The 45,769-nt window shown below is 69.1% G+C and carries 52 protein-coding genes and 1 riboswitch; of the genes, 21 read left to right on the forward strand and 31 right to left on the reverse strand.

What is annotated here, in order from left to right:
• The 6 genes from ccsA (WD271_03370) to ccmA all read right to left on the reverse strand — a co-directional run.
• The coding region (ccsA, locus tag WD271_03370) for a cytochrome c biogenesis protein CcsA (GenBank protein ID MEX1006864.1) at positions 1-1,498 on the reverse strand (1,498 nt) is incomplete at its 3' end.
• Entirely contained in the window at positions 1,495-1,983 is a 489-nt protein-coding gene (locus tag WD271_03375) for a cytochrome c maturation protein CcmE (protein MEX1006865.1), read from the reverse strand. The genes ccsA (WD271_03370) and WD271_03375, both read right to left, overlap by 4 nt.
• Complete coding sequence (locus tag WD271_03380; protein ID MEX1006866.1) at positions 1,980-2,108, reverse strand: hypothetical protein; 129 nt, start codon at positions 2,106-2,108, stop codon at positions 1,980-1,982. Before WD271_03380 ends, WD271_03375 begins: the two co-directional genes overlap by 4 nt.
• Positions 2,105-2,863, reverse strand: a complete 759-nt coding sequence (gene ccsA / locus WD271_03385) for a cytochrome c biogenesis protein CcsA (GenBank protein ID MEX1006867.1) — start codon at positions 2,861-2,863, stop codon at positions 2,105-2,107. The genes WD271_03380 and ccsA (WD271_03385) overlap by 4 nt, the downstream gene beginning before the upstream one ends.
• The gene (locus WD271_03390; GenBank protein MEX1006868.1) at positions 2,860-3,534 is read right to left on the reverse strand and encodes a heme exporter protein CcmB; all 675 of its coding nucleotides are present in this window, start codon (positions 3,532-3,534) and stop codon (positions 2,860-2,862) included. Before WD271_03390 ends, ccsA (WD271_03385) begins: the two co-directional genes overlap by 4 nt.
• A complete protein-coding gene (gene ccmA / locus WD271_03395; GenBank protein ID MEX1006869.1) occupies positions 3,531-4,190 on the reverse strand; it encodes a heme ABC exporter ATP-binding protein CcmA in 660 nt (219 codons plus the stop codon). The genes WD271_03390 and ccmA overlap by 4 nt, the downstream gene beginning before the upstream one ends.
• Positions 4,191-4,284: 94 nt before the next feature.
• On the opposite strand from ccmA, the gene WD271_03400 reads away from it, so the two are divergent.
• Entirely contained in the window at positions 4,285-5,190 is a 906-nt protein-coding gene (locus WD271_03400) for a class E sortase (protein MEX1006870.1), read from the forward strand.
• 39 nt (positions 5,191-5,229) lie between these two features.
• Here WD271_03400 and WD271_03405 read toward each other — a convergent pair whose 3' ends face one another.
• The 4 genes from WD271_03405 to WD271_03420 form a co-directional block, all read right to left on the reverse strand.
• On the reverse strand, positions 5,230-5,622 hold the full coding sequence (locus WD271_03405) for a type II toxin-antitoxin system VapC family toxin (GenBank protein MEX1006871.1): 393 nt from the start codon (positions 5,620-5,622) through the stop codon (positions 5,230-5,232).
• Positions 5,622-5,852, reverse strand: a complete 231-nt coding sequence (locus tag WD271_03410) for a hypothetical protein (GenBank protein MEX1006872.1) — start codon at positions 5,850-5,852, stop codon at positions 5,622-5,624. Before WD271_03410 ends, WD271_03405 begins: the two co-directional genes overlap by 1 nt.
• Positions 5,853-5,962: 110 nt before the next feature.
• Positions 5,963-7,201: an MFS transporter gene (locus WD271_03415; protein MEX1006873.1), complete on the reverse strand. Its 1,239-nt coding sequence runs from the start codon at positions 7,199-7,201 to the stop codon at positions 5,963-5,965.
• A complete protein-coding gene (locus WD271_03420; protein MEX1006874.1) occupies positions 7,198-7,416 on the reverse strand; it encodes a biotin/lipoyl-binding protein in 219 nt (72 codons plus the stop codon). Before WD271_03420 ends, WD271_03415 begins: the two co-directional genes overlap by 4 nt.
• A 42-nt stretch (positions 7,417-7,458) precedes the next feature.
• Here WD271_03420 and WD271_03425 point away from each other — a divergent pair, with 42 nt between their 5' ends.
• Complete coding sequence (locus WD271_03425) at positions 7,459-8,037, forward strand: DUF5317 family protein (protein MEX1006875.1); 579 nt, start codon at positions 7,459-7,461, stop codon at positions 8,035-8,037.
• Here WD271_03425 and WD271_03430 read toward each other — a convergent pair.
• Together WD271_03430 and WD271_03435 are read right to left on the reverse strand one after the other, a co-directional pair.
• Positions 8,027-9,211, reverse strand: a complete 1,185-nt coding sequence (locus WD271_03430) for a hypothetical protein (protein MEX1006876.1) — start codon at positions 9,209-9,211, stop codon at positions 8,027-8,029. The genes WD271_03425 and WD271_03430 overlap by 11 nt on opposite strands.
• Positions 9,208-10,587 (reverse strand): HD domain-containing phosphohydrolase, encoded by a 1,380-nt coding sequence (locus WD271_03435; protein ID MEX1006877.1) that lies wholly within the window; start codon positions 10,585-10,587, stop codon positions 9,208-9,210. Before WD271_03435 ends, WD271_03430 begins: the two co-directional genes overlap by 4 nt.
• Before the next feature lie 415 nt (positions 10,588-11,002).
• Between WD271_03435 and WD271_03440 the strand changes: the two genes are divergently transcribed.
• Genes WD271_03440 through WD271_03460 form a run of 5 tightly spaced genes read left to right on the forward strand, consistent with a single transcriptional unit; the run spans position 11,003 to position 14,823 of the window.
• Positions 11,003-11,761, forward strand: coding sequence for a hypothetical protein (locus WD271_03440; protein MEX1006878.1), 759 nt, complete (start codon positions 11,003-11,005; stop codon positions 11,759-11,761).
• 40 nt (positions 11,762-11,801) lie between these two features.
• A complete protein-coding gene (locus tag WD271_03445; GenBank protein MEX1006879.1) occupies positions 11,802-12,881 on the forward strand; it encodes a glycosyltransferase in 1,080 nt (359 codons plus the stop codon).
• On the forward strand, positions 12,875-13,165 hold the full coding sequence (locus WD271_03450; protein ID MEX1006880.1) for a hypothetical protein: 291 nt from the start codon (positions 12,875-12,877) through the stop codon (positions 13,163-13,165). Before WD271_03445 ends, WD271_03450 begins: the two co-directional genes overlap by 7 nt.
• Before the next feature lie 39 nt (positions 13,166-13,204).
• Complete coding sequence (locus tag WD271_03455) at positions 13,205-14,215, forward strand: aldo/keto reductase (protein ID MEX1006881.1); 1,011 nt, start codon at positions 13,205-13,207, stop codon at positions 14,213-14,215.
• Complete coding sequence (locus WD271_03460) at positions 14,212-14,823, forward strand: TetR/AcrR family transcriptional regulator (protein MEX1006882.1); 612 nt, start codon at positions 14,212-14,214, stop codon at positions 14,821-14,823. Before WD271_03455 ends, WD271_03460 begins: the two co-directional genes overlap by 4 nt.
• Here the strand turns inward: WD271_03460 and WD271_03465 are convergent.
• From WD271_03465 to WD271_03480, 4 genes are all read right to left on the reverse strand, one after another.
• The gene (locus WD271_03465; protein MEX1006883.1) at positions 14,726-15,589 is read right to left on the reverse strand and encodes a CPBP family intramembrane glutamic endopeptidase; all 864 of its coding nucleotides are present in this window, start codon (positions 15,587-15,589) and stop codon (positions 14,726-14,728) included. The genes WD271_03460 and WD271_03465 overlap by 98 nt on opposite strands.
• 161 nt (positions 15,590-15,750) lie before the next feature.
• On the reverse strand, positions 15,751-16,470 hold the full coding sequence (locus tag WD271_03470; GenBank protein ID MEX1006884.1) for a dienelactone hydrolase family protein: 720 nt from the start codon (positions 16,468-16,470) through the stop codon (positions 15,751-15,753).
• An 11-nt stretch (positions 16,471-16,481) separates the two neighbouring features.
• On the reverse strand, positions 16,482-16,964 hold the full coding sequence (locus WD271_03475) for a (2Fe-2S)-binding protein (protein MEX1006885.1): 483 nt from the start codon (positions 16,962-16,964) through the stop codon (positions 16,482-16,484).
• Positions 16,957-17,829 (reverse strand): xanthine dehydrogenase family protein subunit M, encoded by an 873-nt coding sequence (locus tag WD271_03480; protein MEX1006886.1) that lies wholly within the window; start codon positions 17,827-17,829, stop codon positions 16,957-16,959. The genes WD271_03475 and WD271_03480 overlap by 8 nt, the downstream gene beginning before the upstream one ends.
• 107 nt (positions 17,830-17,936) lie before the next feature.
• On the opposite strand from WD271_03480, the gene WD271_03485 reads away from it, so the two are divergent.
• A complete protein-coding gene (locus WD271_03485; GenBank protein ID MEX1006887.1) occupies positions 17,937-18,635 on the forward strand; it encodes an NUDIX domain-containing protein in 699 nt (232 codons plus the stop codon).
• A 13-nt stretch (positions 18,636-18,648) separates the two neighbouring features.
• On the opposite strand, the gene WD271_03490 is transcribed toward WD271_03485, so the two are convergent.
• The gene (locus WD271_03490) at positions 18,649-20,046 is read right to left on the reverse strand and encodes a hypothetical protein (protein ID MEX1006888.1); all 1,398 of its coding nucleotides are present in this window, start codon (positions 20,044-20,046) and stop codon (positions 18,649-18,651) included.
• A 281-nt stretch (positions 20,047-20,327) separates the two neighbouring features.
• Between WD271_03490 and WD271_03495 the strand changes: the two genes are divergently transcribed.
• On the forward strand, positions 20,328-21,389 hold the full coding sequence (locus WD271_03495) for a YncE family protein (GenBank protein ID MEX1006889.1): 1,062 nt from the start codon (positions 20,328-20,330) through the stop codon (positions 21,387-21,389).
• Between the two features lie 10 nt (positions 21,390-21,399).
• On the opposite strand, the gene WD271_03500 is transcribed toward WD271_03495, so the two are convergent.
• From WD271_03500 to WD271_03510, 3 genes are read right to left on the reverse strand one after another with little or no spacing between them, the layout of a single operon-like run.
• The gene (locus WD271_03500; protein ID MEX1006890.1) at positions 21,400-22,536 is read right to left on the reverse strand and encodes a Glu/Leu/Phe/Val dehydrogenase dimerization domain-containing protein; all 1,137 of its coding nucleotides are present in this window, start codon (positions 22,534-22,536) and stop codon (positions 21,400-21,402) included.
• Positions 22,537-22,548: 12 nt separating this feature from the next.
• Positions 22,549-23,475, reverse strand: coding sequence for an L-lactate dehydrogenase (locus WD271_03505; GenBank protein MEX1006891.1), 927 nt, complete (start codon positions 23,473-23,475; stop codon positions 22,549-22,551).
• Between the two features lie 29 nt (positions 23,476-23,504).
• The gene (locus WD271_03510; GenBank protein MEX1006892.1) at positions 23,505-24,086 is read right to left on the reverse strand and encodes a histidine phosphatase family protein; all 582 of its coding nucleotides are present in this window, start codon (positions 24,084-24,086) and stop codon (positions 23,505-23,507) included.
• Between the two features lie 68 nt (positions 24,087-24,154).
• Positions 24,155-24,269, forward strand: a riboswitch (TPP riboswitch).
• On the opposite strand from WD271_03510, the gene WD271_03515 reads away from it, so the two are divergent.
• The 7 genes from WD271_03515 to ribB all read left to right on the forward strand — a co-directional run bounded on the left by WD271_03515 (position 24,256) and on the right by ribB (position 30,976).
• Entirely contained in the window at positions 24,256-24,909 is a 654-nt protein-coding gene (locus WD271_03515) for a thiamine diphosphokinase (GenBank protein ID MEX1006893.1), read from the forward strand. (Overlaps the previous riboswitch by 14 nt.)
• Positions 24,906-25,952 carry a thiamine ABC transporter substrate-binding protein gene (locus tag WD271_03520; GenBank protein MEX1006894.1) on the forward strand — a complete coding sequence of 349 codons (1,047 nt, stop codon included), beginning with the start codon at positions 24,906-24,908 and terminating at the stop codon, positions 25,950-25,952. Before WD271_03515 ends, WD271_03520 begins: the two co-directional genes overlap by 4 nt.
• Positions 25,953-25,984: 32 nt before the next feature.
• The gene (locus WD271_03525) at positions 25,985-27,586 is read left to right on the forward strand and encodes an iron ABC transporter permease (protein MEX1006895.1); all 1,602 of its coding nucleotides are present in this window, start codon (positions 25,985-25,987) and stop codon (positions 27,584-27,586) included.
• The gene (locus tag WD271_03530) at positions 27,586-28,536 is read left to right on the forward strand and encodes an ABC transporter ATP-binding protein (GenBank protein MEX1006896.1); all 951 of its coding nucleotides are present in this window, start codon (positions 27,586-27,588) and stop codon (positions 28,534-28,536) included. The genes WD271_03525 and WD271_03530 overlap by 1 nt, the downstream gene beginning before the upstream one ends.
• Positions 28,537-28,601: 65 nt before the next feature.
• Positions 28,602-29,300 carry a response regulator transcription factor gene (locus WD271_03535; protein MEX1006897.1) on the forward strand — a complete coding sequence of 233 codons (699 nt, stop codon included), beginning with the start codon at positions 28,602-28,604 and terminating at the stop codon, positions 29,298-29,300.
• Positions 29,297-30,313, forward strand: a complete 1,017-nt coding sequence (locus WD271_03540) for an ATP-binding protein (GenBank protein MEX1006898.1) — start codon at positions 29,297-29,299, stop codon at positions 30,311-30,313. Before WD271_03535 ends, WD271_03540 begins: the two co-directional genes overlap by 4 nt.
• 15 nt (positions 30,314-30,328) lie before the next feature.
• Positions 30,329-30,976 (forward strand): 3,4-dihydroxy-2-butanone-4-phosphate synthase, encoded by a 648-nt coding sequence (gene ribB / locus WD271_03545; GenBank protein MEX1006899.1) that lies wholly within the window; start codon positions 30,329-30,331, stop codon positions 30,974-30,976.
• A gap of 7 nt (positions 30,977-30,983) precedes the next feature.
• Here ribB and WD271_03550 read toward each other — a convergent pair whose 3' ends face one another.
• From WD271_03550 to pdxH, 6 genes are all read right to left on the reverse strand, one after another.
• A complete protein-coding gene (locus WD271_03550) occupies positions 30,984-31,106 on the reverse strand; it encodes a hypothetical protein (GenBank protein ID MEX1006900.1) in 123 nt (40 codons plus the stop codon).
• A gap of 129 nt (positions 31,107-31,235) precedes the next feature.
• Positions 31,236-31,382 carry a hypothetical protein gene (locus WD271_03555; GenBank protein MEX1006901.1) on the reverse strand — a complete coding sequence of 49 codons (147 nt, stop codon included), beginning with the start codon at positions 31,380-31,382 and terminating at the stop codon, positions 31,236-31,238.
• A gap of 6 nt (positions 31,383-31,388) precedes the next feature.
• Positions 31,389-31,787, reverse strand: a complete 399-nt coding sequence (locus WD271_03560; protein MEX1006902.1) for a cupin domain-containing protein — start codon at positions 31,785-31,787, stop codon at positions 31,389-31,391.
• Positions 31,780-32,034: a hypothetical protein gene (locus tag WD271_03565; GenBank protein ID MEX1006903.1), complete on the reverse strand. Its 255-nt coding sequence runs from the start codon at positions 32,032-32,034 to the stop codon at positions 31,780-31,782. The genes WD271_03560 and WD271_03565 overlap by 8 nt, the downstream gene beginning before the upstream one ends.
• An 18-nt stretch (positions 32,035-32,052) precedes the next feature.
• Positions 32,053-32,310 carry a hypothetical protein gene (locus WD271_03570; protein ID MEX1006904.1) on the reverse strand — a complete coding sequence of 86 codons (258 nt, stop codon included), beginning with the start codon at positions 32,308-32,310 and terminating at the stop codon, positions 32,053-32,055.
• A 32-nt stretch (positions 32,311-32,342) separates the two neighbouring features.
• On the reverse strand, positions 32,343-32,954 hold the full coding sequence (gene pdxH / locus WD271_03575) for a pyridoxamine 5'-phosphate oxidase (GenBank protein MEX1006905.1): 612 nt from the start codon (positions 32,952-32,954) through the stop codon (positions 32,343-32,345).
• 97 nt (positions 32,955-33,051) lie between these two features.
• Here pdxH and WD271_03580 point away from each other — a divergent pair, with 97 nt between their 5' ends.
• From WD271_03580 to WD271_03600, 5 genes are all read left to right on the forward strand, one after another.
• Positions 33,052-33,612, forward strand: a complete 561-nt coding sequence (locus WD271_03580; GenBank protein ID MEX1006906.1) for a sigma-70 family RNA polymerase sigma factor — start codon at positions 33,052-33,054, stop codon at positions 33,610-33,612.
• Entirely contained in the window at positions 33,605-34,780 is a 1,176-nt protein-coding gene (locus WD271_03585; GenBank protein MEX1006907.1) for a hypothetical protein, read from the forward strand. The genes WD271_03580 and WD271_03585 overlap by 8 nt, the downstream gene beginning before the upstream one ends.
• A gap of 34 nt (positions 34,781-34,814) precedes the next feature.
• Complete coding sequence (locus WD271_03590) at positions 34,815-36,062, forward strand: hypothetical protein (protein MEX1006908.1); 1,248 nt, start codon at positions 34,815-34,817, stop codon at positions 36,060-36,062.
• A 102-nt stretch (positions 36,063-36,164) separates the two neighbouring features.
• Positions 36,165-37,379, forward strand: a complete 1,215-nt coding sequence (locus WD271_03595; GenBank protein ID MEX1006909.1) for an acyl-CoA dehydrogenase family protein — start codon at positions 36,165-36,167, stop codon at positions 37,377-37,379.
• Between the two features lie 110 nt (positions 37,380-37,489).
• Entirely contained in the window at positions 37,490-38,392 is a 903-nt protein-coding gene (locus tag WD271_03600) for an LLM class flavin-dependent oxidoreductase (GenBank protein MEX1006910.1), read from the forward strand.
• Here WD271_03600 and WD271_03605 read toward each other — a convergent pair.
• From WD271_03605 to WD271_03625, 5 genes are all read right to left on the reverse strand, one after another.
• Positions 38,382-39,251, reverse strand: coding sequence for a DMT family transporter (locus WD271_03605; GenBank protein ID MEX1006911.1), 870 nt, complete (start codon positions 39,249-39,251; stop codon positions 38,382-38,384). The genes WD271_03600 and WD271_03605 overlap by 11 nt on opposite strands.
• 1 nt (position 39,252) lies before the next feature.
• On the reverse strand, positions 39,253-39,981 hold the full coding sequence (locus tag WD271_03610) for a polysaccharide deacetylase family protein (GenBank protein MEX1006912.1): 729 nt from the start codon (positions 39,979-39,981) through the stop codon (positions 39,253-39,255).
• Positions 39,982-40,004: 23 nt separating this feature from the next.
• Positions 40,005-41,771: a glycosyltransferase gene (locus tag WD271_03615; GenBank protein ID MEX1006913.1), complete on the reverse strand. Its 1,767-nt coding sequence runs from the start codon at positions 41,769-41,771 to the stop codon at positions 40,005-40,007.
• A gap of 96 nt (positions 41,772-41,867) precedes the next feature.
• Positions 41,868-43,868, reverse strand: coding sequence for an AarF/UbiB family protein (locus WD271_03620; GenBank protein ID MEX1006914.1), 2,001 nt, complete (start codon positions 43,866-43,868; stop codon positions 41,868-41,870).
• Between the two features lie 22 nt (positions 43,869-43,890).
• Positions 43,891-45,522: a long-chain fatty acid--CoA ligase gene (locus WD271_03625; protein ID MEX1006915.1), complete on the reverse strand. Its 1,632-nt coding sequence runs from the start codon at positions 45,520-45,522 to the stop codon at positions 43,891-43,893.
• Positions 45,523-45,769: the final 247 nt, after the last annotated feature.

The raw sequence follows: 45,769 nt of genomic DNA on the forward strand, positions 1-45,769 counted from the left end.
CGTAGAGCCGCGGGTTCGAGCGCGTGGCGCGCCCGAGCGCCACGGCGCGCGGCTCACCGAGCGCGCGCCGTCGCCCGCTGACGCCGAGCACGAACTGGCGCACGATCCCCGCCGTCGCGAACGCGCCGAGCCCGTACGCGATCACCTCGGCCACGCCTCGCGCGCCGAACGCCACCGCCACCACCATCGTGATCGCGCCGACCCACGCGGGGACGAGCAGCCGTTGCCGGAGCACGTCGCCGCTCGTCGCCCGCCACGGCAGCGCGGGCGCGACCGCCATCAGGAACAGCAGCGCGAGGCCGATCGGCGTGGTCATGCGGTCGAAGTAGGGTTCCCCCACCGACAGCCGGCTCCCGCGCAGCGCCTCCGCGACGAGTGGGAACACGGTGCCGAGCAGCACGACGAACGCGAGCCCCGCGAACAACAGGTTGTTGGCGAGGAACGCCGACTCGCGCGACACCGCCGAGTCGATGCGACCGGGCGCCCGCAGCCGGTCGCCGCGCCACGCGAGGAGGCCGATGCCCGTGGCGGCGACGATCCCGAGGAACGTGAGGAGCCAGGGGCCGATGTCGGACACCGAGAACGCGTGCACCGAGTCGATCACGCCCGAGCGGGTGAGGAACGTGCCCAGGATCGTGAGGCAGAAGGTGGCGACGACGAGCGAAAGGTTCCACACGCGGAGCATCCCACGGCGCTCCTGCACCATCACCGAGTGGATGAACGCGGTGCCGGTGATCCACGGCAGGAGCGACGCATTCTCCACCGGGTCCCACGCCCAGAAGCCGCCCCACCCGAGCACCTCGTAGCTCCACCAGGCCCCGAGGATGATCCCGACGGTGAGGAAGCCCCACGCCATCAACGTGGCGCGCCGGGTGTCGGCGAGCCAGCCCTCGCCGAAGCGGCCGGTGACGAGCGCGCCGATCGCGAACATGAACGGCACCGTGAATCCGACGAGGCCGAGGTACAGCATCGGCGGGTGGAACGCCATGAGAATGTGGTTCTGGAGCAGCGGGTTGGGGCCACGGCCGTCGAGAGGCGTGGTGGCCAGGGTCTTGAACGGGTTCGCGGGGCCGAGCATCAGTGCGAAGAAGAACAGCGCCACGACGAGGCCGGTGATCGTGGCGACGGCCACCAGCGGGTCGGCGGCGCGGTGGCGGAACTTGTGCGCGACGAACGCGAGGTAGCCGCCGAGGATCACTGCCCACAACAGAATCGAGCCGGCGAGCGCGGCCCACAGCCCGGTGATCGTGAAGAGCAGCGGCGTGCCGCGCGCGTTGTTCTCGGCGACGTACTGGATCGAGAAGTCGTGGCTGATCAGCGCCCATTCCATGAACCCCGCCGCCGCGAGCGCGGCGAGCAGCACCACGAACACACAGCGGCGCCCGATGCGCAGCAGCATCGCGTCGTGCTGGCGCAGCCCCGCGATCAGCGCGCTGATGCCGACGACGGCCGCGCCCGCGCCCACGGCGACCGCGGAGTAGCCGAGCGCGGCCTTCACCGTTGGCCCTTCTCACCAGTGTCGGGCCTGGCAGTGTCGACCTTCGGTGGCTCGTACTCGGCGCCGTGCTTGATGAGGATGCGGTCCGAGTCGAAGGCCACATTCTTCGCCGTGCTCGCCCAGTGACCCTCGCACACGACGGGTGCGCCCTCCTTGAACAGATCGGGCGGGTCGCCGGTGTGGTCGACGGTGACGGTGTTCTTGCCGTCGGTGACCTCGAAGCGCACCCCGCGCGCGGTCTCGCGCACCGAGCCGTCGACCACCGCGCCGGCGAGCCGGAACCGCGACGTGCCCTCGTCGGCGCGGTTGTGCACCGCCTCCGACACCGTGCGGAAGTACACGACGTTGTTCGAGAGCTGTACCGCGAGCACGATGATCGCGATCACCGCGAACACACATCCGCCGACCGCGACGATGTACCGCGTGCGGTTCGGGCGGCGGCGCGGCGCGGACGGTGGAGCGGGGGGCGACTCGACGGTCGTCACTCGACCTCGGTATCGGGCAACGACTGCTCAGCGCGCTTCGTACGGCGCACGATCCAGAACCAGTAGGCGCCCAGCGTCACGCCCGTGAGCACCCAACCCGTGATCACGTACTCGGCGAACCTCATCGCGGCGCCCCCACTTCGACCGGAGGCGCCGGCGGCGCGGGTGGCGCGGCGCGCTCGGCAATAGCCTGCGCGACCTCGCGCTCCTCGCGCGACTCGTCGAGCGCGAGCAGGCGATAGCGCCGATCGAGGAGGTACAGGTAGAGCAAGGTGAACGCGAGCACTCCGAACCAGAGAGTGAACGCCATCACGCCGTGGATCTCTGCCGAGAGCTCGTCGTTGAACACTGTTCCTTGCTGGTGCAGGGTGCGCCACCACGTGACCGAGAAATGCACGATCGGCACGTCGGCGAATGCGATCAGCGCCGCGATCGCGCAGCGCTTCGCGCGGGCGTCGGGCGAGCTCGGGATGCGCCGCAGTGCGAGATACCCGAGGTAGAGGAAGAAGAGGACGGCGGTGGTGACGAGACGCGCGTCCCATGCCCACCACACACCCCAGACCGGCCGTCCCCAGAGGGAGCCCAGGACGAGCGTGAGCGCGGTGAAGATCACGCCCAGCTCCGCCGACGAGGCGGCCACGCGGTCCCACACCACCGCCCGCGTGCGCGGCCACAACCACAGCGCCGAGGAGATCGCGGTGACGCCGAACGCGAGGTAGGCCACCCATGCCGAGGGAACGTGCAGGTACATGAGGCGCTGCGCGTCGCTCTGCACACTGTCGGGCGGTGCGCCCCACAGGCCGAAGAGTGCGAGCACCACGAGCGCGACGAGCGAGAGCCAGCCCAGCACCGTCGCCACCTGCGGCTTCAGCAGTCTCATGCTTCCTCCAGGAGCGGCCCGAAGGCGAGCATCCCGATCGCGGTGAACAGCACGGCGAAGACCCCGAGCAGGCCCACCCACGGCCACGCGTCCGACGGGACGCCGTCGATGGCAGCCTCCCAGGAGCGGGTGGCCCCGAGCAGCACCGGCGCCACCACCGGCAGGAGCAACACCGGCACGAGGGTCTCGCGTACCCGCAGCCCGGCGGCGAGCACGCCGTACAAGGTACCGGTGGCGGCCACGCCGACGGTCGCGGCCAGGGTCGCGAGCACGAGCGGCACGAGGGTGTTCAGCTCGATCCCGTAGAGCACGATCACGCACACGGTGAGCACCACCTCGAGCACGATCAGCTGCACCGCGATGGCCACCGCCTTTCCGAGGAACAGCGCGGGCCCGTCGAGACCCGAGAGCCGCAGGCCGTCGCGTGCGCCGTTGTCGGCTTCGATCGAGTACGCGCGCGACACGGCGAGCAGCGATGCGAGCAGCACCGTCACCCAGAACAGGCCGGGCGCGACGCGCCGCAACACGCCCCGGTCCGGATCGAGCGCGAACGCGAACAAGAAGAGCACGATCAACCCGAACGGCGCGATCTGCTGAATCGTGACGCGCGACCGGGCCTCGATGCGGAGGTCCTTCCCCGCCACCAGCCGCACCTCACGCCACAGCGTCACCTGATCACTCGCTCGTTCGCCGGCAACACGGCCTGGCCCGCGGTGAGCACCACCTCGCGGTGTGCCAGGGCGCGGGTGCGGTCGAGCTCGTGCGACGCGATGAGCACGCTGCGGCCCTCGCTCGGCGCGGCCTTCACGATCTCGTCGAGCACCGCCCGGCCCTCGGCGTCGAGCCCGGCATGCGGTTCGTCGAGCAGCAGCAGTGTCGGATCGCGTGACCACGCGACCGCGAGCGAGAGCCGTCGTCGTTGCCCGGCCGACAGCTTGCGGTGCGGTAGGTCGCGCGCGCCCGCGAGCCCGACCCGTTCGAGCGCATCGTCTGCCGCCGCGGCATCCCGCCCGGCGGCGCGTGCCGCGAACCGCAGGTTCTCGCGCACCGTGAGGTCGTCGTAGCAGAACGTCTCGTGCCCGACGAGCGCGAGCTCACGGCGAGCGCTCTTCCGATCACGCGCGAGGTCGCAGCCGAGCACGACGGCCTCACCCGAGTACAGCGGCACGAGGCCCGCGACGAGGCGCAACAGCGTGGTCTTGCCCGCGCCGTTCGCGCCCGACAGGAGCACGATCTCGCCCGCGGCGAGGTCGAGATCGACCCCGGCGAGGGCGGGGAAGCGATCGAGCAGGCAGACGGCGGAGCGGAGACGGACGACGGTGGGCACACTCGCCTCCGGGCTGTGGATGACAAACGAGTGTACGAACGGTCCGCCCGGTGGGTCGAACCGGCCCAGGTGAGCGCTCCGTTACTCTTCGCGGATGCGGCGCTTCCTCGGCGCGACCGGCCGTGTCCTCATCACGGTCGGCATCCTCCTGCTGCTCTTCGTCGCGTACCAGCTCTGGGGTACGGGCATCTACGAGGCCCGGGCCCAGAACCGCCTGAAGAGCGAATTCCAGCAGACGCTCCGGGAGAGCAAGAAGCCGCCGACCACCACGACCGACAACCCCACCGTCACCACCGCGCCGGGGCCGACTACCACGGTCGCCCCGGTCGAGGTCCCCCCGAACGGCGAGGCGGTCGGTCGTATCGACATCCCGAAGATCGGCTTGTCCGCGTACGCCGTCGAAGGCGTCGACGTGGCCGACCTTCGCAAGGGGCCCGGCCACTACCCCGGCACGCCGTTGCCCGGTCAGCTGGGGAACGCGGCCATCGCCGGCCACCGCACCACCTACGGCGCGCCGTTCGGCGACCTCGACCAGCTGGCGGCCGGCGACGAGATCACCGTGGAAACCGTTCAGGGCACCTTTGCCTACAAGATCGATGTCGACCCGTTCGTGGTGAATCCCGACGACGGCGACGTGCTGCTCCCCGAGCCCGGCAAGGCGACGCTCACACTCACCACGTGCAACCCGAAGTACTCCGCCGCGGAACGCCTCATCATCAAGGCGTCGCTCGTGCTGCCGGAGGGTACGACCCCGCTCCCTCCGAGTCCCGGCACGAAAAACCCCGCGCCCGCCACGATCAGCGGGCTCTCGGGTGAGCGTTCGTCACGGCTGCCGGCAGTGCTGTGGGGCATCATCGTCGCGATCATCGGTCTGCTCTGGTGGTGGCTCTTCCACCGCTACCCGCGCTGGACCACCTGGTTCGTCGGCGTGCTCCCGTTCCTCGCCGCGCTCTTCGTGTCCTACACGTACCTCGAGCGCATGCTCCCGTCGAACTACTAGCGCGGAGCGCGAAGTTGCCGCTCGGGAAGTGCACGGGGCTCACTTCAATACTCGGATCGCACATCGAGGCCCGGGCGCGTTGGCCAGCCGGTGGTCTGCGGTCAACAGCTCGCAGTCCAGGATCTCCGCGAGGGCAACATAGGTTGCGTCGTACGCGGTCACGTTGGAACGCAGCTCGTACGCGCGTCGCATCAGCGGGAGAGTTGGGTAGCGCTCCACGTCGATCGCCTCGAGATCATCGACTGCGGTGGCGAGCCTGCGGTCCGAGATCGTGCCCTCGAGCCAACGTTTGCGAAGCACGGCAACGGTTTCGACATCAACGAGACCCGGCGCGGCGACATCACCGGCACTTCGGATTTCGCCGCGAGCTCGCCGGCCATCGGCCCCGTCATCACCGATCACGTTGGCCAGGATCGAAGCGTCGATGACCATCAATGCCGAGACCGCTCCTGGGTGAGATCCTGGGCTGCCTGCGCGAGCCCGACCCGGCCGCCCCGACGCCGCTCGATTCGGTCCAGCACGTCGGTAAGGCTCGGTTTTGTCGCCAGGCGCTTCAGCTCACTCGCGAGGTACTGCTGGAGCGATTGGCCCCGTTGCTCGGCGCGACGTCGCAACGCGGCGTGGACTTCTTCGGGGACGTCTCGAACGAGCACGTTTGGCATGCTTACATTATGCTATCAACTGCGCTTGGTTACAAGCAGGTTGTCGTGAATGGATCCAGCGTCTCGTCACGGGAAAGACGAGGCTCGTGGTCGAGATGGCGCAGGGATGGTCAGCTCGCAGCCAGGGGCTCGTGGACGAGGTGCGCGTGACGACGAACACGGGCGAGGGCAGCGATACCGGTGCCGACCGCTGCGACCCCACCCACCAGCACCGCGACTCGCGGGTTCGTAACCTCGGCCACCGCGCTCACGATGATGCTTCCGATCGGCGTCGAGCCGAGGAACACGATCGAATACAACGCCATGACGCGACCCCGGTACACGTCGTCGCTCTCCTGCTGGAGACGCGCGTTGCTCCACGCGATGTAGATCGAAGCCCAGAAGAACGCACCGGCGAGCCCGATCATCGCCAACCAGGCCCACGGGGCGAAGGCGACGAGGGAGTACACAATGCCGAACGCGAGCGCGGAGCGGCCGATGAGAGACACCGATGAATGGGTGACGCGCGCAGCCACGAGGGAGCCGACGAGAGCACCGAACGCGACCGCGGCGCCGAACGCCGCGAACAATTCAGGCCCGGAGTCGAACGTGATCCGCGCGAGCAGGGGCGCGACGACTTGCGTATTCAGCGAGATCGTGCCGACCACTGCCATGGCCAGCAGTGGGAACCGCACTTCGTGGGCGCGCATCACGTAACGGAAGCCGTCGCGGATCTGACCGCGCCCGCGCGGGACCACGACCGACGGACGCAGCTCATGCCGCCGGATCATCAGGAGGGCGAGGATCACTGCGGCAAATGATGCGGCATTGATATAGAGACAGATCGACGCCCCGAGCACTGCGATCAAGACACCGGCGATCGCCGATCCCACGATGCGTGCTCCGGTCATCGTGGCTCCGTTGAGCCCAACCGCGCTCGGGATGTCTTCAGGCTGCACGAGCTCCGCGACGAAGCTTTGACGCGTCGGGGTTTCGAACGCCATCGCGCACCCGAGCAACAGCGACATGACGGCGAGTACTGCCACGGACCGATGGTCATTCGACACGAGCAGGGCCGTGGCGACCGCGATCAGCGCGCTTGCGATGTTCGTCACGACGAGGATCCGGCGCTTGTCGCCGCGATCGGCGACGGTACCCGCGTACGCGCCGAACACCAGGAGCGGGAAGAACTGCAACGCAACGACGACCCCGAGCCCGGTCGAGTCATGCGTCTCGCGGAGCACGATCCAGCCGACGGCAGTGGCCTGAGTCCATGTGCCGATCACGGAGAGAACTTGCCCCACGAAGAAGAGGCGGTAGTTCCGGACGCGTAACGCCCTGAACGCCCCCGCTCGAGAGTTGTCCGTCACGATTCGTCGATGCGCGCGATCAAATCGCCCGCGCTCACTGGTCGGCCCGGTTCGATGTAGAGCTCGCGGACGACGCCGGGTACCCGGGTGACGACGACGGTCTCGACACCGTTCTCGTCGATCGCCGCAATGGGGTCCTCCTCGGCGATCAACTGGCCTTCGTCGACGACGACCCGGACGACGGTTCCGCTCACGGGCGTGCGCACGTCGTACACGTTTGCTCCTGTCCGAAGTAGCCGGATCGGTACCGTATCGCCGTGGTGTTCTTCGTGGTGACGATCGTGGTCGCCGTACTGGTCGTCGCCGTCACCAAGGGGAGCTTCCAGCGGATGGGTCGCATCCACCTGAATGCGCTCTGGCTGTTGCTCGTCGCTCTGATCATCCAGGTTGCGCTCGAGCTTGTCGACTTCCCCAAGGAACGGATCGACGACGTCGGGCTCGCGATCCTGCTGATGTCCTACGTGCTCATCTTCGCCTTCTGCTTCCTGAACCGGCGCAGGAGCGGAATGTTCATCGTGGCGATCGGAGTAGCGCTGAATGTGCTCGCGATCGCGCTCAACGGTGGGATGCCGACAAAGGACGACGTGAAGGAGCGCGACGGCGGCGAAGCGCACGTGCCGATCGAGCGCACGGTGAAGCACAAGCCGCGCGAAAGCGACGACAAACTCCCGTTCCTCGGCGATGTGATCACCGCACCCGGTGTGCCGAACCAGCAGTTCTCGGTGGGTGACATCGTGATCGGGATCGGCGTGATCGACATCTGCTTCGAGGCGAGCCGGCGGCCTCGCCGCCGCGGTGGCTATCTACCCGAAGCGGACTGGTCGGCTACGACGTGACCGCGGTGAGCAGACCGGCGCGATCGAGCGCTACCTCGAGCGCGCCCAGCACCCGCACGTCGTAAACGAAGCCCGGGGCCGAGTAGAGCGCTTCGAGCGCGGCCGGCGAGCAATCGGGCCGCCCCCGCGATAACTCGTCGAACGCGCTCGCGACTTTCAGCACCTGTCCCGCCATCACCGACGGACGCGAACCCATCTTGTCTCGGTGCGGCGTCGGTTCGGCCGCGATGATGTCGCCCGCCGGCGCGAGCAGGGGCGTGCTGCGAAGGATCTCCGCGCCGGCTTGCGCGACAGCAACCAATTCCGGTGCGCGACCGTCCTCCGGCTCGTCGAGACACACCTGACCGAGGTGGTGCAGGAGCGCAGCGGTCTCGAGTTGTTCGAGCTCGTGACGGGAGAAACCCAGCTCGCTCGCAGTGGCGACCGCGAGCGATGCGACGCGTTCGGCATGCCCCTCGCGCACGAGGCCTCCGAGCTCGGGTGCTGCACCGAGCGCACGGATCGTCTGGTCGTACGTGCGGCGGATGACGTTGAGCTGTTCGTAGGAGTACCAAGCTGCCAGCAACGGGATCGTGAAGACGACCGGACCCCAGAGACCCATGCCACGCTTGCCGTCGATGCCCTGGTCGCTGACCGCCATGAGCATCGCGCTCGTGATCAGCGCGAGATCGGCGCTGCGACCGTGCATCGTGATACCCACGTGACGCTCACGCACCATGCGAGCGATCTCGGCGATGACGATCGGTGTGATGGACGCGGCCGCGAGCGCGATCAACTCGCCTGCCCGGTCGGTCGGTGTACCGAGCTCCGCCACGACCGCGTAGTACACGACGACGGTTCCCAGCCCTTCGGCGAGGCGTTCCACGAAGAGGGCGAGTCGGCCCTCGACCGTGGTGGGCTCCGGACGAACCAGGAGGCTCGCGAGCAGTGCGATCAGCAGCACGAGCGCGGCGTCTTCGACCGACGTTCGCTCGGCGAGCACCACCATGAACGCGAACGAGATCGGGAGCGGAGCCCGGAGGGGCGGTCGGAGTTCGATCAGCTCGCCCGCCGCGATCGCGCCGCCGATGAGCGCGAGTGCCGCCCACTTGGTGCCCGGGTCGGAGAGTTCCGTTCCCACTGCAACGAGGGCGCTGCCCGCCATGAGGACGGCGACCTGGAGGAACCGTCTCACGTCTTGCCCGCCCGATCCTCGGAGCGATCGGAGTCCCGATCAGTGTCGAGGTCACCCAGGCCCGCCGAGCCGGTCCCAGCCTCGGGAGGAGCGACCTCCCACTCGTGGGCCTCTTCCTCGTGACCGTCCCCGTACTGCTCGCCCCGGCGCACGATCGCCGCGATGAGGGCGTCGACGCAGCCTTCGTTGAACTGCGTACCGGAGCCCTTCTTGAGCTCGTCGAATGCAGTCTCCTGGGTGAGCGCTCGGCGGTAGGAACGGGTCGAGGTCATGGCGTCGAAGGCGTCGGCCACATGGATGATCGCCGGCTCCACCAGCCCGGTACCGCTGACGGCAGCGTTGGCCGCCTCGGTGGTGGTGTCACCGGCGACAGGAGCGAGAAAGTCGATGCGGCGGAGCAGTTCGACGGACACGAACTCGTGGCGCTTGACGCGCGCGAACTCGGATTCGGTGAGACGGCCCGGCTTGTTGAGAAGCTGGTTCGGCACGATGAGCTTGCCGATGTCGTGCATCAGCGCCGCGTAGCGCAGCCGCTCCATGCGACGTGGGCTGAACCGAAGCTCCTCGCCCACGTACGCGGAGAATGTCGCAACGCGTTGCGCGTGGCCCGCCGTATACCTGTCCTTCGCCTCGAGCGCCAAGATCAAGGTTTCGATCGTCTGCTCCTGCGCCGCCTTCAACTCGAGATAGTTCGCGAACGTGCTCCGCGCAATCAAAATCGGAACGACCAGCAACGGCACCACCGCCGCACCAAGTTCGAGGTACACCCATCCGAGGCCGAGTCCGAGGAGGGCGAATGGATAGGCGCTGACATCAAACGCCGCGATCTGGCGTAGCACTTTCGCGTACGGTTCGTGGCAGCTCAATGCCACCGGAATACTGATTAGGAGCGCGTTCAGGAAGAGGTACGCCGAGGCGCTGAGCGCTATGGCTGCAAAAACAGCCAGTTGCGAGCTAGGACGGGGCTGATCGGTCATCGCCCAAAACACGGCCGCAGCGGCCAGCAGCGAAAGACCATCGGCTGACGCGTTGAACGCGATTTTCTGCCACGCATGCTGGCGGAGCTGCGCGATATCGAGCGCGCCACAGGTGCCAACAATGATCGGACCCAGGAAGAAGCCATACGCACGGAAGACAACCAGCGACGCAATGAGCACCATGACGTTCCCGCTCATGCCAAAGCCTGCTCGCGCCGTGACGTCAAAATTCGTGGCGGCGAGCGCAAAGAGTCCCAAGACGACCAGTGCTACAGCGATACGACCTGTAATGGGCTCATGTGACGCGACGGCTGACAGCACTACGAGCGCGATCGTCAGACCGCACAGCAAGAGCACGGTCCCTTGAATCAGTCGTTCTGTCTTGCGTTCGGTATCCATAGCCCTGTTCGGGGTGGAGATGGCAAGGCCTCAGCCTCTTGAGTGGTGCTACTTCCAACGTCCAGCGCCACCGGCGAGCAGCATTGCAACGAGTGCTGACGCGCCGGCTGCAACGCGGAATGCGGTCTTCTTCACGAGACCCCCTGAAACCTCGATCTCCCGCCTGGGCAACGCTGTGCGCCCTGGGGACAAGTCGCTTCGCTTCAGGTGTTCGTGTGTGTGAAGGCCGAGGCCTTGCCGTCTCCACCCGGACGGTCTTGAGTCCTCCCTGCGCGCTTCTCCGCGATCGAACCCCACTCAAATCGGGGGGACGTTAGTCTCACGCGTCGTCGCTCCCAACGCAAGCCCCATGAGCCACATTTGCAACGCAAGGATCCCCACGGAGGGTGGTTGGGTGGCCGTATCCTGTGCAACCATGCGGGGACGGGGCCCCTGGGAGGAACGGAACCACATGCCGAGTGACCGGCCGAACGGCGAATCAGGTTCGGACGAGGCGCAGCCGGAGGAGGTCCTCGAGCTCCAGGAGCTCGAGGAGGAGCTCTGTCGGCTCGGTGGCGTGCTGGCGGTGCGCGTGGTTGGTGACCGCCTCGGCCGACCGACCGAGGTGCACGTCCTCTCCGACAACAGCAAGCCTGCGAAGCAGACCGTGCGCGACGTGCGCGCGGTTGCGCAGACCGTGTTCGGGCTCGAACTCGATCATCGCATCGTGTCAGTGGCGCAGTTCGACGCAAACGACAGCGACGAGCACGCACACGGCGCGCCTGCGCGCACCGAGACCAGAGTGCGTGTTGCAAGTGTCAGGTTCGACAGCGAGACCGTGCGCGCGACGGCCCAGGTCGTCCTCGCCGACGGCGACCGCGAACAGACCGGCCACGCCGAAGGCTCCGTTGCGGCAATCGGCCGTCCTCAGCTCGTGGCCGCAGCTACGCTCGACGCGCTGCGTCAACTCGAGCCGGCGGCCGGGGCCGTCCACCTCTCGGCTGCAGACGTCACCCGTGTCGGTAAGTACCGCATCGCGTTGGTAACCGTCGTGTGGGTCGAACCGCCGCTCGAGTTAGCGGTGTCGGGTTCGGCAGTTGTGCGCCGTGACCGCGACGACGCCGTGGCGCGGGCCTTGCTCGATGCTACCAACCGCCGCATCTCCCGTTTGGAATCAGGGCGCGTCGCACGCTGACACGCGCGGGCTCGTCGACTCGCGCGAATCTTCTCGTCCGATGAAGCTCGTCGCGGTGATGGTTTCCTATCGACTCGGTGGCGCCGACGGCGTTGCCGTCGAAGCGCGCAAATGGGAGTGGGCGCTGCGCGAGCTCGGTTTCCATATCCGACGGGTCGCAGGTGAGTTCGACGACAGCGTGCGGCCCGACGACGTCTGGCTCCCGTTCCTTGCCATCGATCCGGCCGAGGGGAGCACGCTGGACCCTAAGGCGCTCGAGGCCGCGCTCGCGGGCGCCGATCTCGTAGTGGTCGAGAACCTGTGCTCACTCCCGATCAATCCCGACGCCTCGACGCTGGCCGCGGGCGTGCTCGCCGAGCACAACGGCGCGGTGACGTTCCACCACCACGACCTGCCCTGGCAGCGCGCTGGACTCCCGGCACCGGACGGGATCCCACCGCGCCGACCCAACTCGCTCCACGTGACGGTCAACGATTACTCGCGCGTCCAACTCGAGCACCGAGGCTTCGAAGCGGTAACCATCCGGAACACGTTCGATCTCGATCCGCCGCGCGGGCATCGTGACGCGACCCGCGAAGCATTCGGATTCGCACGCGACGACCTCGTCTTGCTCCTGCCGGCGCGCGCCATCCCACGTAAGAACGTGCCGGCTGCAATCGCGTTCGCCACGGAGCTCGCTGCCCTCGAGGCGCGCGCGGTGCGACTCTGGATCACCGGACCCGCCGAAGACGGGTACGACCTCGTGCTCGCGCGGATCCTCGCCGACGCGACGATTCCCATCGTGGTCGGCCGCGCCGCGTCGGCATCGGACGCGTACGCCGCGGCTGACCTGGTCGTCTACCCGTCGACGTGGGAGGGCTTCGGTAATCCGGTCATCGAGTCGATCGCGCACCGACGACCGATCGCGGTGGGGGGCTATCCGGTGCTCGACGAGCTGCGCGCGTTCGGCGTCGAGCTCCTGTCCGTCGACGACCCGCAAGGTGCCCGGGAGTGGCTCGTCGATCCTCGACCCGAAGTGCTCGAAGCGAACGTCGACCGTCTGCGGCCACACTGCTCGATCACCGACCTCCCCGACCGTCTCGCCGCGGCCTTCGCGCGAGCAGGATGGGAAGCGTGGTAGCGCCCGAGCCCGATCCGGTCATCGAGCGTCGGGCTCGGATCGCACGCGGCGTCACCCTCGCGAAGCGAACCGGCTACCTGCTGTTGCTCGGCGCAGTGGTCGCGTTCGTGGTGGCGGCGGTGGCGGGGTTTCCGAGCTGGGCCGTCACCAGCACCGTCATCGCGCTCGTCGGGGCCTGCGTCGTGCTCCCCGTACCCATCGTGCTCGGGTATGGACTGCGCGCGGCCGAGCGAGAGGACCGAGAACAGGGCCAGGGTGGGATGCCCGGTGCCGGACGGCAGTAGATTGCGCGCGCCGAACACCGTTTGGGCGAAGGAGTCACCGTGCGCTACCGATGCTTCGGTCGAAGCGATCTCGAAGTGTCCGAGGTTGGTTTCGGCGTGTGGACGCTCGCGAGCGACTGGTGGGGACGCGTCGACGACCCGCGGGGGATGTTGCATGCGGCGCTCGACGTCGGCATCAACTTCATCGACACCGCCCCCGTCTACGGCGACGACGGTGTCGGTGAATCCCTGCTCGCGGATCTGCTGAAGTCGAACCGCAACGAGATCATCCTCACCACCAAGTGCGGATACGACATCGACTCGCCCCGCCCAGAGAGCCAGTCGGAGCGGCGCCAAGACTGGGCGCCCGCGTCGATCCGCGCGCAGCTCGAGGCGTCGCTGCGCCGGCTCGGAACCGAATACATCGATCTCTACCAGCTGCACAACGCGCGCATCGAACCAATCCACGACGACGCCCTGTGGGATGAGCTCGAGCAGTTCCGAGTGGAGGGCAAGGTGCGCGAGCTCGGCGTCGCGCTCGGTCCTGCGATCGGGTGGGTCGACGAAGGTCTCGACTCCGTACGCGAACGCCCGATCGTGTCACTTCAGACCGTCTTCAACATCCTCGAGCAGGAACCGGGCCTCACCTTCGCCGCAGAGCCGAACGTGGCCCAGGGCAAGGCCGGACTCATCGCGCGCGTCCCCCACGCGTCCGACACGCTCTCGGGCAAGATCACACGCGAAACGGAATTCCCGCCGGGTGACCATCGGGCACATCGCAACCGCGACAACATGCTCGACAACTTCGACAAGGCCGAGACGCTCGCGTTTCTGTGGGAAGACACCGGGCGCACGATCGGGCAGGCTGCCATCGCGGGAATCCTCGCGAATCCCGCGTTCACCGCCGTGCTCCCCACCTGCCTCTCGATCGACGACGTCCGCGAATACGCGGCCGGGTCTGATCTTCCGCTCACCGACGACGAGCGGGCACAGCTCGACGAGCGCTGGAGCGAAAACTTCGGCGTGACCAACCGCTACGAGATGCCGCTGAAGTCGAGCACCAGCGGGTGACCACCACTCGCCGCTCGGCCCCCCTGCGGCTGGCGCCAGAAGAGCGCCGGTGCCAGCTCCTCGATGTCGCGTGTGTCGAGTTTGCAGAGCGCGGTTTCTACGGCACCGCGATGGACGACCTCGCGCAGGCAGCCGGCGTCACAAAGCCCGTCTTCTACCAACACTTCCCGTCGAAGCGCGCGCTGTTCGTCGCTGTCCTCGAAAACGTGGGGGAGCGGTTGCTCGCGGTGTTGGTCGACGCCACGAGCAGCGTTGAGACGGGAAGAGCGCGTGTCGAGCACGGTTTCGCCGCGTACTTCCGGTTCGTCGAGGGCGACCGCGCGGCGTTCCGCCTTTTGTTCGGCGCGTCGGCGCGCAACGACGCCGAGTTCGCCGACGTGGTCGACGACGTGCTCGAGCGCGCGGCGTCGGCGGTGAGCACCTTGATCGAGATCCCCGGTTCGCCCGAGCATCGGCTCGTGCTGGCGCACGCCGTCGTCGGGATGGCCGAGGGAATCAGCCGCCATGCGCTCACCGACCCCGACGGCCCCCACAATCCCGACCAGCTTGCGCACTGGGTCGCCGAGCTCGCGTGGTTCGGCCTCCGTGGGGTGCGACCGGACGACTGAGGCGCGGCGCAGGGTCGCGTAGGTCGATCACGGACGGCACCCGACGGCGGAGCCCCAGACGCCGACCCGCGACCATAAGGCCGAGAACCAGCGCGGTGAGCGCGGTCGCCGCGACCGCGACGCGTTCGGAGGCCGACAACTCACCGGCGAAGTACGCGAGCGTGATGACGTCGAGCAACACGTGCACGACGATTCCCGGCAGGAGTGATCCCGTGCGGAACGTGACGTAGCCGAGGAGCATGGCAAGGCTCGCGAACGGGACGATGCTCGTCGCGCCAGTCATCTGCTCGACATGACCGGGCAGCGCGCTGAACGCCAGCGCGCCGCCGACCAGTGCCACCACGACCGGACCGGTTCCCCACCGCGCGGTATCACGCCAGTCGCGGCCACAGATTCGTGCACACGCCGCGCCGATCAGGAGCACTGCCGCGAGCCGGTAGACGATCTCCTCACTCGTGGCCGCGAACGTCACGCCCTCGACCTTGCGCCATCCAGGAGTCGTTTGGCCGGCGATCGACTGGGCATAGGCGAGAGCAACGACGAGCGCGGTGAGCGAGCCGCCGACGAGGTACTCGCGCCAGGCGGACAACGAACGGCGCGACCCACCCACGCGCGCCCACCCGACGAGCAACACCAACAACGCGGCCACGGGCAACGCCGGCGACACGAGCACGCCGCCGATCGCCCACGACGGCTGCCCCGACCACGCGGACCCGACGTCGAGCGCGACCGCGACGAACGCGACCACGAGAACTGCGGGCGTCACCGGCCAAGAAGTCCAGCCCGCCCATTGCCAACTCCACCCGCGTATCTCGGTATCCACGCCTGCCCTCACTCACTCAGCGACGGGCGCAGTCTGCCGGGGCGCGGTCGCGCAGACAATGCTCTACAGGCAAAGACTCGGGAAAGGTTCGGCGGCCGTCGCGTTCAGGCCGCTTCGAGGTGGCTGGAGAACCAGTCGAGGGCGCGGCGCCAGCCGTCCTTCGCCGATTCCTCGTGGTAGCTCTCACGCTCGTCGCAGTGGAACCCGTGCCCCGCGTCCGGGTAACGGACGACCTCGGTCTTCACCGACGAGTCGGCGAGTTTCGTGCGCAGGTCTTCGACGCCGTCGACGGGGATCATCGCGTCCTGATCGCCGAACAATCCGAGCCACGGGGTCTGGAGCGATCCGGCTTCGCTCGCGAGCGGCGCGGCCATCCCCTGGCTGTTGTGGGTGATCCCACCGCCGTAGAAGCCCACACTCGCGCCGATCTTTCTCCGGGCCGCGATGAGGAACGTCACCCGGCCACCGAAGCAGAAGCCGACGATCCCGACGCTGCCGTCGGAGAAGCCCGCCTCGTGCAGGTGATCGATCGTGGCGTCGACGTCCATGAGCACGCCGTCATCGGTCAACCCTTCGAAGAGCGGCATCACCTTGCTGAAGTCGTCGTAGGGCGCGGTGCCGCCGCCCGCACGGTGGAAGATCGCGGGTGCGACTGCGTGGTAGCCCTCCGCGGCGAAGCGTCGCGCGACGTCCTGGATGTGACTGTTCACCCCGAAGGCTTCCTGGATCACGATCACTGCGCCGCGAACTTCGTCGTCGGGCACCGCCTCGAACACCGCCATCGGACCGTCGACCGTCGACAACTCGATCGTCTGCGTCTTCATCTGCGACTCCTCTACGACTTCACACTCATCGACTCCGCGGCGATCTGCACCGCCTTGATGATCCCCTGGTAGCCGGTGCAGCGGCACAGGTTGCCCGAGAGCCCCTCGCGGATCTCGTCGAGCGTCGGGTTGGGGTTCTGCTGGAGGAAGGCGTGCACCGAGACGACGAAGCCGGGCGTGCAGAAGCCGCACTGGAGGCCGTGCGCCTGACGGAACGCCTCCTGCACCGGACCGAGCGTGCCGTCGGCGGGACCGATGCCCTCGATGGTGACGACATCAGCGCCCTCGGCCTGCACCGCGAACATGAGACACGAGCGGACCGCAGCACCGTCGACGAGCACAGTGCACGCGCCACACACTCCGTGCTCGCATCCGAGGTGCGTACCGGTGAGCGCGAGGTCTTCTCGCAGGAAGTCGGCCAGCGTCTTGCGCGCCTCGGCGCGGCCGCGGCGCTGCTCCCCGTTGACGGTCAGCGTGATAGCGTGCTCAGCCACTCCGCGCTTCTCCCAGTGCTCGATCGAGCGCGCGCTGCACGAGGTGCGCACCCACATGTGTTCGGTACTCGGCCGACGCGTGCACGTCGTCAGTGGGACTACAACCCGCAGCGGCGAGACGCGCCACTTCGGCGAGCTCGGTCGCGGTGGGCGTGCTGCCGTTCAGCGCGGCCTCGGCGTCGCGGGCGCGTACGGGCGTGGAGCCCATACCGAACAGCCCGATCGCAGAACGGCGCACCGCGCCCGCTTCGTTCAACTCGACCGCGCACACCACACCGGCGAGCGCGAAGTCGCCGCTTCGGCGCGCGACCTCGTCGACTACGAAGCCGCACCTGCCTTCCCACACCGGCACGTGCACCGCAGTGAGCAGCTCCTCGGGCTCGAGGGTGGTGGTCCAGGTTCCTTCGAAGAACTCGGCGGCCGGGATGCGACGGGTCGACCCCGCTCGCGCGGCTTCGAGCTCGGCGTCGAGCGCCAGCGCGACGGCGGGTAGCTCGGACGCGGGGTCGGCGTGCGCGATCGACCCTCCGACCGTTCCGCGGTTCCGGATCTGGAAGTGCCCGATCATCGGCAGCGCCTGTGCGATCAGCGGCGCCGCCGCCGCGACGGTCGCGTCGTGCTCGGCGTCGGACTGCCGCGTCATCGCCTTGATCGTGAGCGTCCCGTTCTGACGCTCGACACCGCGCAGCTCGGCGACACGGTTGAGATCGACGATGTGCGGGAAGCGCGTGAGGCGCATGGCCAGCAGCGGCACGAGGCTCTGGCCGCCGGCGAGGAGCTTGGCGTCGTCGCCGTGCTCGGCGAGCAGCAATGAGACATCGGCCACTGTCTCGGGGGCGTGGTACTCGAACGCAGCGGACTTCATCGACGACTCCCGAAGCTGGGCGGCGCCCGAACCTAGCGCGAGGCCGCGCGCCCACGCACTCCGGCCCCGCCGCTTCCTCCTCCATTCGGCCAGTACTGTCGGCTGCGATGAGCGACGCGCCCGAGCCGGCGGTACCCGCGGCCACGGTCGTGCTCCTGCGTGACACGCCGGATGGCGTCGAGACACTCATGCTCCGGCGCGACACGGAGCTCGCGTTCGCCGGCGGCGCGTGGGTCTTCCCGGGAGGGCGGATCGACCCCGAGGACTACCCCGGTGGCGGTGCTGGCGGAGGTCCCGACGCGGTGTTCGAGGCGGCCCGCAACGCCGCCGCCCGCGAGGCGATGGAAGAGGCCGGGCTCACGGTCGACCCCCACGGGTTGGTGTGGTTCGCACACTGGACGCCGCCTCACGGTGCCGGCGCGCGACGACGGTTCGCGACCTGGTTCTTCGCCGCGCGGGCGCCGAGCGGCATGGTCGTCGTCGATGACGGTGAGATCCGCGACCATCTCTGGATCCGGCCCGCCGACGCGCTGCGTCGTCGCGATGCGGGCGAGATCTTGATCATCCCGCCCACCTGGGTGACCTTGCACACGCTCGCAAGCGCGGAGTCGGTCGACGACCTCCTCGCGCGGATGGGCGGAGCCGAGCCTGACGTCTACGTAACGCGCATGGGTCGAGTCGACGGAATCGGCGTATCGATGTGGGCGGGCGACGCCGGTTACGAAGACGGCGACTCGGCGAAGCCGGGACCACGCCACCGCCTCGTGATGGACGACAACGGCTGGCGACTCGAACGCGACGTGTGACGCGCGACCATCGCTACTTCACCACGGCGATTGCGGTGGTGTACCCCGACCTCGTGACGGTAGCCGTGCCCTTCCCGACCGGTCCGGTTGCCTGACCCTTCGCGTTCGTGGTGACGGTCTTCTTCTTGAACGCGACCTTCGCACCCTTGATCGGCTCTCCCGCGTCGCTCACGGTGAACGTGACGTTCTTCTTCGTCTTCTTCGTGTCGACAGTGAGGCCGGGCAGCACCTGGGTGTGCCACGTGGCGAGCGAGTCCGGCGTGGTGAACGACGCGAACACGTCGAGCGAGTCCGAACTCGCGTGGCCCTGCAGCTTCCAGACCGTGTCGGTGTCCGGCGCCTCCTTGAACTCGACGATCGCCCCGAGCTCGGACGCATCCTCGTCGGTGCGAAGGGCGAAGAGGCTGGTCTCGGCGGTGTCCTCCCACATCACCCAGAGCCGACCGTCGGGATCGGCCGCGAGGTTGACGTCCTCGATGTCGGTTCCTGTCGCAACGGTGATCGGTTCGTCCTCGCCGATCTGCCAGAGCAGCACCTCTTTGCAGGTCGGGTAGCCGCTGCAGTACGCGACGTAGGTACCCTCCGCGCCCGTGCGCGCCGCGATCGGCGTGCGCTGCGAGGGCCCGATCGCCTCGCCGTCGACGGCCGACTTCGGCACCGCCGTCGCGGTCCCGATCGACGGCCAGATCGGTTGCACCCACAGCCCGACCTGGTCGTCGACGTTCGAGTACCACGCGATGTACCCGTCGTCGTCGGTCTCGGAGAACGCGAGGTTGGGCATATAGTCGCAGCACGCGTTCCCCGTGAGCAGGTCGGTGTCGGGGTCGGCAGGGTTGAGCCCGAAGTGCAGGCCGAGGGTGAAGGAGACCGCGTAGGCGAACGCCGGCGTGCCGTCCTGGCGGAGCGCTGCACCTATCCCGTCGGGCATCGCGCTCTGCGACGACGAGACGCGCGCGCCTTGCTCGGTCCACGTGGTTCCCTGCGAGTCCGAGGTCGCCGATTGCATGCCGCTGCCCGTGCCACTGCTCAGGGTGAGGCCCGGGAAGAACACGCGGAGACCGCCGTCGGACGTGACGATGACCGCAGGGTTTCCCGCCGACGGCCATCCCGCCGACGCGGTCGCCGGGTCGCCGACCTCGCCGTCGGTGTCGACCGGCGTGTCCCTGATCTCCTCGAGGTTGCTGACGACGCGGGCGTGCCACAGCACGTGCAGCACGCCGTCTTCGGTGCGGGCCACGCTGACCTCGTCGATGTTCCGACCCTCGGAGTCGGTCACCTGTGTCCAGGTTTGCTCCTTCGCCGCGGTGTCGGTCGAGGCCGCCCACGCACCGGGCGTGACCGCAACTGCGACCGCGACCAGTGATCCCGCCAGAGCAACAACCCGCGTCCGAACTCCCCGATACGAATGCATGCCGGGCAGTCTCGCATGCGCGGGAACGCCGCGGCACCGCACGGGCGGTCGCGGCGCGTACTGTGCGTCGCTTGCTGGCGAGCACCGATCTCCGGTGGGCACGACGGCTGATCGTGGCGGCCACGATCCTCGGCCTCGTCGCGGTCGCGTGCACCGGCGGGGACGGCGGAACGCAGTCACAGCCCACGACCACGTCGTTGGCGGACACGTCGACGTCCGGCGGCACGACAACCCCGCCTCCGTCGACCGAGGCGCCCAAGACGATCGACACGATCCCCGGCATGCCGGGCGTGACCGACCCGAACAACCTGTACTCCGACGCGGGTGCCGGCAAGTTGAGCCCGGCGGTGGAGGGCGCGCTCTCGCGCGTCTACGTGCCCAACCGCAGATCGAACGACGTGTCGGTGATCGATCCGGCGACCATGCAGGTGGTCAACACGTTCAAGGTCGGCATCAACCCGCAGCACGTCGTTCCGTCGTGGGACCTGAAGACCCTCTGGGTCACGAACAACGCGGAGGGACGGACCGACGGCACCCTCACGCCGCTCGACCCGAAGACCGGCGAACCGCGCGGCCCGGCCATCGCGGTCGACGATCCCTACAACATGTACTTCACACCCGACGGCAAATCGGCTCTGGTCGTGGCCGAGGCACGCAAGCGACTCGACTTTCTCGACCCTCAGACCATGCAGCAGCAGGTCTCGGTCGACGTCCCGGACTGCGCGGGCGTGAACCACGCCGACTTCTCGATCGACGGCAAGTTCGCGATCTTCACGTGCGAGTTCCAGGGCAGCCTCGCGAAGGTCGACATCGTGAACCACACCGTGATGGGCTACCTGACGCTCAGCGGTGGAGGCATGCCGCAGGACATCCGCGTGTCACCCGACGGCAGCACGTTCTACATCGCCGAGATGGTGCGCGGCGGCGTGTACACCATCGATCCGTACGCGTTCACCGAGACGGGCTTCATCAAGACGGGAATCGGCACCCACGGCCTCTACCCCAACCGCGACGGCACCAAGTTGTTCGCCGCGAACCGGGGGCAGGACCACGTCGGCAACAACACCAAGAACGGCCCCGGGAGCGTGTCGGTGATCGACTTCGCGACGAAGGCGGTCGTTGTCACGTGGGACATCCCCGACGGCGGCAGCCCCGACATGGGCAATGTGAGCGTCGACGGCGGCACGCTCTGGCTCAGTGGTCGCTACGACGACGTCGTGTACGCCATCAACACCATCAACGGTGAGGTCACGAAGATCCCGGTTGGCGACGAGCCTCATGGGCTCGCGGTGTGGCCGCAGCCCGGGCGCTATTCGCTCGGCCACACCGGCAACATGCGGTAGGTCGGTTTGGTCAGGGGCGCAGTGCGCGCAGGGGTTCGCCGTTCGTCCACGCGGCAGGGTCACCCGGCTGCCACCGGCGGCCCGCTCCTTCCTCGGCGATGCGCTGGCGCGCAATTCTCTCGGCGGCGCGCGACGGTGTGATGCCATGCTCGTCGGCGAACGCGAGCACGCGCGCAGTAGTGCCTTCGATCTCCGCGGCGCGCGCGAGGGCGCGCTCGCGGTCATAGCCCACGAACTCCTCGGCGATGTTGATGATCCCGCCGGCGTTTGCGACAAAGTCCGGCGCGTAGAGGATCCCGCGCGCGGCGAGCATGCGGTCGGCGCCGATCACGCCGAGTTGGTTGTTCGCGGCGCCGACGATCGCACGGCACTGGAGGCGGGGGATGGTCTCGTCGTCGAACACGTCACCGAGCGCGCAGGGAGCGAGGATGTCGCAGGGCGTGACGAGTGCCTCGTCGGCACCAACCCTCGTCACGCCCAGCTCGCGTGCGAGCGCGTCGGCGCGCGACTCGAAGAGGTCGGACACGACCACTTCGGCTCCCGCAGCGACGAGCCGGCGCGCGAGCTGTGCGCCCACATGGCCGGATCCCTGGACGACGACCCGACAGCCGCGGAGCGAGGCGTCGCCGTCGAGCGCCGCGCGCACCGCGCGCATCGCGTGCAGCACACCGAGGGCAGTGACGGGTGACGGGTCGCCCGAGCCGCCCAGTGCCTCGTCGACACCGGTCACCCAGGGCGTGACTTCGGCGAGCCCGTTCATATCCGCGGTGGTCGCGCCCACATCCTCGGCCGCGAGGTAGCGGCCACCGAGCTCGTCGATGGCACGCCCGAGCGCGTGGAGCAGAGCGCTGGGACGCGCACGATCCGGGTCGTCCCACATGACGACCGCCTTGCCCCCGCCCTGGTGCAAGCCCGCGATCGCGGCCTTGAGCGTCATCGCCTCCGACAGCCGGAGCGCGTCGAGCAACGCGTCGTGCTCGCTCGCGTACCGCCAGAACCGGACCCCGCCGAGCGCGGGACCGAGCGCGGTCGAATGGATCGCGATGACCCCGCGCAACCCCACCGCGCGATCGGCGACGAACACCACTTGCTCGTGACCCGCGGCGGCCATCAGCGAGGTCACCGTCGCGCTTTGGAGCGATGCCATCGCGGGCTCGGTTCAGAAGGGCAGCGCGGAGTTGGCCTTGCGCAGCACGTCGAGCGAGTGCTCCCACGCGGTCTGCTCGTCAGCATTCATCGCGGGCATGAGCGGTTCGCTCGGCCCATCAGGCCCGAGCGCGCACGGAAGGCTGGCGCAGACGCCGTCGGCGACGCGTACCGAAACCGGGATGATCGTGCCCGCTTCCCGCCCGATGCAGCGGATCAGCCCACTCACCGCGAGGCCGATCCCATGCCGCGAGGCGCCGGCGAGCTCGCGCACGCGGTACGCCGCGCTGCGCACCTCCTGTTCGATCCCTGCACGCCACTCCGGGGTGAGGTCGAGCTTGCGTTGCTGGGCGTAGTCGACGAGCGACATCGCGCCGATGCACGCACCGCTGAACAAGAACACCGCCGAATCGCCATGCTCGCCGACAACCCACGCATGCACAGTGCGCGCGTGCACTCCGCACTCCCGGGCGAGCAGTTCGGCGAAACGGAGCGTGTCGAGCGACGTGCCGGTACCCATCACCGAGACCGGCCTATCGGCCCATCGCCGGGTGAGGTACTCGGTGAGGACGTCGAGCGGGCTGCTCACGACGATCGCGACGCGTGGCAACCCGCCACGCTCGATCGCTTCGGCCGTCGCCGCCATCACATCGAGGTTGCCCTGCAACATGTCGAGGCGCGACTGCCCGCTCTTCGTGTGCGCACCGACCGTGATCACGAGCACGTCTTCGGGTTCGATCTCCTCGAACGACCGGCCGCGGATTTCGGTGCGCGGGAGCAAGGGCATCCCGCTCAGGTAGTCGAGCGCTTCGCCCCGTGCGCGATCACCGGTGCGCCCGTAGAGCGTGACACAGCCGGCAAGCCCTTGGAAGATGACCGCGCCCGCGCTCGCGATGCCGACGCCGCCGGTGCCCACGATGCCCACGCTCAGTCCGGCCATATCTCCGCCGAGCCTAAATCATGGGTCGCTCACGAGTTCCACACGCGCAGCACGCGCTGCTCGTGCTCGTGGCCGAGCACGCTGATGGTCGCGACGTCGAGCCCGAGGAGACGCCCGGCCTCGGGCGCGAGACCCACCCAACGCGCGCCGAGCACGCGAAGGAAGTGGCCGTGCGAGAAGAGCGCGACGGGGCCTCGCGCCGCGGCGTCGGCCGCGCGCGCGAGCACGCGGTCAGCCCGCGCGCCGACCTGCGCGGCGGTCTCGCCGCCGGGGACGCCGTGCGAGAAGATCGTCCAGTCGGGAACCTCGTTTCGGATCTCGATGGTGGTGCGCCCCTCGTACTCGCCGTAGTTCCACTCCGCGAGATCGTCGGTCAGTTCAGTGCGATCGCCCAGACCCGCGAACGCACACGTGTCGACGGCCCGCGTACGCGGGCTGGTGAGCACCAGGGCGAACCCCCGGCCCATGAGCCGTGGCGCGAGCTCGGCCGCTTGCTCCTGCCCGCGTTCGGTGAGCGGGATGTCGCTGTACGACGTGTGCCTGTCAGAACTGCTCCACTCCGTCTCGCCGTGTCGCACGAGCACGATCTCGGGCTCGGGCTCGACCGCCATCCGTCCTCCGGTTCCAAATGAAGAACGCACACTTGCACAGGTACGCCAACGCATACGATGACGCGACAACCGAATCCCCGGGGAGCTCGGGACAGCCGGGCTGAGAGGGCGACCGTCATGCGTCGCCGACCCCTCGAACCTGAACCGGGTAATTCCGGCGGAGGGACTGATGGGAAGCGTCGCGCTCGTGTTCGCAGGAGGCGATCCACCGCCCCCGAGCGCCATCGCGGATCTGCCCGCCGCCGATCTCGTGGTGGCGGCCGATTCCGGGCTCCACCACGCGGTCGCGCTCGGGTTCCGCGTCGACCTGGTCGTCGGCGATCTCGACTCGGTCGACCCGGCTGCGCTCGACGCCGCCGCGGCGGCGGGTACAACGGTCGACGCGCACCCCGCGGCGAAGGACTTCACCGACCTCGAGCTCGCGTTGCAGGCGGCACGCAACCGCGGATGTTCGCGGGCCGTGGTGATCGGCGGTGCGGGCGGACGTGTCGACCACTTCCTTGCCAACCTGCTCCTCCTCGCCTCGCCCGAGTTCGTCGGGCTCGACGTGGAGGCGCGGGTGGGAAGCGCCGATGTGTTCGTCGTCCGCGCCGCGCGTGAGGTCCGAGGGCAGCCGGGTGACTTCTGCTCGCTGCTCGCGCTCGGTGGACCCGCGCGTGGCGTTCACACCGCGGGCCTCCGGTTCCCACTGCGCGGCGAGACACTGCACCCGGGATCGACGCGCGGGTTGAGCAACGAGTTGCTCGAACCGGTCGCGCAGGTATCGCTCGACGACGGTGTGCTGCTGGTCGTACTCCCCGACGCACGGAAGGCGTACTCATGAAGCGCGCGCTCGCCCTGATGCTGCCGATCGCACTGCTCTCGATCTGGCCGACACATGCCAACGCGGCGAGCGCCACGACAATCACGCTCGTCGCGCACGACTCGTTCGGGGTGTCGAAGCCGGTGCTCGCCGCGTTCACGAAGCAGACAGGGGTGAAGGTGAAGCTCCTGCAGTCGGGCGACGCAGGAGAGGTGCTCAACCAGGCCATCCTCACGAAGGACCACCCGGTCGGCGACGTGCTCTTCGGTGTCGACAACACGTTCCTCGGCCGCGCGCTCGACGAGGGGATCTTCGAGACGTACGCCCCTGTGGCGCTGTCGAAGGTGCCGGCCGAGTTCCAGCTCGACGCGACACACCACCTCACGCCGATCGACCACGGCGACGTGTGTATCAACTACGACAAGCAGTGGTTCGCCAAGGAAAAGGTCGCGGTGCCGGAGACGCTCGACGACCTCACGAAGCCTGTCTACAAGGGCAAGCTCGTGGTCGAGAACCCGGCCACCTCGTCGCCCGGCCTGGCGTTCGTGCTCGCCACGATCGCCCGCTACGGCGACGGCGGCTGGCGCGCGTATTGGGAGAAGCTCCGGTCGAACGACGTGAAGGTCGACGACGGGTGGGAGACCGCGTACCAGGGCGACTTCACCCAGGGCGGCAACCAGGGCACGTACCCACTCGTGGTGTCGTACGCGTCGAGTCCGCCCGCGGCCGTCTATTACGCGAAGCCGCACCCGAAGACCTCGCCGGTCGGCACCATGCTCGACTCGTGCTTCCGTCAGGTGGAGTTCGCGGGCGTTCTGAAGGGAACAGAGCACCGGGCGGCCGCTCGCAAGCTGGTGGACTTCATGCTGTCGGAACGCTTCCAAGCAGACGTACCCCTCGGGGGGGAGATGTTCGTGTTCCCGGTCCGCGTGGGCACGCCGCTACCGCCGCTGTTCACGAAGTTCGCGGACGTAGCACCAAACCCGCTCTCGCTGCCGGCGTCCGAGATCGCTCGCAACCGCGACCAGTGGATCGAGCAGTGGACCAGCACGGTGCTCCGGTAGCCGTCGTCGCGCACCGGCGCGGCGCAAGCGCGCTGCTCGCGCTCGTCCCGCTCGCGTTCTTCGCGGTGTTCTTCGTGTACCCGGTCGCGACGATCGTCGCACGTGGCCTGGCGCCTGGGGATGCGGGTCTCGACCTCGACCCACTCCGCGAGGTCGTCACCGACCCGTCGCTCCGTCACGTGATCTGGTTCACGGTGTGGCAGGCCACCGTGTCGACGGTGCTCACCGTGGCGATCGCGCTCCCTGGCGCGTACATGCTCACGCGCTACGAGTTCCGCGGGCGACGCGTCGTGCGCTCGCTGGTGACCGTACCGTTCGTGCTGCCCACGGTGGTGGTCGGCACCGCGTTCGCGGCGTTGCTCGGACCGGGCGGCACGCTCGGGAGCCTCGGACTCGACCAGACGGTGTGGGCGATCCTCATCGCCCACGTGTTCTTCAACTACGCGGTGGTCGTGCGGACCGTCGGCGGCCTCTGGTCACACCTCGACCCACATCAGGAGGAAGCCGCGCGCATGCTCGGCGCAAGCAAGTGGCGGGCGTTCCGGGCGGTCACCCTCCCCGCGCTGCGCCCGGCAATCGCGACCGCGAGCGCGGTCGTGTTCCTCTTCACCTTCACATCGTTCGGCATCATCCTCATCCTCGGTGGCCCGCGGTATGCGACGCTCGAAACGGAGATCTATCGGCAGACGGCTCAACTCCTGAACCTCCCGCTCGCGGCCGCGCTCACGCTCGTGCAGCTCGTGGCCGTCGGCCTCCTCCTCGCGGTCACCGCGCGCATCCAGGGACGCGAGCGTGCGGCGTTGCGGTTGCGGGCCGCCACCGAGACCGCGCACCGTCCGCGCACCACGCGGGAGCGCGTCGTGGTGGGAGTGAACCTCGCGGTGATGGCATTGCTGCTCGGGGGTCCGATCGCGGTGCTCGTCGAGCGGTCGCTGCACACGCCGACGGGCTACGGCCTCGACTTCTACCGCGCGCTCGACGAGCTCCACCGCGGCAGCACGTTGTTCGTGCCACCGCTCAACGCGGTCGGCACGTCGTTGCGGTATGCGGTGCTCGCCACGGTCATCGCGGTTGTCGTCGGCGGCTGCGGCGCGATAGTGCTCGCCCGACGGCGTGGACGCGCGCTCGACGCGCTCGTCTCGCTGCCGCTCGGCGTGTCGGCAGTGACCGTGGGGTTCGGGTTCCTCATCGCGCTCGATGAGCCCCCGCTCGACCTCCGCACGTCGTGGCTCCTCGTTCCGATCGCGCAAGCGCTGATCGCCATCCCGTTCGTCATTCGCATGATGACCCCGGTGCTGCGGGCCATCGACCCGCGACTCCGGGAGGCCGCGGCGACCCTCGGCGCTCCGCCGGCTCGGGTCTGGCGCGAGGTCGATCTGCCGATCGTCGCCCGTGCCGCGCTCGTGGCCGGCGGGTTCGCGTTCGCGATCTCGCTCGGCGAGTTCGGCGCCACGATCTTCATCGTGCGACCGACCTCGCCGACGCTGCCGGTGCTCGTCTACCGGCTCCTCGGACAGCCGGGGCCACTCAACTTCGGCGCGGCAATGGCCGCAAGCGTGATCCTCATGGCAATCACCGCACTCGCGATCCTCGCCATCGAGGGCTTCCGGGTGGGATCGGTGGGCGAGTTCTGATGCTCGAGGTGGAACACCTCTCGGTTCGCTACGGGGAGGTCACCGCGCTCGACGGCGTGGATCTCGCGGTCGCTGCACGCGAGATCGTGAGCGTGCTGGGCCCGAGCGGCAGCGGCAAGAGCACGCTGCTCCGGGCGGTCGCGGGCCTCGCGCCCGAGGCAACCGGGCGCGTGCGGTGGAACGGCGTCGACCTCGCCAACGTGCCGCCACACCGTCGCGAGTTCGGCCTGATGTTCCAGGATCACGCGCTCTTTCCGCACCGCGATGTGATTGGCAACGTGATCTTCGGGCTTCGCATGCAGCGCCGCCCGCGCGTCGAAGCCGAGGCGCGCGCACGCGAGACGCTCGCGCTCGTCGGACTCGTTGGGTTCGACCATCGTCGGGTCGCGGAACTGTCAGGCGGCGAGCAACAACGAGTCGCGCTGGCTCGCGCGCTCGCGCCGGCGCCGCGACTGCTCATGCTCGACGAACCGCTGGGCGCTCTCGACCGCGCGCTGCGCGACCGGCTCGTCGCCGAACTGCGCGCGCTGTTCGTGCGTCTCGGGGTCACCATCATCTTCGTGACCCACGACCACGACGAGGCCTTCGCGCTCGCCGACCGCGTCGTTGTGATGGAAGGGGGCCGCATCGCACAGTCCGGCACGCCGGCCGACGTGTGGGACCACCCGAAGAATGCGTTCGTCGCCCGGTTCCTCGGCTGGAACGTGACCCACGCGTTCGGCGACGGCCTCATCGCAGTGCGCCCCGAGGGGCTGGCGCTCACGCCGTCGTCCGCCAGAACGGCCGTCGTCACCGGCCGCACGTTCCGTCGCGACCACTATCTCCTGGAGATCGAGGTGGGCGACGGTGAGCGCCTCGAGGTCGCGGTCGCCGTCGACGGCTCCGTTCCCGAGGTCGGCGACACCGTGGGCATCGAGATGGTCCCCGGAGCGGCCGTCGGGCTCGGATGATCTCCACCGAATCTCCACAACTCCAGCGGGACACCTTCAGAGCGTGTCTTTATCCTGGACCGACGATGCCCGTTCCGTCCCCGATGCTCACGCGCACGATCCTCGTGGTGGAGGACGAACCGCCGATCGCCGACGCCGTGGCCACCCGGCTCCGCAGCGAGGGCTTCGAGGTGACGATCGCCCCCGACGGGCAGGCGGGCGTCGAGCTCTGCGAGCGGCTCCGCCCGGACCTCGTCGTGCTCGACCTCATGCTTCCCGGCCTCGACGGCCTCGACGTCTGCCGGGAGATCCAGCGGGACCGGCCGGTGCCCGTCCTCATGCTCACTGCGCGCGACTCGGAGACCGACCTCATCGTCGGCCTCGAAGTGGGCGCCGACGACTACCTCACCAAGCCCTTCAGCGCGCGTGAGCTCGTAGCCCGAGTGCATGCGCTGCTGCGGCGGGTCGAGCGCCGGCCCGCCGTCCCCACCGCGACGCTCCAGGTGGGGCCGGTCACCCTCGAGCCCGCCACCCGCCGCGTCAAGAGTGGCGACGAGTCGGTGCACCTCACCCCTACCGAGTTCGACCTGCTCGTATACCTCGCCGAACGGCCCGCTCGCGTCTTCACCCGGGAACAGCTGCTGGCGCAGGTCTGGGGTTATCACGACAGTGCCGGGGCCCGCACGGTCGACTCGCATGTGCGCGCGCTCCGCCGCAAGCTGGGCAACGACGTGGTGCGCACCGTGCACGGTGTCGGCTACGCCGCGGGGGAATCCGCCGCGTGAACCGTCGAGCGCGCCTCGCCCACCCGCTCGACGACGTCCCGTCGATCAAACTCAAGCTCGGCTTCGTGATCGCGGCGGCGGTCGCGATCACCGTGTTCGTGTTCTGGGTGGGTCTCAAGATCGGGCTGTGGCCGTCGGTGAGCGGCGTCATCGCCGCCGCGGTCGCCATGACCATGGTGTGGTTCCTCTCGCGCGGCATGACGTCGCCGCTGCGCGAGATGGCCGCCGCCGCGTCCGAGATGGCCAAGGGCAACTACGAGCGACGCGTGCGTTCCTCGTCGCGCGACGAGGTGGGCGCATTGGCGCGCGCGTTCAACCAGATGGCCGCCGACCTCGCCGAGACCGACCGCGTGCGGCGCGACCTGGTCGCGAACGTGTCTCACGAGCTGCGCACACCGATCACTGCACTGCAAGTGCTGCTCGAGAACCTCGTCGACGGAGTCACCGAGCCCGACCCCGAGACCTTCCACACGATGCTCACGCAGGTGGAGCGGCTCGGCCGGCTGGTCAAGCAGCTCCTCGATCTCTCGCGCCTCGAATCGGGCGCGGTGCCGCTCGAGCGCACCGCGTTCCGGGTGGAGCCGCTGCTGGCTCACGCTGTGCGCGAGCAACGCCTGCATGCACCCGAGATCGACGTCTCGATCGCGGTCGACTCACCCGACCTCACCGCCGACGGCGATCCCGAGCGGGTGCACCAGGTGGTCGCGAACCTGCTCGAGAACGCGGTACGCCACACGCCGCGCGGCGGTGTGGTCGAGGTGTGCGCGCACCGCACCTGCGACAGCGTCGTCATCGAAGTCGTCGACGAAGGCCCGGGCATCCCCGAGTCGGAGCAGACGCGGATCTTCGAACGCTTCTACCGCGCCGACGCGGCACGCGCGTCGAGCGACGGCGGCGCGGGGCTCGGCCTCGCGATCGCGCAATGGATCGTCGACCTCCACGGCGGCGACATCCACCCGGAACGGCGGGAGCCGCACGGCTGCCGCATGGTCGTGACCCTCCCCGACAACTGAGAACCAGGAGCCCCAATGCCACTGGCCACCATCGACGACGCACTCAAGCGCATCCGCCGCGGCGAGATGGTCCTCGTCGTCGACGACGAAGACCGTGAGAACGAGGGCGATCTCACGATGGCCGCGAGTTGGGTCACACCCGAGGCCGTCAACTTCATGTTGCGCTGGGGTCGCGGGCTCGTGTGCATGCCATGCGACGGTCGAGTGCTCGACGCGCTCGACGTATGGCCGATGGTGCCGTCGGACCGCGCCGGTTGCGACACCGCGTTCGCGGTTTCGATCGACCATGTCACTGCGGGGAGCGGAATCGGCGCGGCCGACCGTGCGCGCACGATCCGCAAGGTGATCGACCCCGGCGCCCGGCCATCCGATTTCCATCGACCCGGGCACGTGTTCCCGTTACGCGCTCGCCCGGGTGGGGTGCTCGAGCGGCGCGGCCACACTGAAGCCGCCGTCGACCTCGCGCGGCTCGCAGGGCTTCCACCGGTTGCGACGATCTGCGAGGTGCTGCACGAGGACGGCTCGCCGGCGCGGCTGCCGTACCTCGACGGCTTCGCGACCGAGCACCTCATCACCATCGTGTCGGTGGAGCAGATCGCCGAGTACCGCCTCACGCTCGACGACACCGACGCCTACGGCCTGCGCACTCCACTGCTCCTGTGACGAGCTGTCACAGGCTCGCGAGGCGGGCGAGCACCGCCACGCGCTCCATCGCTTCTCGCGCCTTCTCGTCTTGCCCGCGGTCCCATTCCCACATTGAGTAGTCGACCTCGCGGGCGACGGCCCGGTTCACAACGCTCGATCAGCAACGCGAAGTGCTCGCGATCCTCGTCGAGTAGCAACACCGTGCCGTCGCCGTCCCACCACCGCAGCGCGGTCCCCTCGTGACGCGCCTCTCGCTCCGGGAACGCGAGCTTGATCACTACGTCGGTGCCGTCGGCACGCGTGGCCGCTGTTCGAACTCGTCGACCAAGCCCGGGAGGGCGGCGAGCCAACGATCACCGTCTTCCGTACCGGCGAAGCTGTCGCGCAGATCGGACGGGATCGAGAACGAGCTGTCGCGCGGCACGCGCGATCAGCGGGGGCGGGTCTCGGTGCCGCGGCCGGCGGTGATGAAGAGCGCCTCGCCGGGTTCGTGTACATCGGCGGTGTGCCACACGCCCGGAGGGTTGACCACCGCCATGCCGGGACGCAGCTCGACCACGCGGTGTTCGCCGTCGATCTCCTGGATGAGGTCGGCGCGACCGGAGAGCAGCACCACGAGCTCGTCACCGGCCGGGTGTCGTTCCCAGGAGTCCCACGACGCGTCCTGCTTCATCAACACGACGAGCCGGCCCTCGTTGCCGTCGGACGCGGTGCGCTGCACGTAGGCGTCGAGGTACTCGGGCGTCCACTGGAAGTCCGGGAGCGGCTCGACGCGCGCGCCGAGGCCGAGGTGGGCGTACGTCGTGTGCAGGTCGAAGGTCTCAGACACCAGGTGTGGGGGGCTCAGGGGGTTCGTAGACGTACACGACCGAACGCTCGGGGTGCTCGAAGTCGAGGATCACGTCGAGGTTGTCGGGTGGGGGCGCGGCGGGCGCTTCCGAGATGATCGCCGGCTCTTCCTTCTCGGGGCGCCCTTCGAGTGCGTCACGGAGACCGAGCAGACCTGCGGCCACGACCGACCCGGCGGCGGATCGCTTGAATCTGTCGACTGGTCGTTCCCACTCGGTCGAGCTCACCACGCCACTGTACGCCCTTCAATCTCCAGGGTCTTCGCCGATCTCGCGGAGTGCCGCGGCGATCGCGACTCGCAGGCGACGCGCGGTGTCGGGTGCGAGGTGCGCGACAATCCCGAGCCCGGCTCGCCCGGCTTCCTCGACGGTCAGGACGACGCGCAGGTCGCCCTCGCCGCACGCGTCGCAGTCGTCGGTGAGCGCGATGGCCCACGACACGGGCGGGCGTTCGTCGTCGTCGGCGGGATGGTCGTCGAGAGCATCATCGATGGAACGGCGCATGCGGGACACCCTACGAGAGCCGCACGATCGGCTCAGGGCTGGAGGCGGTCGATCGCCCAGGTGCCGTCGTCCGCGCGCGTGTAGCGCAACCGGTCGTGCAGTCGATCTTCGCGGTGCTCCCAGAGCTCGAGCTCATCGGGGACGAGTCGGTAGCCACCCCAGAACGGCGGGAGGGGAACGTCGCCGTCGTCCTCGGCGAACCGCGCTTCGGCAGCAGCTGCGCGCGCCTCGAGCTCCTCACGCGATCCGATGGGCTCGCTCTGCGCCGACGCCCACGCGCTCACGCGGCTCGCGCGCGGCCGGTTGCGCCAGTACGCCTCCGACTCCTCCTGGGAGACGCGCTCGACTCGACCCGTCGCGCGCACCTGTCGCTGCACCGCGGGCCAGTGGAAGAGCACGGCCGCGTGCGGGTTGGCGTCGAGCTCGCGGCCCTTCCGGCTCCTGAAGTTGGTGAAGAAGCAGAAGCCGCGCTCGTCGAGGCCACGCAGCAGGACGGCTCGGGCCGATGGGCGGCCGTCGGGCGTGGCGCTCGCCACGGTCATCGCGTCGGGCGCCAGCACGCCTCGGGCCTCGGCATCGGCGTACCAGCGGCCGAACTGCACGATCGGATCGGGGTCGACTGCGTCCTCGCGCAACGGGCCCATGGGCACCCGTGTCAGGCTACGTGCCATTCCGAGGCAACCGAAACCGACTCCTGTGCGTCGATCCCGTGCAGGCGCGCCGCGCTTGCAGGGAGGAATCGTGCAAGCCCTGGCCGAGCAACCGCCTCCGGCACACGACCATCCGGCGCTCCAGAGCGTCGAGAGCGACGACGAGCGGATCCGGGCGTTCGTCGACGGTGAATACCGCCAGGTCGTGTCCACGGTTGCCCTGGTGTGCGGCAGCGTCGCGACCGCGGAGGACTCGGTGCAGGAGGCCCTCGCGCGTGCCTGGGAGCAGACGGCGCGGGGCAAGGAGATCGAGCGACTGCCCGCGTGGATCACGACGGTCGCGCTCAATCTGGCGCGCAGCCAGATGCGGCGGTGGCGGTGCGAGCGCCGGGCACGGACGCGCCTCGGTGCACTGCGCCCGGAGATCCACGACGTCACCGGTGCGAGCGGAGAGGCGTACGCGGTGCGGCAGGCACTCCTCGCCCTCCCGCGCCGGCAACGCGAGGTCACCGCGCTCCGTTACTACCTCGGCCTCGACGTCCGCGAGATCGCCGAGCAGCTCGGGATCGCGGAAGGAACGGTGAAGGCGATGCTCTTCCGAGCGCGGCAGTCGCTCGCCGAGACACTCGACGACGGAGCCACGGATGCGTGAGGACCAGCTCGAGCAGTCGCTGCGTGCCGCGGTGCCGCGCGTGGCCACGAACGGCGTGCTCGATCGCGTCGCGCACAAGCGCGCGCGTCGACACACGGTTCGACGCATCGAGCTCGGCGCGGTCGCGTTCGTGCTGGTCGTCGCGCTGTCGATGGTCGTCGTGCTGGCGCAGGAGGACGGCGAGGTATCTCGCGTCGCTGCGCCGGGCGGCGCGTCGACTGTTCGTGTGATCACCGGTGGCGCGGCAGTTACGCCGAAGGCGGGAACCGCGCGCACACCGGTGCCCGTCACGCTCGATCCCGACCAGGGCTACGTGCGCGGACCGCTGGTCGTCTCCGGCTCCACACTCTCGCTCGCGGCCTACGACCACGACCGCGACAGCTTCACCTATCCGCCGTCGCGGATCGTGCGGCTCGATGACCGCACCTTCCGCGAAGAAGGGCGGACAGACCTCAAGGCCGAGATTCTCTCGATCGCCAATGGTGACGGTGGCGCGCGGTGGGTTGTGACCCGCAACCCGGCACCACCGAACGGACTCCCGGATACGTTCCTGAAGCGCATCGGCGCCGACGGCGCGGTCGTGTCGACCCTCCTGCCGCCAGGCACCGACCCGGTCGGGGAAGTGGTCGCGGGTAGCGGTGCCGTGTGGATACCAGTGCGCGACGGAGTGCTCCGCTACGACGCCGCGACCGCGCGACTCACCGCACGGATCGACCTGTCACCCACTGACACCCGTGCAGTCGCAGTCGGGAGCGGTGTCATTTCGGTGACTACGGCCGGCGGAGGCGTGCAGTTGCTCCGACCCGACGGCTCGGGAACGCTGAAACCCTCCGGAGGCGTCGCCGATGGCCCGGTGATCGACCTCGCCCAAGACGGCGTCGGCGGCGTGCTCACACTGGGAACCGATGGCGCCACCGGCCAGGTACACGTCGGCGATCAGAGGCTGCCACGCGGCTTCGCTGCGACCTCGCTGTCCGCAGCCGACGGACGCGTCTGGGTGGAGGGCACCGCGGGCGGCGCGCCGGCAGTCGTGCTACTCGGCGGAGCCCACGGTATGACGACGGTCGTGCTCGACAAGGGGCGGGACGCGTCGTTCGCCTGGATCGGACCGAACACGGTGCTCGCGGTGTCGAACGGCACGCTGCTCCGAATCGACCTGAAGAAATAGGCAACGCCAACACGCACTCAGACGTCGGTCAAGCATGCTGTCCATTCGAAGTCTTGCGCTCGCGGCGGTCGCTGCAATCGTTGCTGGCGTCGGTAGTCCGGTTGCGCAGGCGAGCCCGCCAACTGACGGACTGCTCTACGTCGGGAGCGCGAGCACGATCACCGCGCTCTCGCCGGAGACCGGTGCGGTGCAGTTCACGAAGTCGCCCGCGATCGCGTCACGCGACTGGTCGCGGCTCTACTCGACGCAGTCGACGAACACCGCGACGGTGCTGACCACGTCGGACGCGCGCACCGGCAAGGCGCTCGCAACCCGCAAGCTCGCGCCCAACCTCGGGTTGCGCGCGGTCTCCGACGACGGCTCCGCGGCGGTGCTCAGCGAGAACGCGACCACGGGCGCCAACCCGTACGAGCCCACGCCCCGCCCCACCACGACGCTCACGGTTGTTCGCACCGGTCAGAAGCCCCGCACGTACACGGTCATGGGCAACGTCGAACCAGAGGCGTTCTCGCTCTCGAACTACTCGCTGTTCGTCATCGAGTACTCACCACCGACCGCGCCGGACCGGTACCGCGTCGCTCGTATCGACGTGGTCGGCCACGCCAAGGTCCTGAAAACCCGTGCCGTCCGCAGCAACGAGGACGAACTCCAGGAACCGATGCGCGGCACCGCCCGCGCCCAGACGATGGCGCCTGACGGCCGTCGCCTCTACACGCTGTACACACGCGACGCCACCGCGACCGAGCCGGCCGAGGCGTTCGTGCACGTGCTCGACCTCCAACGCGAACGCGCGACCTGTGTCGATCTTCCCCCCGAGTTCGCGGCGAGCCCCGTCGGCGCGGTCGCGGTGTCGCCGTCCGGTACCCGTCTCTACGTCGTCGCACCGGCGGCGGCCGCGCTCGCCGAGCTCGACACCGCCACGCTCCGCATCACGCGCACGGCGCGGCTTCCCGAACCGTCGACCGATACGACGGTGCGAGCAACCGTCGCCGGAAGCACAACGCTGTATGTCGCCACGGCCAGCGAGGTGACCTCGGTGAACCTCACCGATCTCGCCGCGTCCGGCGCTTGGTACGTGCCGGGCACGGTCACCGGCATCCAGCCCGCGTCGAGCTCGCGCACGCTCTTCGTCTCGCTCACCGACCGGGTGCTCGCGGTGGACCCGAGGACGGGCACGACGCAGCGCGAGTTCGCTTCGATCAACGCCGGCCGCATCGACCACGTCGCGCCCGCGCTCCGCCCGATCGTGCGCGAAGGCGACTCCGTGCAGTGCGCCTGCTGAGCAGTAGGGTCCGGGCCACACCACCCAGCACGAACTGGCGTCGTTCAAGGCGGCTATACGACCTTGAACGACGCAGGTTCGCAGACGGACGAGGATGCGACCATGGACTTCGCGCCCAGCCCACGCGCCGAGGAGCTCAGGCGGGAGCTCGCCGAGTTCATCGACCTGTTCGTCGATCCGGCCACGCCCGTCGCCCGGAAGCAGGTCGAGGATTCGGGCGATCCGCACTTCCATCCGCCCGTGATGGAGGAGCTGAAGAAGGAAGCGCGATCACGCGGCTTGTGGAACCTCTTCCTGCCCAACGACAAGTACGGCGCCGGGCTCGGCAACCTCGACTATGCCCCGCTGTGCGAGCTCATGGGGCGCTCGCCGCTCTCGCAGGAAGCCACCAACTGCAACGCTCCCGACACCGGCAACATGGAGATCCTCGCGGAGTTCGGCACGCCGTTGCAGGTCGAGCAGTTTCTCCAGCCGCTGCTCGACGGGGAGACGCGTTCGTGCTTCGCGATGACCGAGCCGTTCGTCGCCAGCTCCGACGCCACCAACATCCAGAGCCGCATCGAGCGTGACGGCGACCACTACGTGATCAACGCGCACAAGTGGTTCACCAGCGGCGCGGCGTCGAAGCGGTGCAGCTTCGCCATCCTCATGGGCGTGTCCGACCCGAATGGCGATTCGCACCGACGCCACAGCATGGTGCTCGTCCCGCTCGACACGCCCGGCGTCACGATCGTTCGCTCGCTCCCGGTGTTCGGCCGCGATCACGGCATGGGCCACTGCGAGACGCTCTACGAGAACGTGCGGGTGCCGAAGGAGTACATCCTCGGCGAGGAGGGTGGCGGGTTCGCGATCGCGCAGGCACGGCTCGGTCCGGGGCGCATCCACCACTGCATGCGCGCGATCGGCATGGCCGAGCTCGCGCTCGAGCTGATGTGTCGGCGGGCGCAGACGCGGGTCACGTTCGGCAAGCACCTCGCCGACCAGGGCGTGATCCAGGAACGAATCGCCGAGTCGCGCATCGCCATCGAACAGGCGCGCCTTCTCACGCTGAAGGCTGCGTGGCTGATCGACACCGTCGGCAAGAAGAGCGCGCGCTTCGAGATCGGCGCGATCAAGGTGATCGCGGCCCGGCTCGCCACCTCCGTGATCGACCGCGCCATCCAGACGTTCGGCGGCGCGGGCGTCACCGACGACTGGCCACTCGCCGAGATGTACGCGCACGCGCGCACCCTCCACCTCGTCGACGGCCCCGACGAGGTGCACCTCCAGCAGATCGCCCGCCGCGAGCTGCGGCAGTACGAGTCTCTGCGTGTCTAGATGCTGAGGCGCACGCGGCGAACGGAGCGAGCGGCAGCGAGTGCAGAGAGCTCGCCAGCGAGCGAACGGCGGCGAGGCGGGTATCCCGCCTCGCAGAGAGCGAGCGCATGGTGAAAGTTCGGATCGGATTTGGCGCGGGGACGGCGGGGCTCGCGGACGGCGGCACTCGGTTCGGCGAGCTCGTCGACGCGCTCGAACGCAACGGCTTCGACTCGATCTGGTGTTCGGAGCGCGCGACGGGACCGGCGCCCGACCCGTTGGTCGCGCTCTCGTTCGCGGCCGGGCGCACGCGCAAGCTGAAGCTCGGCACGTCGGTACAGGTGCTCCCCGGGCGCAACCCGGTGCTCCTCGCGAAACAGTGGGCGGCCCTCGACCGGCTGTCCGGTGGGCGCGCGCTCCCTGCCTTCGGGCTCGGCGTCGTGGAGCCGATGGAGCAGCAGGCCTTCGGCGTCACGCGGGAAGATCGCGCGCCGCTGTTCGACGAGGCACTCCCCCTGCTCCGTCGCCTGTGGACCGAGGAGGCGGTCGACCACGACGGCCCGCGCTATCACTACGAGGGCGTGTCGATCGGCACGCTCCCGATCCAGCAACCGCTCGACGTGTGGCTCGGTGGCCGCGCGCCCGCCGAGCTCCGCCGCGTCGGGCGCTTGGGCGACGGGTGGCTCCCCAGCTTCTCCACTCCCGCGGTGGTCGCCGACGGCCGGGTGATCGTCGAGAAGGCGGCGGCCGACGCGGGCCGCGCCATCGACCCCGAGCACTTCGGCGCGATGGTGTTCTACGCGCGCACCGAGATGCCGAGCGCGTTCGCGCGTGCACTCGCGCAACGCCGCGGCGTCGACCCCGACGAGGTGATCATCGTGGGTCTCGACGCGCTGCGGACGCGGCTCGAGGAGTTCATCGCGGTCGGCTTCTCCAAGCTCGTGCCGGTGCCGCTGGAGCCGGTCGAGTCGTGGGACGAGGAGCTCGACACCCTCGCCGACGCGGTCCTGGATCTCCAGCGCGTCAAGCAGTAACGGCCGCGTCAGCTTCTTCGTGCGTCACGAGCGGCGAGCGCGCGAGCGCGATCGTGCCCACCGCCATCGCCCCGATCGCTGCAGCCGTCACCGTCACCGCGAGCGAGCCGTGCGCGTCGAGGTGCTCGCCGAACATCGTCACCGCGAAGATGCAGCTCAGCACGGGGTTCGTCACCGCGATGGCGGGCAACGACGCGGCCACGTGGCCGGCCTGGAAGGCGCTCTGGTTCAGCAGGAGCCCGACGGCTGAGACCGCGAGCAACGCGTACAGCTGCCAGTGTCCCAGTACTTGGACCACCCCACCGTCGAAGAGGTCGACCGTGGCCTTGGTGAGAATCGCGGTGAAGCCGTACACCGTGCCCGTCGCGACACCCAGGTAGAGCGCGCGCCGCGATCCCATCGTCTTCACCGCGAGCGCGACGAGCGTGCCCGTGATCACCGCGACGACCGTGCCCGCCACGACCCACGCGCCGAGCGACGCGGTGGAGCGATTGCCATCGGGCGAGCCGACGACCACGAACAACGCCAGCCCTCCGGTGACCGCGATCGCGGGGATCCATTCGTGCCGGGTGACGCGTCGCCCGTGACCGATCGTCGACAACGGCAGCGCGAACAACAGACCGCTCACGAGCAGCGGCGCGACGGTGACCACGGTCCCGGTCGCGAGCGCGCCGGCCTCGAAGCCGAAGGCACCGAGGTCGAGGACGATGCCGAGCAGCCACACCGGTCGCCGCACCAGCGCGAGCAGGAGGGCCGGCCGCAGCGACAGCTCCGGCGGCTGCTCGGACGCAACCCGCTGTTGGAGCACGGACGCACCCGCATAGCTGAGCCCCGCGAGGAGCGCGAGCGCGATGGCCATGTCAGCGAGGGTACGTGAACCCCTTGCCCGACTCGATCCCGTGGTCGCCGACCGCACCGACGGTGAGACGGCGCGCCGCGAGCTCGTCGGCGAGCCGGGGCAGTGCACCCACGGTGGCCTTCCACGATCCGGGGTACGACTCGCAGTCGGAGTCGTGGAGGAGCACCGTCCCGCCGTCGAGGTAGCGGCGGGTCACGTCGGCGACGACGGTCTCGGGCGTGGCCTCGCGCCGCCAGTCGCGGCCCCACGTGGTCCAGAGGACCGTCGCCATCCCGTGGCGGCGTGCCGCGCGCAGCGCGGAGAACGACAGGATGCCGAACGGCGGCCGGAACCAGCGCGGCTCGACGCCGGTGGCAGCCGCGACGGTGTCGTACGCGTGCGCGACGTCGTGCTCGGTACTGCGGGGCGTGCGTCGCAGCATGTTGCGGTGCAGATCACCGTGGACCGCAACCTCGTGGCCGGCGGCCGCGACGTCCTGAGCAACCGTCGGTGATCGACGAACCATGTCACCGAGCATGAAGAACGTGGCGCGCCAGCCGAGGTCGTCGAGCACCGAGAGAATCTCGGGCGTCGACACCGGATCGGGGCCGTCGTCGAACGTCAACGCAACGTGTCCGGGCCGGCCGACACCGACGAGACGCGGCGTGATGCGCACTCCGATCGGCGACACCCCGACGAGCGCCGGTGCCGCGTGCACTGTGGCCGCACCGAGACCAACCGCGCCCGCCATCCCGGCCAGCTTGACCGCACGCCTCAGCGGAGCTCCCCGAGCGGGTGCGCGTGCAGACCGGCGCGCTCGAGCCGCGCCTCGAGGTCGGACACCGCGATCTCCATCGCCTTCGCGTCGCGGTCGCGACCGTCGAGCAGGTACACCTTCCGTGCTTCGAACGTCGATGGCAAGTTCTCGGGCCCGAAGGTGTGATCGGGCACGACGAGGCGCTGCTTCGAGCGCCGTGAGAAGAACTGGTCGAACGCGTCGGGCCGTCGGGCCGAGACGAACTCGTGCATCGGCTCGCCGGTTTCACGGGCGATCACCTTGCCGGCCTTGTCGAGGTCGTTCCGGGCCTGGTTCCACGGGAGCAGCGTTCCCTTACCCCATCCTCCGTTCGCGATATCGACCTTGCGGTCGACCAACCATTCGAGCTCGGGCGAGTGATGGCTGGCGGTCCGCGCGTCGATCACCGCCGACACACCAAGGTCGTCGATCGCAGCGAGTAGCGCTCGGTCGCTGAGCTGACGATCGTCGAGCCGTACCCCGATGTACGCGGCGTGCTCGGCGTTCGCCGGTGGCTTGGCCACACCCACACCGATCGCCGAGACCGCTTGGGCGCCGACGGTGAGCCCGATGTACAGCGCGACCACGCTCGCGGCCACGATCGTGACCGAGCGGCGCCCCTTGGGTGTGCGCAGCACGACCACCCGCCCCTTGCGGTCGACCGAGTTGTTGGCAACCGCGAGCTCGGCGACGGCGTCGGCAGGGTCGCCGGTGAACAGTTGGCGCGCGGTCGTGACCAGCTGCTCGCGTGCCGGACCCGGAGTGGTGAGCTCGCGCAGACGTGTTTGCAGCTCCTCGTCGTCGCGCGCGTAGTAGTTGACGCCCGAGCGCGCCATCATCTCGGCGTTGTCCTTGCCGTGCCCGGCGATCGGAAGGTACGTGATCACGGGGAGGCCCACCGCGAAGGCCTCCATGCAGGTGAGGCCGCCCGCGTTCTCCACCAGCGCGTCGGCGGCAGTCATGAGCGCGGGCATCTCGTCGCTCCAACCGATCACCGTGCCGAAGCCGCGGCTCTCGAGGTGGGTCAGGAGCTTCTCGTCCTTCCCGCACACGGTGATCGGGTGGAACTCGCCGGAGCGCCCGATCGCCTCGACGGTGGCGAGGACGTCACCGACGCCCCACGACCCGGCGACGACGAGCACCGCCCGGTCGTCGGGTGCGAGGCCGAGCGCGCTCCGCACCGCGGCACGGTCGATGCGAGCATCACGGAACCGGTCGGCGACCAAGGGTCCGTGCGCACGCGCGTCCTTGCCACCGCGAGCAACCGCCGCCGCGGCAGAGAGCTCACTGACAGCAAGGTGACGGTCGATGCCCGGGTGTACCCACAGCGAGTGCACCGCGAAGTCGGTGAGATAGGTGACGACGGGGACGCGGAGGATCTTCGTGCGCCGCATGCGGCCGAGGACGAGCGACGCGAGCGGGTAGACCGACACGATCGTGTCGGGCCCGAACGCCTTGATCGCCTTGCGCAGCTTCCGACGAGTGAGCCACGTATCGACCATCACCGCGGGAGCGCGCAGGAGAGGCGCCATGCGGTACGACAGCTCGTAGCTCCACGGGAAGAGCCGGAGCTGCACCTGGTAGAACCAGCGGAGGAAGGGCCCGATGTGGAGCGCGACCGCGTCGAGGAAGTCGATGACTTCTACCCGATGGCCGCGCTCGTCGAGCCGCTTGCGAAGCTCTTTGGCCGCGCCGTCATGACCCGCGCCCATGGACGCGGAGACGATCAAGATGCTCCGACGCACGGGCGCAGAGTATCGGGTCACCCTGCGCCGCGCCGGGAACAGCACCCCGGGAGAGAACCGTCGAACTTCCGCCGGGTGCTCACGCGCCCATCCGGGCTAGTTGAGGCGGTCGCGGAGGACGGCGACGATGACGCGCATGGCGAGGACGGTCGAGCAGAACAGGCCGAAGTAGCCGAACACCTGGAAGAGCGACGTGTTGCCGGTGAACGGCGGGCCGCCCTCGATCGCGATCAGCCCGACGGACAGCAAGCCGATGGTCCCCGACAGGAACGCGAGGATCGAGCGGTTCACGAGGGTGGTCACGAATCGCGTGTCGTCTGCGTCCTGGAAGTGACTCACCCGCACGCGGATCCCCTCGCGTTCGAGCATGCTGAACGCGCGGTCGACGTGGCGCGGCAGCCGCCGCAACATCGGCACCGTGCGCAGGATCTCGTCGCGCACCGCCTGTTGCACGGATCCGGGCGTGATCTGGCCGCGTACCCACTGCGCGGCGATCGCCTCGGCGGCGTCGATCACCGAGTAGCCCGGCGCGATCGTGGTGAGCGTGCCCTCCAGCACGATCAACGCGCGGAAGAACGTGCTCCACTCCGCCGGGAGCGTGATGCCGAACTCGAAGAACAGCCGGAGCATCGCGTTGAACATCGCGGCGTCGGCGCGCGCGCCGGGCGCGAGATGTTGAGCCATGAACCGCGCGAGCGCGCGCTCGAACTCGGCGATGTCGACGCCGCGTCGCAGGCTCGCGACCTGCAGCACTGCCTGCGCGACGGCGTCGGCGTCGCGCCGGCTCACACCAGCCATGAGCTCTCGGAGCGCGGCCTGCTGGACAGAATCGAGACGGCCGGCAGCGCCGAAGTCGATCAGCGCGAGGCGACCGTCCGTGAGCAGCATCACGTTCCCGGGGTGCGGGTCGGCATGGAACACCCCGTCCTGGAGCATCTGCTCGAGGACGGTGCGGAGCAGGAGGTCGGCGATCTTCGTTCGCTCCCCGGCGCGCGCATCGCCCCAGGCGACGTCGCGCACACTCGCGCCGTCGAGCCACTCCATCACGAGCACCCGCGACGTGCTCAGCTCTTCGTAGACCTCGGGAACCGAGATCCGCGATCCGTGCGGCAGGCTCGACGCGATCGCGCGCGCGTTGCGCGCCTCGATGCGAAAGTCGAGCTCTTCGCGCAGTCGGGAACTGAACTCGTCGACAAGATCCATCACGTGATAGTCGGCGCCCCACGACGTACGCGTCTCCGCGACGCGACCGAGCTCTTCGAGCACCGAGAGGTCGACCGCCACCGACTCTTCGATGCCGGGCCGGATCACCTTGACCACCACCGGTGAGCCGTCGGGCAGGGCGGCTCGGTAGACCTGACCGATGGACGCCGCCGCGAGCGGCTGCCAGTCGAAGGTGGCGAATACGTCCTCGAGCGGCGCGTCGAACTCCGACTCGAGCAAGGCGGCGACGTCGTCGCGAGCGGCCGGCTGCACGTGATCCTGGAGCAACGAGAGCTCCTTGACCGCGTCGGGGGACAGCAGATCCGAGCGCGTCGAGACGATCTGGCCGAGTTTCACGAACATGCCGCCGCATTGCTCGAGCGACAGCCGGAGCCGCCGCACGGTGGGGGTCTTCGCGCCGTTCCGGGAGACGTCGTCGTGCCGGCCGAGGCCGAGCGAAGGACCGAGGCCGTTGCGCACCGCGATCCTCGTGATCTCGGCGTACCGCGCCATCCGGCGACCGCGGCGACGGAGGGACCGCACCGGGTGCGGAACCGACGCGAGGCCGGTTTGCGCGCGGGCCATCATGCCCGGCCGCGAGAGGAACTCGATCCACACCGCAGCCGCCATCGCGCCGAACAACGCGAACAGGAACAGATTGCGGGCGAAGCCTTCGGACGCGTTGCCGCGTTCGTTCGCGATGAGCAGTGAGATCGCGACGCCCACTGCGAAGCCGACGATCCCGGAGAGCACGCTCGCACCGAACGACCGCCGTACCCCAAGCACCCGGCCGACGAAAATGCCCGCGAGCACCGAGAAGGCGAACGCAGGAATGAGGAGCCAGAGGTCGCCGCCGAGCCGGTCGAAGACCGACTCCGCGAGCGTCGGGGTCATCGCGGCCAAGGCTGCCCGCGGTTCACGCGAGCTCCTCGACGACGAGAACGCCGTCGGCGTGACGAGAGCGAAGCACCTTCTTGTCGAACTTGCCGACGCTCGTCTTCGGGACCTCGTCGATGAAGGTCCAACGCTCGGGAAGCTGCCACTTCGCGATGCGATCACCGAGGAACTCGCGCAGCTCGCTCGCGGTCACCTCGGCATCGCTCTTCCGCACGATGCACGCGAGCGGTCGCTCGTCCCAGCGCGGATCGGGCACCGCGATCACCGCGGCCTCCGCCACCGCGGGATGCGCCATGAGCAGCACCTCGAGCTCCACCGACGAGATCCACTCCCCGCCCGACTTGATGACGTCTTTCACGCGGTCGGTGATCTGGATGTAGCCGTTCGGCGTGACGCTCGCGATGTCGCCGGTGCGGAGCCAGCCGTCGTGGAACTTGAGAGGGTCGGGGTCGCGGTAGTACGAGCCCGTGATCCACGGACCGCGCACCTGGACCTCGCCGACCGCTTCACCGTCCCACGGGAGCACGGTGCCGTCGTCGTCGACGATGCGCAGCTCGACGCCGGCGATGACGCGCCCCGACTTCACTCGCCAGTCCATCTCCTCGGTGGTGCCGAGGTCGATGCCTTTCGGCGGCCACGACACCGCGGCCAGCGGGCTCGTCTCCGTCATGCCCCAGCCCTGCAGGATGCGGATGCCGAACTGCTGCTCGAACTGCTCGATGAGCGGGCGCGGCACCGCCGAGCCGCCGCAGATGACTCGTTCGAGCGACGAGAGGTCGACGGAGTTCGCCTCCGCGTAATGGAGGAGCTCCGTCCAGATCGTGGGCACCGCGCCCGCGCAGGTGGGCTTCTCCTGCTCGATGAGACGCGCGAGCGGCTCGGCCTGGAGGTAGCGATTGGGCATGATCAGATCGGCGCCCGCCATCCACGCGGCGTAGGGCGTTCCCCATGCGTTCGCATGGAACATCGGTACGACGGGCAGCACCCGGTCGCGATCGGTGTACGCGACCGCGCCGGCCTGCAGTACGCCGAGGGAGTGCAGGAACGTGGAGCGGTGCGAGTAGACGACACCCTTCGGGTTGCCGGTGGTGCCGCTCGTGTAGCACATCGCTGCCGCGGCGCGTTCGTCGATCTCCGGGTACGCGATGCCGGGCTGCTCGGCGGCGAGAAGCTCGTCGTAGCGCAGCACCTGCGCGCGGTTGCCCTCGAGCGGGGCGGTGTCGGCGTCACCCACCACGATGTAGTACTCGACGCTCGACAGCTCGGGCGCGAGTTTCGCGAGCACCGGGATGAGGGTGCCGTCGACGATGACGATGCGGTCCTCGGCGTGGTTCACGATGTACACGAGCTGATCGGGGAACAGCCGGATGTTGAGTGTGTGGAGCACACCCCCCATGCAGGGGATCGCGAAATAGGCCTCGAGGTGCTCCTGGGTGTTCCACGCGAAGGTGCCGACCCGGTCACCCGAATCCACGCCGAGGCGACGCAGCGCCGCCGACAGCTGGTCGACCCGGGTGGCGACTTCGGTGAACGAGGCCCGGCGGCTCGAGTCACCCTCGAAGGTCACCACCTCGCTGTCGCCGTGGACCGTTCGGCCGTGGCGGAAGATCATCCCGATGGTGAGGGGAAAGTCCTGCATCGTCGACAACATCGAGGCCCTCCGTGCGTGATTCGGCGTGCGCGACTCGGATGGACGCGACTCGGATCGACGGCCGGAGCGTACCCGGGACCCCGTTTCCCCGTCACCCGCCGTAGTTCATCCTCGTATCCACCTCCACCATGGGTCGGACACCCGCATGAGCGCCCGGCATCACCCGCCGTAGTTCATGCGGGTGTCCTCCATCACCATGGGTCGGACACCCGCATGAGCGCCCGGCATCACCCGCCGTAGTTCATGC

This window comes from Acidimicrobiia bacterium (assembly GCA_040880805.1).
In the GTDB taxonomy this organism is placed as follows: Bacteria; Actinomycetota; Acidimicrobiia; order IMCC26256; family DASPTH01; genus DASPTH01.

Excerpts from the sequence above, each read along its gene's own strand:
- WD271_03405 (MEX1006871.1), bottom strand. The coding sequence starts at position 5,622 with ATGGTCATCGACGCTTCGATCCTGGCCAACGTGATCGGTGATGACGGG.
- WD271_03505 (MEX1006891.1), bottom strand. The coding sequence starts at position 23,475 with ATGGCCGGACTGAGCGTGGGCATCGTGGGCACCGGCGGCGTCGGCATC.
- WD271_03510 (MEX1006892.1), bottom strand. The coding sequence starts at position 24,086 with ATGGCGGTCGAGCCCGAGCCCGAGATCGTGCTCGTGCGACACGGCGAG.
- WD271_03485 (MEX1006887.1), top strand. The coding sequence starts at position 17,937 with ATGAGCGACGCGCCCGAGCCGGCGGTACCCGCGGCCACGGTCGTGCTC.
- ribB (MEX1006899.1), top strand. The coding sequence starts at position 30,329 with ATGCCACTGGCCACCATCGACGACGCACTCAAGCGCATCCGCCGCGGC.
- WD271_03400 (MEX1006870.1), top strand. The coding sequence starts at position 4,285 with ATGCGGCGCTTCCTCGGCGCGACCGGCCGTGTCCTCATCACGGTCGGC.
- pdxH (MEX1006905.1), bottom strand. The coding sequence starts at position 32,954 with ATGGGCCCGTTGCGCGAGGACGCAGTCGACCCCGATCCGATCGTGCAG.
- WD271_03585 (MEX1006907.1), top strand. The coding sequence starts at position 33,605 with ATGCGTGAGGACCAGCTCGAGCAGTCGCTGCGTGCCGCGGTGCCGCGC.
- WD271_03500 (MEX1006890.1), bottom strand. The coding sequence starts at position 22,536 with ATGGCATCGCTCCAAAGCGCGACGGTGACCTCGCTGATGGCCGCCGCG.
- ccsA (MEX1006867.1), bottom strand. The coding sequence starts at position 2,863 with ATGAGACTGCTGAAGCCGCAGGTGGCGACGGTGCTGGGCTGGCTCTCG.
- WD271_03380 (MEX1006866.1), bottom strand. The coding sequence starts at position 2,108 with ATGAGGTTCGCCGAGTACGTGATCACGGGTTGGGTGCTCACGGGCGTG.
- WD271_03595 (MEX1006909.1), top strand. The coding sequence starts at position 36,165 with ATGGACTTCGCGCCCAGCCCACGCGCCGAGGAGCTCAGGCGGGAGCTC.
- WD271_03625 (MEX1006915.1), bottom strand. The coding sequence starts at position 45,522 with ATGTTGTCGACGATGCAGGACTTTCCCCTCACCATCGGGATGATCTTC.
- WD271_03520 (MEX1006894.1), top strand. The coding sequence starts at position 24,906 with ATGAAGCGCGCGCTCGCCCTGATGCTGCCGATCGCACTGCTCTCGATC.
- WD271_03490 (MEX1006888.1), bottom strand. The coding sequence starts at position 20,046 with ATGCATTCGTATCGGGGAGTTCGGACGCGGGTTGTTGCTCTGGCGGGA.
- WD271_03515 (MEX1006893.1), top strand. The coding sequence starts at position 24,256 with ATGGGAAGCGTCGCGCTCGTGTTCGCAGGAGGCGATCCACCGCCCCCG.
- WD271_03590 (MEX1006908.1), top strand. The coding sequence starts at position 34,815 with ATGCTGTCCATTCGAAGTCTTGCGCTCGCGGCGGTCGCTGCAATCGTT.
- WD271_03495 (MEX1006889.1), top strand. The coding sequence starts at position 20,328 with ATGCCGGGCGTGACCGACCCGAACAACCTGTACTCCGACGCGGGTGCC.
- WD271_03530 (MEX1006896.1), top strand. The coding sequence starts at position 27,586 with ATGCTCGAGGTGGAACACCTCTCGGTTCGCTACGGGGAGGTCACCGCG.
- WD271_03570 (MEX1006904.1), bottom strand. The coding sequence starts at position 32,310 with ATGCGCCGTTCCATCGATGATGCTCTCGACGACCATCCCGCCGACGAC.
- WD271_03610 (MEX1006912.1), bottom strand. The coding sequence starts at position 39,981 with ATGGCGGGCGCGGTTGGTCTCGGTGCGGCCACAGTGCACGCGGCACCG.
- WD271_03445 (MEX1006879.1), top strand. The coding sequence starts at position 11,802 with ATGAAGCTCGTCGCGGTGATGGTTTCCTATCGACTCGGTGGCGCCGAC.
- WD271_03605 (MEX1006911.1), bottom strand. The coding sequence starts at position 39,251 with ATGGCCATCGCGCTCGCGCTCCTCGCGGGGCTCAGCTATGCGGGTGCG.
- WD271_03410 (MEX1006872.1), bottom strand. The coding sequence starts at position 5,852 with ATGCCAAACGTGCTCGTTCGAGACGTCCCCGAAGAAGTCCACGCCGCG.
- WD271_03435 (MEX1006877.1), bottom strand. The coding sequence starts at position 10,587 with ATGGATACCGAACGCAAGACAGAACGACTGATTCAAGGGACCGTGCTC.
- WD271_03470 (MEX1006884.1), bottom strand. The coding sequence starts at position 16,470 with ATGAAGACGCAGACGATCGAGTTGTCGACGGTCGACGGTCCGATGGCG.
- WD271_03620 (MEX1006914.1), bottom strand. The coding sequence starts at position 43,868 with ATGACCCCGACGCTCGCGGAGTCGGTCTTCGACCGGCTCGGCGGCGAC.
- WD271_03535 (MEX1006897.1), top strand. The coding sequence starts at position 28,602 with ATGCCCGTTCCGTCCCCGATGCTCACGCGCACGATCCTCGTGGTGGAG.
- WD271_03480 (MEX1006886.1), bottom strand. The coding sequence starts at position 17,829 with ATGAAGTCCGCTGCGTTCGAGTACCACGCCCCCGAGACAGTGGCCGAT.
- WD271_03440 (MEX1006878.1), top strand. The coding sequence starts at position 11,003 with ATGCGGGGACGGGGCCCCTGGGAGGAACGGAACCACATGCCGAGTGAC.